Origin of the sequence: Kocuria tytonicola, from assembly GCF_003687455.1 — a bacterium.
GTDB classification, from domain to species: Bacteria; Actinomycetota; Actinomycetes; order Actinomycetales; family Micrococcaceae; genus Kocuria; species Kocuria tytonicola.
Genome location: NZ_PHOA01000006.1, coordinates 1 through 45,190 on the forward strand (window position 1 = coordinate 1; position 45,190 = coordinate 45,190).

Here is a 45,190-nt window from a genome sequence, read left to right on the forward strand (position 1 = left end):
CCCCGCCCCGGTGGCCCGCGCCCCTCGCCGAACATGATGCCGGGCCACACCACGGGTGTGGCACCCATCGGCAGCCGTCCTGCTCCCGGTTCCGGTCCCCGCCGCGGTGGTGGCGGGCCCGGCGGTGGACCCGGCGGCGGCGGTGGTTTCCGCGGCCGCGGTGGCCGCGGCGGCACCCAGGGCGCGTTCGGTCGCGGCGGAGCCCGCGGCAAGCACCGCAAGTCGAAGCGGGCGAAGCGCCAGGAGCTCGAGCAGATGTCCGCACCCGCCGTGGGCGGCGTGTCGGTCCCGCACGGCGACGGCAGCACCGTGGTGCGCCTGCGCCGCGGCGCGTCCCTCATGGACTTCGCGGAGAAGATCAACGCGAACCCGGCCTCGCTGGTGACCGTGCTCATCCACCTGGGTGAGATGGCCACGCAGACCCAGTCCCTGGACGAGGAGACCTTCCAGCTCCTCGGTGCCGAGCTCGGCTACCAGATCCAGGTGGTGTCCCCGGAGGACGAGGAGCGCGAGCTGCTCGAGTCCTTCGACATCGACCTCGAGGCGGAGCTGGAGGCCGAGGGCGAGGACGTCCTCGCACCGCGCCCGCCGGTCGTCACCGTCATGGGCCACGTGGACCACGGCAAGACGCGTCTGCTGGACGCGATCCGGAACACCAAGGTGATCGAGGGCGAGGCCGGCGGCATCACCCAGCACATCGGTGCGTACCAGATCTCCACCGAGGTGGACGAGCAGGAGCGTCTGATCACGTTCATCGACACCCCGGGCCACGAGGCGTTCACCGCCATGCGTGCCCGTGGTGCCCAGGTCACGGACATCGCCGTGCTGGTGGTCGCCGCGGACGACGGCGTCATGCCGCAGACCGTGGAGGCGCTGAACCACGCGCAGGCCGCGAACGTGCCGATCGTCGTCGCCGTCAACAAGGTGGACAAGCCGGACGCGAACCCCGAGAAGATCCGCGGCCAGCTCACCGAGTACGGCCTGGTGCCCGAGGAGTACGGCGGCGACACGATGTTCGTGGACGTCTCCGCCCGCGAGAACCTGAACATCGACCACCTGCTGGACGCGATCGTCCTGACCGCGGACGGCGCGCTGGAGCTTCAGGCCAACCCGGACAAGAACGCCCGCGGCGTGGCCATCGAGGCGAACCTGGACAAGGGCCGCGGCGCGGTGTGCACCGTGCTGGTCCAGTCCGGAACGCTGAAGGTGGGCGACTCCATCGTGGCCGGTGCGGCGTACGGCCGTGTCCGCGCGATGTTCGACGAGATGGGCCGCACCGTCGAGGCGGCCACGCCGTCCCGCCCGGTGCAGGTGCTGGGTCTGTCCACCGTGCCGCGCGCCGGTGACACCTTCCTGGCCACCCAGGAGGAGCGCACCGCGCGTCAGATCGCGGAGAAGCGGGAGGCCGCGGACCGCAACGCCCAGCTGGCCAAGCGCCGCAAGCGCATCACGCTGGAGTCCTTCGACGAGGCCGTGGCCGAGGGCAAGATCGACACCCTCAACCTCATCATCAAGGGCGACGTGTCCGGTGCCGTGGAGGCGCTCGAGGACTCGCTGCTCAAGATCGACGTGGGCGAGGAGGTCCAGCTGCGCGTGATCCACCGCGGCGTCGGCGCCATCACGCAGAACGACGTGAACCTGGCCACGGTGGACAACGCCGTGATCATCGGCTTCAACGTCCGCCCCGCGGAGCGCGTCACCGAGCTCGCCGAGCGCGAGGGCGTGGAGATGAAGTTCTACTCGGTCATCTACAACGCCATCGACGAGGTCGAGAGCGCCCTGAAGGGCATGCTCAAGCCGGAGTACGAGGAGGTGGAGCTCGGCACCGCCGAGATCCGCGAGGTGTTCCGCTCCTCCAAGTGGGGCAACATCGCCGGTGCCTACATCACCAAGGGCACCGTCCGTCGCAACGGCAAGGCACGCCTGGTGCGCGACGGCAACGTGGTGCAGGACAACCTCACCATCGACTCGCTGCGCCGCTTCAAGGACGACGCCACCGAGGTCCGCGAGGGCTACGAGTGCGGCATCGGGCTCGGGTCCTTCAACGACATCCATGAGGGTGACATCATCGAGACCTGGGAGATGCGCGAGAAGCCGCGCGACTGATCCGGTCTCCCCGCCCGTCCCGCGCCCCGTGGCCGGGGCGGGTGGAGTGAACCACAGCGTGACCGGGTGCCCGGGATCCCAGTGAGGGGTCCCGGGCACCCTGCCCCGCACCGGGCCGCCACGCTTGCGGCCCATCCAGGGCGGGTGCCCGAGGCACCCGCCCGAGGACTTCGCAGCGCGCACGCGCTGCCACGACACGAGGAGCTCCACCATGGCCGACGCCGCACGCGCCGCCCGCCTGGCCGATCGCATCAAGGTGATCGTGGCCCAGGCACTCGAACGCAGGATCAAGGACCCCCGGCTCGGGTTCGTCACGGTCACCGACGCCCGCGTGACGAACGACCTCCAGCACGCCACGCTCTACTACACGGTCTACGGGGACGAGACCCAGCGCGAGGACACCGCGCGCGCCCTGGAGTCCGCCAAGGGCATCCTGCGCGCCGAGGTGGGCAAGAACATCACGGCCCGTCTGACCCCCACGCTCACGTTCGTGGCGGACGAGATCCCCGCGGACGCCGCGCGTCTCGAGTCCCTGCTGCGCACGGCCCGGGAGAAGGACGCGCAGGTGGCCGAACAGGCCCAGGGTGCCCAGTACGCCGCGGGGGAGGACGTCTACCGCACGTCCGAGGACGACGACGCGGCCGGCACCGAGAACACCAGCCAGGCCTGAGCCCGGTGGCGCAGCGACAGGACGTCCCGAGCCCGGACCCCTCCCTCCCGAGGGTGGCCGGGCTCGTGGTCGTGGACAAGCCGCTGGGCTGGACCTCGCACGACGTCGTCTCCCGCATGCGTCGGCTCGCCGGGACCCGGAAGGTGGGTCACGCAGGCACACTGGACCCCGCGGCGTCGGGTGTGCTGGTGATCGGGGTGGAGAAGGCCACCAAGCTGCTCACCTACGTGACCGGCACGGACAAGACGTACCGGGCGAGCATCCGCCTGGGTGCGGCCACCGTGACCGACGACGCCGAGGGCGAGGTCACGCGGACAGCATCACCCGAGCGGCTGGCCGGGATCACCGACCAGCAGGTCATGACCGCGGTGGGGGAGCTCACCGGCGAGATCCAGCAGGTGCCCTCCGCCGTGAGCGCCATCAAGGTGGACGGCAAGCGCTCCTACGCGCGCGTGCGCAGCGGGGAGGACGTGCGGCTCGCCGCCCGGCCCGTGACGGTCTCGGCGTTCGACGTGCACGAGATCCGGCGGGTCTGCGGTGAACCGGCGTTCGTCGACGTCGAGGCAACCGTGACGTGCTCCTCCGGCACGTACATCCGGGCGCTGGCCCGGGATCTCGGGGCCGCCCTGGGGGTGGGGGGCCACCTCACCGCGCTGCGGCGCACCCGTGTGGGGTCGTTCACCCTCGAGCACGCGCACACCCTGGACGAGCTCGCGGAGCAGGTGGCGTCCGGGGGCACCGTCGAGACCCTGGAGATCGCACGGGCCGCCCGGCTGCTCTTCCCGGTCCGTGAGCTGGGTGCCGAGGAGGCCACCGACCTCTCGCACGGGCGACGGATCTCCGCCTCCCCGGCGGCGGCACCCACCGGGGGCCGTGCGGAGTCCGGGGACGGCCCGGTGGTGGCGTGCTTCGCCCCGGACGGGACACTCGTTGCGCTTGCGCAGGACCGCGGCGCGGCGGGCCGTCGCTACGCCACGTCAGTGCTGGGCATCACGGTGGGCACGAGGTTCACCCCGGGTCCGGGGGAGACCCCCGGTGCAGGAGCGTCGGACGGTGCCGGAGCGGCAGACGGCCCGGACGTGGCAGCGGGCGACGACGCCCACGGCTCGCCGCAGCGCCAGGGCGACAACGACATCGACACGGGAACGGACGCGTAGGCCATGGTGTGGGGATATGACGGCTGGTTCTGGGCGGCAGTGGTCCTGGGGGTGATCTCGTTCGCCGTCTGCCTGGTGCAGGCGCTGCGCGGACGCGCCCCGGACGACTGGTCCCAGGGCTCCGTGCTGGTGCTGGAGGCGTTCCTGCTCGTGTACTGCGTGGGCTCGGTGCTGCTGCCCGTCCTGGGACCCTCTCCGTCCGGGAGCCTGCTGGAGTACTGGGGCTACCTGCTCACCGCGCTGCTCATCCCGGCCGGAACGTTCGTGTGGTCCCTCGTGGAGCGCTCCCGCTGGTCCACGCTGATCCTCGCGGCCGCCGGGCCCGTGGTGATCGTGATGGTCTACCGCATGAACTTCATCTACTACTACCAGTGAGCCGCGCCGCAGCGCCCGGCTCCGCGCACCCGAAAGGACGACGATGGACCGCGACTCCTCCCACAGCACCCTCCAGCAGCGCTTCGGCCGCCCGGGTGGTCCCCGGCGCACCGACCGCAAGAGCACGGGGTTCGGTCGGCTGCTGATCGTCGTGTACTGGGTCTTCTCCCTCTCCGCGGGGGTCCGCTCGCTCTACCAGCTGGCCACGGAGTTCTCCGCGGCGCCCCTGGCCATCCTGCTCTCCACCCTCTCGGCGGCCATCTACGTGCTGGCCACCGTGGCGCTGTCCAAGACCGGACCGCGGTGGCACCGGGTGGCCACGCTCGCCGTGGGCGCGGAGCTCGTGGGCGTGCTCGGGGTGGGCCTGCTGAGCGTGCTCCGTCCCGATCTCTTCCCCAAGGCCAGCGTGTGGTCGGAGTTCGGCGCGGGCTACGGCTACATCCCGCTGGTGCTGCCCGTGGTGGGCCTCGTGTGGCTGTGGCTGACGCGGCCCTCCCACGCCGGGCGGTAGGCTCTACACGATGCGCCACACACCCATGACACCTCGAGGAGCACTGTGATTCGCTGGAGAAGCCTGGACGAGGTCACCCCGGGATTCGGTCCCTCCGTGGTGAGCATCGGCAACTTCGACGGTGTCCACCGCGGCCACCAGGAGGTCTTCACGCGGCTGCTGGACACCGCCCGGGAGCGTCACGCGCAGTCCGTGGTGGTCACGTTCGACCCCCACCCCGCCCTGGTGCACCGCCCCGAGTACCATCCCGGGCTCATCATGGGTCTCGAGGACAAGCTCGACGCGCTCGAGGAGACCGGCGTGGACGCTGCGCTCGTGCTGCCCTACAGCCTCGAGTTCTCCGAGCTGACTCCCGAGGAGTTCCTGGTGGACTACCTCGTCCGCCCGCTGCGCGCGGTCTCGCTCGTCCTCGGCTCGGACGTGCGGCTGGGCCGCAACAACTCCGGTGACCTCGCCGCCATCACGGAACTGGGCCACGAGTACGGCTTCGACGTCGTCGTGGTCGAGGACGTGCCCGGCACCCCCGCCTCGGACGATGACGCCCCGTCCGGTTCCGCAGCCCGCCGTGAGGAACGGCGCTGCTCCTCCACGTGGGTGCGCTCGTGCCTCGAGGCCGGGGACATCGAGGGGGCCGCGCAGCTGCTGGGACGTCCCCACCGGATGCGCGGCGAGGTGGTGCACGGCGCCGCCCGTGGCCGGCAGCTCGGTTTCCCCACCGCCAACCTGGCCCCGGAGGCCACGGGGTTCATCCCCGCGGACGGCGTCTACGCCGGGTGGCTCGTGGACCAGGACGGCACGCGGTGGCCCACGGCCATCTCGGTGGGCTCCAACCCCACGTTCGACGGCGTCACCCGCCAGGTCGAGGCGCACGTGATCGACCGCCCGGACGAGGCGGTGGAGGACTTCGACCTCTACGACCAGACCGTGGTGGTGGAGTTCGTGGAACGGCTGCGGGGCATGGTGGCCTACCGCGGCATCGACGCGCTCGTGGCGCAGATGAAGGACGATGTGAACCGCACCCGGGACATCCTGCGCGCCCACTCCCGCGCGGCGGACTGAGCACCGACCGCAGCCTTTTCCACCGCCCGACTCGCGCGGGTGCCGGGCTGGGCGGGTGGGCCGGGGAGCGGCAGAGCCGTGCCGGGCTCCGACCGCGGAACGCCGTGCCCCGCGGTCGGCCCGTGTCACATCTCCTCGTGCGCCGCCGGATCGAACCCCGAGCCGCTGATGCCGGTGTGCATCATGCGCAGGCGCTCCATCTGCTCGTCCGTGAGATCCCACTCGAAGACGTCGATGTTCTCCGCCATCCGCTCGGGGTTGGAGGACTTGGGGATGGGCACGATTCCCGACTGCACGTGCCAGCGCAGCACCACCTGGGCGGGCGTGCGTCCCTGCCGCCGGCCGATCTCCGCGAGCCAGTCACTCTGCAGCAGGTCCGTCTTGCGCCCCAGCGGGGACCAGGCCTGCGTGAGGATCCGGTGCTCCTGGTGGAAAGCGCGCAGGGCCTCCTGCTGGTACTGGGGGTGCAGCTCCACCTGGTTCACCACGGGCATCTCGCCGGTCTCCGCCTCGAGACGCAGCAGGTGCTCGGGCAGGAAGTTGGAGACGCCCACCGAGCGGATGAGTCCCTCGTCCCGGGCCTCGAGCATGGCCTGCCACGTCTGGACGTACTGGTCCACGCCCGGATTGGGCCAGTGGATCAGGTAGAGATCCAGGTAGTCGGTGCCGAGCCGCCGCAGTGAGCCCTCCAAGGAACGGCGCACCGACTCGCGGCCGTGGTCCCGCCCCGGGATCTTGGACGTCAGGAAGATGTCGTCCCGGGAAATGCCGCTGTGGCGGATTCCCCGGCCCACACCGCGCTCGTTGCCGTAGTTCACCGCCGTGTCGAGGAGCCGGTAGCCCCGCCACAGGGCCTCGGGCAGCAGCGCCTCGGCCTCGGCGTCGTCCATGGGGTAGGTGCCGAACCCGAGCTGCGGGATCTTGTGCCCGTCCCGCAGCACGTGGTGGGCCACGTCCGGGACGGCGTCCTGGAGGGCCTTGTTCTTGTGGTCGCTCATGGGTTCCTCGTTCTCCTCGACGTGCGGGCGGGGTGCTGTTGCTTCCGGGGACAGTATCCCCGGTGGGGGCGGGTCAGCCCTGGTGTGCGGGCGCGGGCAGAGTGCTGAGCAGCTCGACCACGGCATCCGCGCTGAGGCGCGCCACGAGGTCCAGCTCCAGGTGGAACTGCTGGTCCGCGGCCGGTCCGCACAGGTCCGAGATGCTGCGCACCGCCAGGAACTTTCTCCCGTGGGCCTGGCACACCTGCGCCAGGGCGGTGCTCTCCATGTCCGTGCTCAGCGCCTCGGGGAACGTGCCGCGCGCCCCGCCCACGTTCTCGGCGGTCACGAAGGAGCCCCCTGAGAGCATGGTGCCGCGCCACACGGTTCCGTTCCCGCCGGCCACGAGCCGGCTTGCCGCCGTCACGAGGTCGGCAGAGGCCGGATAGGCCTCGGGCATCCCGGGCACCTGGCCGGGTGCGTAGCCGAAGGCGGTGGCGTCCGCGTCCGCGTACCGGAACTCCGTGCCGACCACGAGGTCCCCCACGTTCACGTCCGCGCGCAGACCACCGCAGGACCCCGCGGAGACGACGACGCCCGGCTCGAACCGCTCGACGGCCGCCGTGAGCGCCGAGGCCGCGTTGACCAGGCCGATGCCCGTGCGCACGAGCAGCACGGCTCGCCCCGCGAGCTCCAGGGCGTGGAACGAGGCGTTGCCCACGAGCTGCGGGTGCTCGCAGCGGCGCGAGGCGAGCTGCAGGAACGGCTCGGCCTCCTCGGGCATGGCGACCACCACGGCGGGTGCGCCCACGCAGGCGGCGAACAGGGCTGCGTCGTCGGTCGTGTCGGTGCTGTGCATGGGCCCATTGTCTCAGCAGGGGCGGACACGCATAACCGGGAGCGGCCGTGCGGTGCCCGGTGGCCGCATCGGTTAGGATGGTCAACGGTCTGACTGCGGTCCGTGGCGGTCGGGCCCCGGGGCACGCCCCGGACCCCGGGCGGGAATCTCACGCACCGGGCGGTCACGGTACTAACTCGAGGAGTTACCCATGGCACTGGATGCCACGATCAAGAACCAGATCATCACCGAGTACGCGACGCACGAGGGCGACACCGGTTCGCCCGAGGTGCAGATCGCCGTTCTGTCCCGTCGGATCTCCGACCTGACCGAGCACCTGAAGATGCACAAGCACGACCACCACACCCGTCGCGGCCTCATGGCCCTGGTGGGTCGCCGTCGTCGCATGCTTGACTACCTGCGTCGCACTGACATCGCCCGCTACCGTGCGCTCATCGAGCGCCTCGGCCTGCGCAAGTGATGTGAGTCCCGGCGATTCCCCGCGCTCCGCACCGGAGGGCGGGGAATCTCCACACCCGGCGCTGCTCGTGACGAGCACCGTCCGGGCCCGCACCACGCGGGCCGCCCGCGGGCAGATCCCCGCGGCACCACGTACCAGGAACCACAGCAGCTGTGCAGCCGCGCCGCATGTCGCGGTCCTCGACAGTGGCCTCCGCAACGCGAGAGCGGTGCGAGGGCTTCGATCGAAGACCGGTGTGTTGCGCGGGCTGCGCACCACGAAGAAACGGAGGTGACCCGTGGAGGGTCCCGAGATCCAGAGTGCAGAAGCCGTCATCGACAACGGCTCCTACGGAAAGCGCGTCGTGCGCTTCGAAACCGGGCGTCTTGCCCGACAGGCCGCAGGTGCGGCCATGGTGTACATCGACGAGGAGACCTCGATGCTCTCGGCCACGGCCGTGGGCAAGCACCCCCGCGAGGGCTTCGACTTCTTCCCCCTCACGGTGGACGTGGAGGAGCGCATGTACGCCGCGGGCCGCATCCCCGGCTCGTTCTTCCGCCGCGAGGGCCGCCCGTCCACGGACGCGATCCTCACGTGCCGTCTGATCGACCGCCCCCTGCGCCCCGCGTTCGGCAAGGGTCTGCGCAACGAGGTGCAGGTGGTCGTCACCGTCATGTCCATCGCGCCGGACGAGATCTACAACACCGTGGCCATCAACGCCGCGTCCATGTCCACCACCCTGTCCGGGCTGCCCTTCCAGGGCCCCGTGGGCGGCGTGCGCATGGCGCTCATGGCCGAGGAGAACGGCGGCCACCAGTGGATCGCGTTCCCCAAGCACTCCCAGCTCGAGAACGCCGTGTTCGACATGGCCGTGGCCGGCCGCGTGGTGACCACCAAGGACGGCGGCCAGGACGTCGCCATCATGATGGTCGAGGCCGAGGCCACCGACAACGCGTGGGAGCTCATCAAGGGCCAGGGTGCCGTCGCCCCGTCCGAGGAGCTCGTGGCCGAGGGCCTCGAGGCCTCCAAGCCCTTCATCAAGGCCCTGTGCGACGCCCAGGCGGACCTCGCGGCCCGCAACGCGAAGCCCGAGCTCGACCTGCCCCGCTTCGGCGGCTTCGGCGACGACGCCGCGGCGGCCGTCCAGGAGTTCGCGGGCGAGCGCATGGCCCAGGTCTACTCGATCGCCGGCAAGCAGGAGCGCGAGGCCGCCACGGACGAGCTGCACCGGGCCACGCTGGCCGAGCTCACGGGTGAGGGCAAGCCCTTCGAGGGCCGCGCGGACGAGGTCAACGGCGCCTACCAGGCCCTGACCAAGCAGACCGTGCGCCAGCGCATCCTCAAGGACAAGGTGCGCATCGACGGCCGCGGGCTCACGGACATCCGCCAGCTCAGCGCCGAGGTGGACGTGCTCCCGCGCGTGCACGGCTCCGCCCTGTTCGAGCGCGGCGAGACCCAGATCATGGGCGTCACCACGCTGAACATGCTCAAGCTGGAGCAGCAGATCGACTCGCTGTCCCCGGTGAAGAACAAGCGCTACATCCACCACTACAACTTCCCGCCGTACTCCACGGGCGAGACCGGCCGCGTGGGCTCGCCCAAGCGCCGCGAGATCGGCCACGGCGCGCTCGCCGAGCGTGCGATCACCCCCGTGCTGCCCACGCGCGAGGAGTTCCCCTACGCGATCCGCCAGGTCTCCGAGGCGCTGGGCTCCAACGGCTCCACCTCCATGGGCTCGGTGTGCGCGTCCACCCTGTCGCTGTACAACGCCGGCGTGCCCCTGCGCGCGCCGGTCGCGGGCATCGCCATGGGCCTGGTCTCGGACACCGTGGACGGCGAGGTCCAGTACGCGGCCCTGACCGACATCCTCGGTGCGGAGGACGCCCTGGGCGACATGGACTTCAAGGTCGCCGGCACCTCGGAGTTCGTGACCGCCATCCAGCTGGACACCAAGCTGGACGGCATCCCGGCGTCCGTGCTGGCCTCGGCGCTGACCCAGGCCCGTGAGGCCCGCCTCTACATCCTGGACGTGCTGACGTCGGCGATCGACGCCCCGGACGAGATGAGCGAGTTCGCCCCGCGCGTGATCTCCGTGAACGTCCCCGTCTCCAAGATCGGCGAGGTCATCGGCCCCAAGGGCAAGATGATCAACCAGATCCAGGAGGACACCGGCACGGACATCTCCATCGAGGACGACGGCACCGTGTACATCGGCGCCACCGACGGCCCCTCCGCCGAGGCCGCGCGGTCCGCGATCAACGCGATCGCCAACCCGCAGGTCCCCGAGGTCGGGGAGCGCTACCTGGGCACCGTGGTCAAGACCACCACGTTCGGGGCGTTCATCTCGCTGACCCCGGGCAAGGACGGTCTGCTGCACATCTCCGAGATGCGCAAGCTCAACGACGACAAGCGCGTCAACGAGGTGGACGACGTCCTCTCCGTGGGCCAGAAGGTCCAGGTGGAGATCACCAAGGTGGACGACCGCGGCAAGCTCTCGCTCGCGCCGGTGGCGGCCGGGTCGGACGCCGCGTCCGACGACCAGAACTGAGCAGAGGTCTTCGCTACTCGATGACGGCTGTCGACCTTCCCCTGAGGGCGGGCGATCCCGCGGAGCACGGCTCCGGCGCGGACGCCCGCCTTCGGGCGTATCCGGACCAGGGACCACGCGGGGGCTTCACCCACGTGGTCCACGACGACGCAGACGGTGCCGTGGTCATGCGCACCGTGCTGCCGTGCGGCACGCGCGTGCTCACCGAGAAGATGCCCGGGCAGCGCTCCGCGTCCGTGGGCTTCTGGGTGAGCCTGGGCTCCCGCGACGAGGCGCCGGGCATGCTCGGCTCCACACACTTCCTGGAGCACCTGCTCTTCAAGGGAACCGCCCGACGCAGCGCGCTGGAGATCGCCGAGGCGTTCGACCGTGTGGGAGGGGAGTCCAACGCGTTCACCTCGCACGAGCACACCTGCTACCACGCACGGGTGCTCTCCGAGGCGCTTCCCATGGCGGTGGACGTGCTCGCGGACATGTTCACCGGGGCTGTCCTGGACCCCCGCGAGTTCGACCGGGAACGCGGTGTGATCCTCGAGGAGATCGCCATGGACCGGGACGACCCCACGGACTTCGCGTTCGAGCAGTTCACGGCCCAGGTGTTCCACGGCTCGGCCCTGGCACGTCCCATCGCGGGCACGCCCGAGGAGATCCGCAGCGTGGCGCGGGACGCCGTGTGGGAGCACTACCGCGCGGCCTACCGCCCCGAGAACCTCGTGGTCACGGCCGCGGGCGGCCTGGAGCACGAGGCCGTGGTGGAGATGGTCCGCGAGTCGCTCGCGCGCGCGGGCTGGGACCCGGACGCGGCCGGTGCCGTGGGCACCCGCCGTGCCACCACGCCCGCGCCGCTGAGCCCGCTCACCGGCACACGGTCTTTCGACCGGCCCGTGGAGCAGGCCAACGTGGTGCTCGGCGGCCCCGGTCTGCAGTCCGGGGACGACCGTCGGTTCGCCATGACGGTGCTCAACGCGGCACTCGGTGGCGGCATGTCCTCCCGGCTGTTCCACACGATCAGGGAGCAGAAGGGCTTGGCGTACTCCACCTTCTCGTTCTCCGGCTCGTACTCGGACGCGGGGTTCTTCGGCATGTACGCCGGGTGCACGCCGGGGCGCGTGGACCAGGTGAGCGAGCTGATGCGGGCGGAGCTGGACCGGTTGGCCCAGGACGGCATGGACTGTGCGGAACTCGCGAAGGTCGAGGGGCAGCTGAGCGGGGCCACGGTGCTCGCGCTCGAGGACACGGGCTCGCGCATGTCGCGGCTCGGCTCCGCGGAGCTGAAGACCGGCACCTTCGTGGACGTGGACGAGTCCCTGCGCAGGATCCGGGCGGTCACGTCCGGGGACGTTCAGGAGCTGGCGGCCCGGCTCTCGGCGGACGCCACCGTCCGCACCGTCGTGGGGCCGCAGGCCGCGGACGAGCAGGAATGAGGCAGGAGAGCATGGAGCAGCGGATCAGGGTGGCCGTCCTCGGGCGGAACGGACGCATGGGCTCGGAAGCGGTGCGCGCGGTCTCGGACGCCCCGGACATGGATCTCGTGGCGGCACTGGGACGCACGGACGACCTCTCGGAGCTCGTGCGCGCGGGCGCCCAGGTGGTCGTGGACCTCACGGTCCCGGACGCCACCCGGGAGAACGTGCGCTTCGCCGTCTCCCACGGCATGCACGCCGTGGTGGGCACCACGGGCTGGGACGACGCCGCCCTGGCGGAGCTCACGGCCCAGCTGGCGGAATCTCCCGGCACCGGCGTGCTGGTGGCCCCGAACTTCGCGGTGGGCGCCGTGCTCGCCATGAAGTTCTCGGAGCTGGCCGCGGCGTTCTTCGACTCCGTGGAGATCGTGGAGCTGCACCACCCCCGCAAGCTCGACGCGCCGTCGGGCACTGCCGCCCGGACCGCCGAGCTGGTGGCGGCCGCCCGCGAGGCGGCGGGGGTGGCGCCCTCGCCGGACGCCACGGAGTCCGATCCCCGGGGTGCGCGCGGCGCGGACGTGTCCGGTGTGCACGTCCACTCGGTGCGGCTGCAGGGCCTCGTGGCGCACCAGGAGACCCTGCTGGGCAACGCGGGGGAGCAGCTGAGCCTGCGCCACGACTCGTTCGACCGCGTGTCGTTCATGACGGGCGTGCTGCTCGGCGTGCGCTCCGTGGCCGAGCACCCCGGACTCACCCACGGTCTGGACGGCTACATGGACCTCGGCCTGTGACCGCGGGACAAGGACGTGGCGGTCTGCGGTGGTGGGCCACCGCGGCGATCGTGCTGCTCGTGCTCACCGTGCTCCTGCTGCCCCTCTCGGTGGGCTCCACGACGTGGATTGTCGCGGTCCTGGTCTTCGCCGGGGTGTTCACGGTGCTGGAGGTGGGCTCCGCAGGTCGCGCGCTCGCGGCGCTGATGATCGCCCTGCTCACGCTGTACCTGGGGCTCTCGCTCCAGCGTGCCGTGCTGCTGCTGGAAACGCCCGGGTGGATCCCCAGGGTGCTCGGTGTGGCCATGCTCGTGATCCCCGCCGTGGGCGCGTGGGCCATGGTGCGGGAGATCGTCTTCGGCGCCCGCACCCAGCAGCTGGGCAGGGAGCTGGCCGCGAACGGCGAGCTCCCCGCGGACGACCTGCCGCGGACCCCGGCCGGGCGGTACGTGCGCTCGGCCGCGGACGAGCGGTTCGACGTCGTGCGCCGTGAGGTGGAGGCAGCCCCGGAGCAGTGGGGCGGCTGGTACCGGCTGAGCCTCGCCTACTCGGCCAGCGGGGACGGTCGGCGGGCCCGCGCCGCCATGCGCACGGCGATCGCCCTGCACCGCAGCGGCAGCCCCGAGACCGTGCTCGCCGGGTCCGGACGGTAGCCTGTGGGTATGACACACGAGAGCACCCCAGTGCAGAAGGACCGTCCCGCGCCGCTGTTCGGAACCCTGCTGACCGCCATGGTCACGGTCTTCCACGAGGACGGGTCCGTGGACCTGGAGGCCACGGGCCACCTCGCCGAGGAGCTCGTGGACGACGGCTGCGACGGTCTGGTGGTGTGCGGCACCACGGGCGAGTACTCCACCATGACGGACGAGGAGAACCTCTCGGTCTTCCGCGCCGTCAAGGACGCCGTGGGCGGGCGGGTCCCGTTGCTCGCGGGCACCGGGTCCAACGACACCGAGCACTCCCGGTACCTGTGCCTCGAGGCGCAGAAGATCGGGATGGACGGGCTGCTCGTGGTCACCCCGTACTACAACAAGCCCACCCAGGCGGGCGTGGAGGCGCACTTCCGTTCCCTCGCGGACTCGGTGGACACCCCCGTGATGGTGTACGACATTCCCGGGCGCTCGGGGATCCCCATCGAGCCGGAGACGATGATCTCCCTCGCCTCGCACCCCAACATCGTGGCCGTGAAGGACGCCAAGGCGGACTTCGTCTCGGCCGCGCGGGTCATGGCGGAGACGGACCTGCTGTTCTACTCCGGCGACGACGCCCTCACCCTGCCGTGGATGGCGCTCGGTGCCGCCGGGCTCGTGGGTGTGACCACGCACGTGGACACGCCGCGGTACCGCCGCCGCGTGGACGCCGTCCTGGACGCGGACCTCGAGACCGCCCGGAGGATCAACGCGGAGCTGCTGCCCGTGGTGCGCGCCACCATGATGCGCGTGCCCGGTGCCGTGGCCGCGAAGACCATTCTTCACTGGCAGGACCGTCTGCCGAACAACACGGTGCGCCTGCCGCACGTGGCACCCACGCAGACCGAGCTGGAGCAGATCCGAGCGGATCTGAGCACATCGGTCATTGCGGACACACTGATCAACTGACGACGAAAGGGGTCTCATGACCCAGTGGAACTCCACAGACCTGGCCACGCCGCCCGCACTCGCGAAGGACACCCTCCGCGTGGTGCCCCTGGGTGGGCTCGGTGAGGTCGGCCGGAACATGACCGTGTTCGAGATCAACGGGCAGCTGCTCGTGGTGGACTGCGGTGTGCTGTTCCCCGAGGAGACGCAGCCCGGCGTGGACCTGATCCTGCCGGACATCAACAACATCCGGGACCGCCTGGACGACATCGTGGCGATCGTGCTCACCCACGGGCACGAGGACCACATCGGGGCGGTCCCGTACCTGCTCAAGCGCCGCCCGGACATTCCCGTGATCGGCTCGCAGCTGACCCTGGCCCTGATTGAGGCCAAGTTGCAGGAGCACCGGATCAAGCCGTTCACCATGGCCGTGCGCGAGGGCCAGGTGGAGAAGCTCGGCGAGTTCGAGTGCGAGTTCGTCGCGGTGAACCACTCCATCCCGGACGCCCTGGCCGTGTTCCTGCGCACCAAGGCCGGCACGGTGCTGCACACCGGTGACTTCAAGATGGACCAGCTGCCCCTGGACGGGCGCATCACGGACCTGCGCCACTTCGCCCGCCTGGGCGAGGAGGGCGTGGACATGTTCCTCACGGACTCCACGAACGCCGAGGTCCCCGGATTCATCCCGTCCGAGAAGGCCATCGGCCCCGTGCTCACGGACGTGGTCTCCCGCGCCAAGCAGCGCGTGATCGTGGCCTCCTTCTCCTCCCACGTGCACCGCGTGCAGCAGGTGCTGGACGCCGCGGTGGCCAGCGGGCGCAAGGTCGTGCTCATGGGCCGCTCCATGATCCGCAACATGTCGATCGCTGAGAAGCTCGGCTACCTGGACGTGCCGCCGAACGTGCTCGTGGACCAGAAGAAGGTCGGGGACTACCCGGACGACAAGCTGGTCATCATGTGCACCGGCTCCCAGGGCGAGCCGATGGCCGCGCTGTCCCGCATGGCCAACGGGGACCACAAGGTCCAGGTCAACGCCGGGGACACCGTGGTGCTGGCGTCCTCGCTGATCCCCGGCAACGAGAACTCCGTGTTCCGCGTGATCAACGGCCTCATGCGTCTGGGCGCCCACGTGGTGCACAAGGGCAACGCGAAGGTCCACGTCTCGGGCCACGCCGGTGCCGGTGAGCTGCTGTACTGCTACAACATCGTGGAGCCGGAGTACGTGATGCCGGTCCACGGTGAGGTGCGCCACCTGATCGCCAACGGCGAGCTCGCGCGGGAGACCGGTGTGCCGGACGACCACGTGATCCTCGCGGAGAACGGCACCGTGGTGGACATGCACGCGGGCAAGGTCAAGATCACGGGCCAGGTGGAGTGCGGCTTCATCTACGTGGACGGCTCGTCGGTGGGCGAGATCACGGACGCGGACCTCAAGGACCGCATGACGCTCGGCGAGGAGGGTTTCATCTCCGTGGTCACGGTGGTCAACCGGGACACCGGCAAGATCGTGTCCGGCCCGGACATCCACGCCCGCGGCGTGGCGGAGGAGGACAAGGTCTTCAACGAGATCCGTCCGAAGATCGCCGCGGCGCTGGAGGAGGCGCTGGGCGAGAGCGGGAAGAACCACACCGCCAACCAGCTGCAGCAGATCGTGCGCCGCACGGTGGGCTCGTGGGTCGCCCGCAAGCTGCGCCGCAAGCCCATGATCGTCCCCGTGGTCGTGGAGGCCTGACGGTCCCCACGGCGCCATCGTGACGAGCGGCCCGCCCGGATCCACTCCGGGCGGGCCGCTGCGCGTCCGGGTACCCTGGAGCAATGGCGTCACGAACTTCCCCCGCGCGTTCGGCGAAGACCGCACCCCGGTCCAAGACCGCGGCGCGTTCCCCCAAGAACGGCAAGAAGACCCCGGCACGCAGCACACCGGCGGGGCCCTCCGCCGGCACCACGGCCCTTCACGGCCTGGTCCGGGCGTGGTCGGGCGCCGGTCACGTGGTGGGGGCCGCGGTGCGGCGTGTGGGGACCGTGCGCACCGACATCGCCCCGGAGCAGCGTCGGGACGGCGGTGCCCTCGTGTGGCTCGTGCTCGCGGTGCTGACCGCCGCGGTCGAGTGGTGGAACCTGCGCGGCGTAGGTTTGGCACCCGTGGCCGTCCCGGCCTCGTGGGTGCACGCCGTGGTGGGCGGCACGTTCGGGTTCATGGCGCTCGTTCTGCCCATCTTCTGCTTCTGCTTCGCCATCCGGGTGTTCCGCCACCCCGAGCCCACGCAGGCCAACAACCGGATTGCGATCGGGCTGCTGGCCCTCACGGTGGCGGGCTCCGGCATCGCCCACCTCGCCGGCGGCGCCCCGGACCTGGGGGACGGCTTCGAGGCCGTGTGGCACGCCGGCGGCTTCGTCGGCTTCCTCGCCGCGGACCCGCTGGCCTCCCTCGTCACCCGCTGGGGTGCGCTGGCCGTGCTGGTGGTCCTCGCCCTCCTCGCGCTGCTCGTCATGACGGCCACTCCCGTGGGGGAGATCGGCCCGCGGCTGCGGGACCTCTACCGCCGTCTCACGGGCCAGACCGAGCGCCGCGCCCCGGACGTCTCCGCGCCCGAGCACGACCGCTCCTACCTGGAGCCCGTCCGCGCGTCCTCGGGGAAGAAGGCCACCCGCGCCGAACGCCGTCGGCAGCGACAGGACCTCGACCGCTACGACGGCGACGAGGCCTTCGAGCGCGCCGTGGTGGACGAGGCCAACCGCCGCGAGGCCCGCGGTGCCACCGCCACGGGCGTGTTCGACGTCGGCTCGGCCGCGGCCGCGCCCGCCGAGAGGTCCGAAACACCGGGCACCGGGGACTCCCGCGGCGTCGCCCCGCAACGTGCCGGGGGTTCGACCGCCGCGCAGGCGCAGGAGACCGAGGTCGCGCCTTCCGTCGGCTCCGCGCCGCGGCCGGGGGAGAAGCGGCCCACGCGCTCCCAGCGGGACGTGCAGAAGCTGCGTGAGCAGCAGGGGATCACCCCCGCGGCGGACACCGCGGCGGCGTCGGACGCTCCCGCACTGGACGTCGCCGAGGACGCCGACGAGCCGCGCACCCACACCCCCAACACCCCCATTCCGGCGCGGTCGGAGCAGCTGAAGCTGCAGGGCGACGTCGCCTACAGCCTCCCGCCCGTGGCGGACCTCGTGCAGGGCCCGCCCGCCAAGGAGCGCTCCGAGGCCAACGACCAGGTGGTCAGTGCGCTCACGAGCGTGCTCGAGCAGTTCAAGGTGGACGCGGAGGTCACGGGCTTCTCCCGTGGCCCCACGGTCACCCGCTACGAGATCGAGCTGGGCTCGGGCACCAAGGTGGAGCGGGTCACCGCGCTGTCGAAGAACATCGCCTACGCGGTGGCCTCCGCGGACGTGCGCATCCTCTCGCCCATCCCGGGAAAGTCGGCCATCGGCATCGAGATCCCCAACACGGACCGCGAGACCGTGGCCCTCGGGGACGTGCTGCGCTCGCAGAAGGCGCGCGCGTCCGAGCACCCCATGATCATGGGCGTGGGCAAGGACGTTGAAGGTGGCTTCGTGCTCGCGAACCTCGCGAAGATGCCGCACATGCTCGTGGCCGGAGCCACCGGCGCGGGCAAGTCCTCGTTCGTGAACTCCATGATCGTCTCGATCCTCATGCGCTCCACCCCGGACGAGGTGCGCCTGGTCATGGTGGACCCCAAGCGTGTGGAGCTCACCGCGTACGAGGGCGTCCCGCACCTGATCACGCCCATCATCACGAACCCCAAGAAGGCCGCGGAGGCGCTGCAGTGGGTGGTGCGCGAGATGGACGCCCGCTACGACGACCTCTCCCACTTCGGGTACAAGCACATCGACGACTTCAACAAGGCCGTGCGCAACGGCAAGGTCCAGCCCGAGCCGGGGTCGAAGCGCACCATCCGCCCCTACCCGTACCTGCTGGTGATCGTGGACGAGCTCGCGGACCTGATGATGGTGGCACCGCGGGACGTCGAGGACGCGATCGTGCGCATCACGCAGCTGGCGCGAGCTGCGGGCATCCACCTGGTGCTCGCCACGCAGCGCCCGTCCGTGGACGTGGTCACCGGTCTGATCAAGGCCAACGTGCCCTCCCGCATGGCCTTCGCCACGTCCTCCGTGACGGACTCCCGCGTGGTCCTGGACCAGGCCGGGGCGGAGAAGCTGATCGGGCAGGGAGACGCCCTCTTCCTGCCCATGGGCGCGTCCAAGCCCATGCGCGTGCAGGGCGCGTGGGTCTCGGAGTCCGAGATCCACAAGGTCGTGGAGCACGTGAAGTCCCAGATGACCGTGCACTACCGGGAGGACGTGGTCCAGGAGGCCCCGCAGAAGACGATCGACGAGGACATCGGGGACGACCTCGACGTCCTGCTGCAGGCCGCGGAGCTCGTCATCACCACGCAGTTCGGCTCCACGTCCATGCTCCAGCGCAAGCTGCGCGTGGGCTTCGCCAAGGCCGGGCGGCTCATGGACCTGCTCGAGTCCCGCGGAGTGGTCAGCCCGTCCGAGGGCTCCAAGGCCCGTGACGTCCTGGTCAAGCCCGACGACCTCGCGGCCACCCTCGCCCTGATCCGGGGCGAGGAACCGCCCGCCCGCGCGCCGGACGCGCAGCCCGCGGGGAGCGCCGTCGGCTCCGTGGACTACGGCGAGGACCCCGTGGAGGCGTCCCTCGCGGACGTCGCCCACGACTACCACGACGGTTCCGACACATCCGAGGACGCATGGGAGTTGACTGGACGATGAGCTCATCCGAGACCGCGGTTCCGCACGGGGACCCCGCGCCGAACAGCTCCAACTGGAACCTGCCGAACGCGCTCACGGCCCTGCGCATCGTCATGGTGCCGTTCTTCATCTGGTTCCTCGTGGCCGGCGGCACCCACGGCGAGCAGTCCATGGGGATGCGCTGGGCCGCGGTGGTCACGTTCGGCCTGGCCATGTACACGGACAAGCTGGACGGGGACCTCGCCCGCGCCCGCAACCTCATCACGAGCTTCGGCAAGATCGCGGACCCCATTGCGGACAAGCTGCTCACGGGCGCTGCGTTCGTGGTGCTGTCCCTGCTGGGCGAGCTGTGGTGGTGGGTGACCATCGTGATCCTCGTGCGCGAGTGGGGCATCACGGTCATGCGCTTCGTGGTGATCCGCTACGGCGTGATGGCCGCGTCCAAGGGCGGCAAGACCAAGACCGTCCTGCAGACCGCCGCGCTGCTCGCGCTGCTGCTCCCGCTCGCACCGCTCGTGGGGCAGTGGTGGCTCTGGTTCGCGTGGGTGCTCACGGCGCTGGCGCTGCTCGCCACCGTGGTCACGGGCGTCGACTACGTGGTGAAGGCGGTCCAGCTGCGCAACCGCTCGGTCCGCGGGGAGGCCGCGTGACGGCACCGTCCTCCGGATACGACGCCGCCGCGCTCGTCCGTCTCGCCACGGACCTGGGCCTCATGATCGGCACCGCCGAATCCCTCACCGGGGGAGCGGTGGCGTCCGCCGTCGTGACGGTGGCCGGGGCGTCGGCCTGCTTCCAGGGCGCCGTGGTGAGCTACTCGCACGAGGTCAAGGAGCGCGTGCTGGGCGTGCCCCACGACCTCCTGGCCGCACGCGGTGCGGTGGACGCGGAGGTTGCGATCGCGATGGCCCGCGGTGCCCGCGCGGCGCTCGGGGTGGACTGGGCCGTCTCCACCACCGGAGTCGCGGGACCGGAGCCCCACGACGGACACGCCGTGGGGACGGTGTTCCTGGGGGTCAGCGGCCCGCGCGGGGACCGTGCCGAGCGGCTGGAGCTGCTGGGGGACCGCGCACAGATCCGGGAGGCCACCGTGGAGCGGGCCATTGACACACTGGCGACTCAAATCTCATTACCAGCCAACGCCTAGTGCAATTCGCCCCGCGACGGGGGAACAATTGAACCTGCAAGCACGTTATGACCCACAGAGCGTGAGCCGGAACGGCTCAGGCACTGCGAGACCGTCGCGCTGACCACAGCGTGCCGAGCCCCGTTCGTTGATACGAGGAGTAGGCAATTCACATGACGAAGCAACCCGTGTCCGTCAATGGTGTCGTCCGTTGGAAGGACGTGGGTCTGGCCGACGACGTCACTGCAGAGACCCACGAGACCAAGGTGGGCGTTCTGCGCCAGGAGATCGGAGAGGTGCTGCGCAGCGTGCGTCAGCGCCAGGGACGCACCCTGCGCGAGGTGTCCCACAGCGCCCGCGTGTCGCTGGGCTACCTCAGCGAGGTGGAGCGCGGCCAGAAGGAGGCCTCCTCCGAGCTGCTCGCCTCCATCTGCACGGCCCTGGACATCCCCATGTCCCAGATGCTGCGCGAGGTGGCCGACCGGCTCGCCTACGCGGAGGGCAACTTCATCCCGGACACCGTGCCCTCGGAGATGACCGAGGAGTTCACCCGCGAGGTCCGTCAGCTGCGCGGGGGCACCGCCGCCGGCGCCCACTGATCCCGACCAGCCGCCCGGGCGCCGCCACGCGGCCCGGCGGCCCACGTCGCGGGGCACCCGTGCTCCCGCGGCACCAGAACGACGGCCGTGCGGTGTGCACGGCGTGTACGGTGAACGGACCCGCCCTCGGGCGGGTCCGTTGCGCTGTCCCGTCCACCGTTCGTCCCGATGAACCGACCACCCGAGGAGTACCTCGCCATGCGAGTCAGCGCGTTCTGGGAGCTGATGGCCCACGAGTTCGGGGCCGGCTACTGCCGGGTCCTGGCGGGAGACCTCGTGCTCACCGAGGTGGGGGACCGCACGGCACTGGAGGCACTCGACGCCGGTGTGGATCCCAAGGTTGTGTGGTTCGCGGTGTGCCGGGCCCAAGAGGTGCCGGAGTCCCGCTGGTGGGGTCCGGACCAGCCACCGCGGCGCTGAGCGCCTCCCTCGCGGGCGCGCCCTCGGGATGCGAGGCGGCGCATTCGAAGGTATATTCGAAGGGCGTCACGCGCTCTCCACAGTGCGGCCGGGCCCTTATGGGTGTCTGAGCCCCTGGATACCGTGGAGCGCGACGACAAAGACCGGGCCCACAGATCGGCCCCCGAGATCCGAGGTGAATCATGGCAGCCAAGTCCAAGGGCGCATCCACTCCCGCTCCTTCTCAGGTGGCAGGCTCCGATCGGCAGAAGGCGCTCGACACGGTGCTCTCCCAGATCGACAAGAACTACGGCAAGGGCTCGGTCATGCGGCTGGGGGACCGTCCCGCCACCAAGATCGAGACCATCCCCACCGGGTCCATCGCACTGGATGTCGCCCTGGGCATCGGCGGGTTCCCCCGCGGCCGCGTGGTGGAGATCTACGGCCCGGAGTCCTCGGGCAAGACCACCGTGGCGCTGCACGCCGTGGCGAGCGTCCAGAAGGCCGGCGGGATCGCCGCGTTCATCGACGCCGAGCACGCCCTGGATCCCGCCTACGCCGAGAAGCTGGGAGTGGACACCGACAACCTCCTGGTCTCCCAGCCGGACACCGGCGAGCAGGCGCTCGAGATCATGGACATGCTCGTGGGCTCCGGCTCGATCGACATCATCGTGATCGACTCCGTGGCCGCGCTGGTCCCCAAGGCCGAGATCGAGGGCGAGATGGGGGACAGCCACGTGGGACTGCAGGCACGCCTGATGTCGCAGGCACTGCGCAAGATCACCGGGCGGCTGTCCCACACCAACACCACGGCCATCTTCATCAACCAGCTGCGCGAGAAGATCGGTGTGTTCTTCGGTTCACCGGAGACCACCACGGGTGGCAAGGCCCTGAAGTTCTACGCCTCCGTGCGCGTGGACGTCCGCCGCATCGAGACCCTCAAGGACGGTGCGAATCCGGTGGGCAACCGCACCCGGGCGAAGATCGTCAAGAACAAGATGGCCCCGCCCTTCAAGCAGGCCGAGTTCGACATCCTCTACGGCCAGGGCATCTCCATCGAGGGCGGCCTGATCGACATGGGCGTGGAGCACGGGATCGTCAAGAAGTCCGGAGCGTGGTTCACCTACGAGGGGGACCAGCTGGGGCAGGGTAAGGAGAATTCCCGCCGCTTCCTCAAGGACAATCCGGAGCTCGCGCAGGAGATCGAGCGCAAGATCCTGGTGAAGCTCGGCATCTCCGAGGATCCGGACGAGGCATCCCAGGACTCCGCCGGTCTGAACGCGGAGACCGGTGAGCTGGATCCGGACGCCGCCTTCGCCCCGGAGACCGACGACACCGGGCTGCCCGCCTTCTAGAGGCTGATCCGTCGTGACCGGTTCCGCTCCCCACGGTGGCCGCCGCCGCCGTTCCTCGGCTCCCTACCGCGCGGGACTCTCCTCACGAGATTCCCTCGCGGGGGGAGAGCCATCCGCGGCGTCGGATGCGGACCAGCACGAGGCGGCACGGGCCATTGTCCTGCGGCAGCTCGCGGCGTCCGCGAAGTCGCGGCGGCAGCTGGAGGAAAAACTCGCGGCCCGGGACATCCCCGCGGGGGTGGCCCATGAGGTCCTGGACCGGTTCGAAGAGGTCAACCTCGTAGACGACCGTGCGTTCGCCGCGATGTTCGTGCGGTCCCGTGCCGAGACGCGGAGACTGTCCCGGAGCGCGCTGCGGCGCGAACTCTCCCAGCGCGGCATCACGGGGGATCTCGCGGAGGAGGCGCTGGCGCAGCGCAGCGACGAGGACGAGGCCCGTGACGCCCACGAGCTCGTCCGCAAGAAACTCCCCGCGCAGGTGGACCCGGGGGACCGCAAGGAGTACGAGAAGCTCACGCGCAGGCTCGTGAGCATGCTCGGACGCAAGGGCTATCCGCCGGGCACTGCGTTCGCAGTGGTCAAGGCAGAGCTCAGCGCACCGGGGTCCGTGACGGACACGGACGGCGCGGCCGCAGACACCATGGGAGCCGAGGTGTGGGACACGCCCTGACTTCCCAGGAGCAGCAGTGCGCCCCCGGCGGGGCCAGGGCACATCGCCCGCGAGACCCACCCGGACACCGCGCGGGAGCCGCCGGAGAACGGAGCCCAGTCACTGGGCGGCCCGGGTGGTTCGCGGGGGCAGAGTGTCCCGGGCAGAGCGGCCGCGAGAGATTTGACCCCCTCCCTAAGATGATGAGGTGACTCAGATGCCCCACGCCGTGCAGCCCCCAGCGACCTCCGTCTCCGTGCAGAATCCGCCGGCCTACGAGGTCCGCACCCTCGGCTGCCAGATGAACGCGCACGACTCCGAGCGCATCACGGGTCTGCTCGAGAGCGCGGGCTACGTTCCGGCCGTGGACCAGGATCCCGACCTCGTGGTGTTCAACACGTGCGCGGTCCGGGAGAACGCGGACAACAAGCTCTACGGCCAGTTGGGTCAGCTGGCCCCGGTCAAGCGGCGCAACGAGCGGCTGCAGATCGCCGTGGGCGGCTGCCTGGCCCAGAAGGACCGCTCCACCATCGTGGAGAGGGCCCCGTGGGTGGACGTGGTGTTCGGCACCCACAACATCGGTTCGCTGCCCGTTCTGCTGGAGCGCGCACGGCACAACGAGAGCGCCCAGGTGGAGATCCTGGAGGCGCTCGAGACCTTCCCGTCCGCGCTGCCCACCAAGCGCGAGCAGGCCTACGCGGGATGGGTGTCCATCTCCGTGGGGTGCAACAACACGTGCACGTTCTGCATCGTCCCGCAGCTGCGCGGGAAGGAGAAGGACCGTCGTCCCGGGGACATCCTGGCAGAGGTGCAGGCCCTCGTGGACTCGGGCGCCGTGGAGGTGACCCTCCTGGGCCAGAACGTGAACTCCTACGGTGTGGAGTTCGGAGACCGCGGTGCGTTCGCCAAGCTGCTGCGGGCGTGCGGCGACATCAAGGGGCTGGAGCGCGTCCGTTTCACGAGCCCTCACCCGGCCGCCTTCACGGACGACGTGATCGACGCGATGGCCGAGACGCCCAACGTGATGCCCCAGCTGCACATGCCCCTGCAGTCGGGCTCGGACCGGGTCCTGAAGGAGATGCGCCGCTCCTACCGTTCGAAGAAGTTCCTGGGCATCCTGGAGCGGGTCCGCGAGCGCATCCCGCACGCGGCCATCACCACCGACATCATCGTGGGCTTCCCCGGTGAGACCGAGCAGGACTTCCAGGACACCCTGGACGTGGTGGCGGCCTCCGAGTTCTCCTCCGCCTTCACGTTCCAGTACTCCGTCCGCCCGGGCACGCCCGCCGGCGAGATGGCGGACCAGGTGCCCGCGGCCGTGGTGCAGGAGCGCTTCGAGCGCCTCACCGCTCTGCAGGACTCCATCAGTGCCCGGCTCAACCGGGAACTCGTGGGCACGCGCGCGGAGGTGCTGGTCAGCGCCCAGTCCGGACGCAAGGCGGAGAGCACCCACCGGCTCTCGGGGCGGGCCCGCGACCAGCGCCTCGTCCACTTCAGTGTCCCCGAGGGGTCGCCCGCTCCCCGGCCGGGTGACCTGGTCACGGTGCCCGTCACGGGCGCGGCGTCGTACCACCTGCTGGCCGACCCCCGGGATTCCTCCGAGTACACGCTGCGCCGCTCGCGTGGCGGGGATGCCTGGGAGGCGGCGCAGGCCGAGTCCTGTGGTGCGCCGTCGTCCGGCGGGACTCCCGGGGCCGTGGGGCTGGGAATGCCCACCCTGCGCACTTCCTGAGCCATGGCGACGCCGCACGGCACCGCCCGCGTTCCCCCGCACCCCTCGGGCTCGTCGCCTGAGGCGGGGGAGGTCCCAGCACGGGACGCCTCGGTCCCCCCGCTCGTGGCGGTCGTGGGGCCCACGGGAACCGGCAAGTCCGACCTCGGGATCGCAGTCGCGCAGCGCCTCGGGGGCGAGGTGGTCAACGCGGATGCGCTGCAGCTGTACCGGGGGCTCGACATCGGCACGGCAAAGCTCGGCCCGGAGGAACGGGGTGGCATCCCGCACCACCTGCTGGACGTGCTGGAGATCGCCGAGGAGGCCTCCGTGGCGGCGTTCCAGCGCGACGCCCGGCGGGTCGTCCGTGAGATCGCGGGCCGGGGGAAGGTTCCCGTCCTGGTGGGCGGATCGGGGCTCTACGTGCGGGCGGTGGTGGACGCCATCGAGTTCCCGGGCACGGATCCCGAGGTGCGTGCCGCCCGCGAGGAGCAGCTGCGGACACGTGGCAGGGTGGCCCTGCTCCGGGAGCTCGCGGAGGTCGACCCGGAGTCGGCGTCGCGGGTCAAGGACGACCGGCGCCTGGTGCGTGCCCTCGAGGTGCACGACCTCACGGGACGCCCGTTCACGTCCTTCATGCCGCAGCGGCGGTACGTGGCGCCCACGGTGCAGATCGGTCTGGGCATGAGCCGGGAGCCGCTGAACGAGCGGCTGGCACGCCGTGTGGACATCATGCTGGAACGCGGGTGGCTGGACGAGGTCCGCGGCCTGGAGGCCGTGGGCCTGCGGCAGAGCCCCACCGCGGGGAAGGCCCTGGGGTATCCGCAGCTGCTGGCCGTCCTGGACGGCTCGCTGTCCCTGCCGCAGGCCCGTGACGAGACCGTGGCCGCCACGCGGAGGTTCACCAAGCGCCAGCGCACCTGGTTCCGCGCGGACCCGCGCATCACCTGGCTGGATGCCCTCGACCCCGGGGGCTGGGAGTCCGTGGTGGAGCGCGCCGTGGGTCTCGTTCGTGCTCAGTATGATGGCGCGCATGACTGAAACGACCGAGGGGACGGTGCGAGCTGTGGGCGGCCACGAGCTGACGGGTGTGCGGGTGAGCAAGGCGCACGGCACGGGCAACGACTTCGTGGTCTTCACGGACGGTGACGGCACCCGGGACGTGGGCCCGCAGACCGTGGCGGCCGTGTGCGACCGGCACACGGGGCTGGGCGGGGACGGCATGATCCGCGCCGTCCGCTCCGAGCACGTGCCCGAGGGGCGCGCCCTGCTGCGGACGCATCCGGACGCCGAGTGGTTCATGGACTACCGCAACGGGGACGGCTCCGTGGCACAGATGTGCGGCAACGGTGTACGGGTCTTCGTGGACCACCTCGTGCGTGAGGGGCTGGTCCGCCTCCCGCGCGGCGCCCGCGTGCGGATCGGCACGCGGGCGGGTGTGCGCACGGTGGCACGCACCTCGGACGGCTACGCCGTGGACATGGGCCCCTGGAGCTTCACGGACGGGGAGACCGCTCGTGAGCGCGGCGCGGACTGCGTGGTCACGGCGGCGGGCCTCACCGTCCCGCGGCCCGGGATCTCGATCGACATGGGCAACCCCCACGCGGTGGTGGCGCTGTCCGAGGGCGAGAAGCTCGACGGGCTGGACCTGCACACCGCGCCCGTGGTGGAGCCGGTCCCCGCGGAGGGCACCAACGTGGAGTTCGTGGTGCCCCTGGACCACGACGACTCCGACGTGGGGCGGCTCGAGATGCGTGTGCACGAGCGGGGGGTGGGGGAGACCTTCTCCTGCGGCACCGGTGCGTGCGCCGCCGCCGCTGCCACGCGGTTCTGGGGTGGGCCCGAGTCCCCGGACCGCTGGTTCGTGCAGGTTCCCGGCGGGGTCCTCTCCGTCACGTTCGTGCCCGCACCGGACGGCACCGAGCACGTGGTGCTTGCCGGGCCCGCGCGAGTGGTGGCGCACGCCGAGCTCGTCTGAGGTCATCTCCTGCCCGGCCCTGCGCCGAGGGGCGCCTGGCGGCGTCGTCGCGGAGGTGTGCCGCTCAGTTCGCTCCCACGGTTCAGTCGCGCCGCACGGTGATGATCCGGAAGCCCTTGTCCGTGGCCGCGCGCGCCACGGTGAACCCCTCGCCGAGCGTGTCCGCGAGCCAGCGCTGGAGGCTGTCCCCGCCCAGGTTCTTCTGGACGACGAGCCAGGCCGTCCCGCCGGGGGAGAGCCGTGGGAGCCAGGCGCTGAGGATCTCGTGCAGGGCGTCCTTGCCCACGCGGATCGGCGGGTTGGACCAGATGGTGTCGAAGGTGCGGTCCTCGGGCACGTCCTCGGGTCGCAGGGTCTGCACCCCGGAGAGGCCCAGTTCACGGGCGTTCTCCGCCGTGAGCCGCAGGCTGCGGTCGTTGACGTCCACGGCGGTCACGACGGCGTCGGGAGCCGCGAGCGCGAGCGCCAGGGTGAGCGGACCCCAGCCGCAGCCGATGTCCAGCAACGACGAGCCGCGGGGATCCGCAACGCTGCGCAGCAGCGCGGCCGTGCCCCTGTCCAGGTCCCCGGGGGAGAACACGCCCGCGGCGGTGCCCACGGTCACCGTGCGCCCCCGCAGCTCCACCGTGATCCGTCTCGGCTTCTCCGGGAGGGAGGGGTCGGACACGAAGTAGTGCTGCGCGGGAGGTTCGTGGGCCATGGCTCCACATGCTAGTGCCCGCCGGAGCCGTGTCGGGACCCGGCGCTAGACTGGGTCGACCCATGAACAGCGCAGATCAAGGAACCATGACTGACTCTTTCCCCCACCGGCAGACCGCGTCCGAGAGCTCGCAGCAGACCGGTGACCTGACCGGGACCGAACTCGAGGACGTCGTCTCACGCGTCCTCGCCCGCGCGCGCTCGCGGTCCGAGTCCGCCTCGCCCACCCACCCCGGTGACGACGTCTCCGCGGACGACGCCGCCGCGTCGGCGCGCCCGGCCCACGAGCGTCTCGGGCGTGCCCGGGAACTCGCGCCGGAGGACGACGCCCACGTGCCGTCGGACGGGGACCAGCAGGACCTCGCGGAGCGCCACGCCCTGCGTCGCGTCGCGGGACTGTCCACGGAGCTCGAGGATGTCACCGAGGTCGAGTACCGCCAGCTGCGGCTGGAGCGCGTGGTGCTCGCCGGGCTGTACTCCAGCGGAACCCCCGCGGACGCGGAGAACTCCCTGCGGGAGCTCGCGGCGCTCGCGGAGACCGCAGGGTCCGAGGTCATGGACGGCATGCTGCAGCGTCGCGTGAACCCGGACCCGGGCACCTACCTCGGTTCCGGCAAGGCACTGGAGCTCAAGGACGTCGTGGCCGCCACGGGGGCGGACACCGTCATCGTGGACGCCGAGCTCGCGCCCTCCCAGCGCCGTGCCCTGGAGGACGTGGTGAAGGTCAAGGTGATCGACCGCACGGGACTGATCCTGGACATCTTCGCGCAGCACGCCAAGTCCAAGGAGGGCAAGGCCCAGGTGGAGCTCGCGCAGCTCGAGTACATGCTTCCGCGACTGCGAGGCTGGGGCGAGTCCCTGTCCCGGCAGGCGGGCGGGCGCGCGGCCTCCGGTGAGGGCATCGGCAGCCGCGGTCCCGGTGAGACGAAGATCGAGCTGGACCGGCGCCGGATCCGGCAGCGCATGGCCAAGCTGCGGCGTGAGATCGCCGCGATGAAGCCTGCGCGCGAGACCAAGCGCCTGAACCGCAAGCGCAACGCCGTGCCCTCCGTCGCGATTGCCGGCTACACGAACGCGGGCAAGTCCTCGCTGCTGAACCGGCTCACGGACGCCGGCGTGCTCGTGGAGAACGCCCTGTTCGCCACGCTGGACCCCACGGTGCGCAAGGCGCAGACCCCGGACGGCATCGGATACACGCTGGCGGACACCGTGGGCTTCGTGCGGTCCCTGCCCACGCAGCTGGTGGAGGCGTTCCGCTCCACGCTGGAGGAGGTGGCGGACGCGGACGTCATCGTGCACGTGGTGGACGCCTCCCACCCGGATCCGGAGGGGCAGCTGAAGGCCGTGCGGGACGTCCTCACGGACGTGGGTGCCAACGACATACCGGAGATCGTGGCCCTGAACAAGGCGGACATCGCGGACCCGGTGGTCCTCGCCCGGCTGCGCAACCACGAGCACCCCTCCGTGGCCGTCTCGGCCCGCACGGGTGAGGGCGTGGCCGAGTTGCAGCGCCTGATCGCCGCCGCGATCCCGCGTCCCGACCACGACCTCGACCTGCTGGTGCCCTACGTGCACGGCGAGGTGGTCTCACGGCTGCACGCGCAGGATGCCGAGATCCTCAGCACGGAGCACACCCCCGAGGGCACCCGGTTGCACGTGCGCGTGCGGGAGGATCTCGTGGGGGACCTGGAGCAGTACCGCACCGACCGCGCTCCGGGCGGAGCCGCCGCGGCGGAGGACCACCCCAGCGCATGAGCGGCGGGTTCATCGACGAGTCGGGTCGTGACATCTCCGACATCCGTCCGGAGTCCCTGCCCGGGGGTGCGGACGCTCTGGAGCTGCTGGATGCGGCGGTCTCCGCCCTGGGCGGTCAGCGCCGCGACGGCCAGCGGTTCATGGCCGCCAAGGTCGCCGAAGCCCTCGAGACCCGTCGGCACCTGCTCGTGCAGGCGGGCACGGGGACCGGGAAGTCCCTGGCCTATCTCATTCCGGCGCTCCTGCACGCCCGGTCCTCGGAGAAACCGGTGGTCGTGGCCACGGCCACCCTGGCCCTGCAGAACCAGATCACGGGCCGGGACGTCCCCCGCCTGCTGGACGCCCTCGAGGACGAGCTCGACGAGCGCCCGGACGTGGCCCTGCTCAAGGGGCGGTCGAACTACGCGTGCCTCCACAAGGTGGAGGGCGGCTACCCCGAGGACGACGACGCCCTGTTCTCCGCTCCCGTCGGGGGAGGAAGTGGCACCGAGGCACCCCTGGGCGGACTCGCCCAGCAGGTGCTGCGGCTGCGGGAGTGGGTGGAGACCACCGAGTCCGGGGACCGGGACGACATCCAGCCCGGTGTCTCGGACGCGGCGTGGCGGCAGGTCTCGGTGACCGCCAAGGAGTGCCTGGGGCGCAAGTGTCCGCTCGTGGAGCAGTGCTTCGCGGAACGTGCGCGCTCGCAGGCGGGCGAGGCCGACGTGGTCATCACCAACCACGCGCTGCTCGCCATCAACGCCTTCGAGGGGCTGGCCGTGCTGCCCGAGCACGACGTCGTCGTCGTCGACGAGGCGCACGAGCTGCGGGACCGCGTGACGGGAGCCGTCACGGCCTCCCTGTCCGCCGCCGCGGTGCGGGCCGCCGCCACGGCCGTGCGCAAGCACACCGCGGCGTCGAGCGACGAGCTGGAGCGCGCGGCGCAGGCCTTCGACAAGGCCTTCGACGACGACGAGTCCGGCCTGCTGGCCCGCGGGTTCACCGAGGAGCAGGTCTATGCGGTGCGCGGGGTGCAGGATGCGGCGCGCACCGGCCTCAGCGAGACGAAGGGCGAGTCCAAGAACGAGGACGCGGGCAGGCACGCCGCGCGCTCACGGCTGTCCGAGCTGCTGGACACGGCGGAGCGGATGCTCTCTGCGGACACCGCCCACGACGTCCTGTGGATCTCCCGGGTGGGCCGGTGGAGTCCCACGGAGGGGTACGTGGGGGCGTCGGCGGGGGAACCGGCAACCCTCAACATCGCCCCGCTGAGCGTGGCGGGCCCGCTGCGGGAGGGGCTGTTCGACGGTCGCACCGTGGTGCTGACCTCCGCCACGCTCGCCGTGGGATCCTCGTTCGCCAGCGTGGCCGGCTCACTCGGCCTGCAGGGCCCGGGATCACCGTCCTGGCGTGGCGTGGACGTGGGGAGCCCGTTCGACTACCGCCGGCAGGGCATCCTCTACGTGGCCAAGCGCCTCGCCAAGCCGGGCAGGGGCGTCTCACCGGAGCAGCTCGACGAGCTGCTGGAGCTGCTGGAGGCCTCGGGCGGCGGAGCGCTGGGCCTGTTCTCGTCGCGCCGCGCGGCGGAGGATGCCGCCGAGGCCCTGCGCGGGCGCACGAACCTGCCCATCCTGTGCCAGGGGGATGCCTCCCTGCCCTCGCTCGTCAAGGACTTCACGGACGATCCCGCCGCGAGCCTGTTCGGCACCATGAGCCTGTGGCAGGGCGTGGACGTCCCGGGGCACTCGTGCCGCCTGGTGGTCATCGACAGGATCCCGTTCCCGCGCCCCGACGATCCCCTCGGCACCGCGCGCACCCGTGCCGCCGAGCGGGCCGGGGGCAACGGGTTCATGACGGTCTCCGCCTCCCACGCGGCCGTGCGACTCGCGCAGGGTGCCGGGCGGCTGATTCGCGCGAGCGGGGACAGGGGAGTGGTGGCGGTGCTGGACTCCCGCCTGGCCACCGCCCGCTACGGATCCTTCCTCGCGCGGTCACTGCCGCCGCTGTGGCCCACCACCGACAAGAAGACCGTGCTCGGCGCGCTGGAGCGGCTGAGCGGAGCCTGAGGCGGAACCGGACCGGAACCCGCGGGCCGCAGGGGCTGCGCGCGGCGGGGTCCGCTCAGAGTGCGCGGAACACGGAGACCACCTTGCCCATGACCGTGGCGTGGTCGCCGAGGATCGGCTCGTAGCGGGTGTTCTGGGGCAGCAGCCACGTGTGCCCGTCGCGCTGCCGGAAGGTCTTCACGGTGGCCTCGTCGTCCAGGAGCGCGGCCACGACGTCCCCGTTCTCGGCGGAGTTCTGCTGTCGCACCACCACCCAGTCGCCGTCGCAGATGGCGGCGTCGATCATGGAGTCGCCCGAGACGCGCAGCATGAACAGCTGGCCGTGGCCCACGAACTGCCGGGGCAGCGAGTAGACCTCCTCCACGGACTGCTCCGCGGTGATCGGCCCGCCGGCGGCAATGCGCCCCACGAGCGGCACGGGCACCATGGCGTCCTCGTCGGAGGTGGTGTGCAGGGCCCTCACGGACGGTTCGGCCGACGACGCCGCCTCCGCTGCCTGGTTCTCGTCGACACCGAGGTGACGTTCGAGCTCGTCCTGGCTGAGGGGCTTCAGGACCTCCATGGCCCGGGGGCGGCGGGGGTCCCTCCTGAGGTATCCCCACTTCTCGAGCTGGCCCAGCTGGTGCGTGACGCTGGACAGTGACGCCAGGCCCACGATGTCACCGATCTCGCGCATGGAGGGCGGGTAGCCGCGGGTGGCGATCGAGCGCTGGACGGCCCCCAGGATCTTGGCCTGCCGCGCACTGAGTGTTCGAACGCGGGTGCCGGGGGTGTGCTGCTGCGGGGAAGTGGTGCTCACGTGCGGGGTCCTTTCACCGTGCCGCACATCGCTGGCTCGCGGGGCGAGCAGCGGACGGAGCGTCCGCTTATGCGTGTCGGAGACGTGGGGTCGACTATCACCTGTGTGACCTCGAGCTTAACCCGGCGGGGCTCACCCGCTCAAATATGTGTTCGAAGTGGACCTCGACAGCATTCGTACATCCGTGCTAGAACTGAGTCCAAAGATTCGAAGATGTGTTCTAAACGCTGAGTTGTTCGAACACCGCCGCCCGGAGGGGCGGTTCCGGTCCGATCCCAGGAGGTAGCCATGACCGCACTCATCATGCCGAGGTCCGTTCGCCGAGTGACGCTCTCCACCGAACGGGCGGACCGCACTGCCCGGACGGACCGCGCAGTCGGAGCCGCCCGGAGGGGCGGTCTGCACCTGACGCGACGCGGTCGCTTCTTCCTGGTCGGTCTGCCGGTGGTCACCGGTGCAGCCGCCCTGCTCGTGGTCGCCGCCGTGTTCCTGTTCCCGTCCACGGTCAAGGCCTCCACGGGCGCCGTGGGTGCCCCCGTGACCCAGACCGTCACCGTGCAGCCGCGGCAGACCCTGTGGGACATCGCCCGTGAGGCGGACCCGGAGCGTGACACCCGTGAGGTCGTGAACGACATCGCCGAGCTCAACGGCCTGACCTCGCCGGCCCTCACCTCGGGCCAGGTCCTCGAGGTCCCCGCTCGCTAGGTCCGCACGGACGCTGGGCGGCAGGGGTCGTTAGACTGGATCGGTGAACTCACCTGCCGATCCCCTGGCCACCCTCCCGCTGCGCGACGACCTGCGGGGCATGTCCCCGTACGGTGCTCCCCAGCTGCAGGTGGAGGTGGCGCTGAACACCAACGAGAACACCCACCCGGTGCCCGCGGACGTGGTGGACGCCATCGGGGAGCGCGTCCGCAGCGTGGCGGCCCAGCTCAACCGGTACCCGGACCGTGACTTCACGGAGCTGCGCCGCGCACTGGCGAACTACCTGGGGCACGGGCTCACCGAGCAGAACATCTGGGCCGCCAACGGCTCCAACGAGATCCTGCAGCAGATCCTGCAGGCGTTCGGCGGACCCGGGCGGTCTGTCCTGAGCTTCGTCCCCACCTACTCCATGTACCCGTTGCTGGCACTCGGGACGGGCACGGAGTTCATTGCCGGTCGTCGTGAGCCCGACTTCTCCCTGGGCGCGGAGTCCGCCGCTCGGCAGGTCGCCGAGCACGCGCCCGCCGTCGTGTTCCTGTGCTCACCCAACAACCCCACCGGGACCGCGCTGGACCTGGACGTGGTGGACGCGGTGTACGAGGCTGGCGAGGCCCACAGCACCGTGGTCGTGGTGGACGAGGCGTACGCGGAGTTCTCCCGTTCGGGGACACCCTCTGCCTTGACGCTGCTGGAGGGCCGTCCGAGGCTCGTCGTGTCACGCACCATGAGCAAGGCGTTCGCCCTCGCCGGAGCACGGCTGGGGTACTTCGCGGCAGCCGCCCCCGTGGCGGACGCCATGCGTCTGGTCCGCCTGCCGTACCACCTGTCGTCGGTCACGCAGGCCACCGCTCTGGCGGCGCTGGAGCACCACGAGTCGCTGCTCGCCACCGTCGAGGAGATCAAGACGCAGCGCGACCGGATCGTCGCCGAGCTGGCCGCCCTGGGGCTCACACCCGCCACCTCCGACTCCAACTTCGTGTTCTTCGCCTGCGGCCAGGATGCCCCCACCCTGTGGCAGGGTCTGCTGGACGAGGGCGTTCTCGTGCGTGACGTGGGCATTCCCGGTCACCTGCGCGTCACGGCGGGCACCGAGGCGGAGACCACCGCGTTCCTCACGGCGGTGCGGGCGTGTCTCCACCGCGAATGACCGCAACAGGCCGCGGGAGCCGCAAGGTGCGGCCCTGCGTGCCGGCCTGGGTCGGGCGTGAGCGCACCTAGACTGGACATCCCGCCGCAACGACGGCGCGAAGGCACCCCGAGGAGAGACCGCCACACATGAGCGCGAACGAGAAAGCCCGCACCGCCACGGTGGAGCGCGCCACGAGCGAGTCCACCGTGCGCGTGAGCCTGGACCTGGACGGCACGGGTAGATCCCGCATCCGCACCACGGTGCCGTTCTTCGACCACATGCTCACCGCCCTGTCGAGGCACTCGATGATCGATCTGGACGTCGAGGCGAGTGGTGACACGCACGTGGACGTGCACCACACGGTCGAGGACACCGCGATCGTGATCGGAGAGGCGCTCGCCCGCGCCCTGGGGGACAAGCGGGGCATCCGTCGGTTCGGGCAGGCCACCGTGCCCCTGGACGAGGCCCTCGCCTCGGCCGTGGTGGACGTCTCCGGGCGGCCGTACGTGGTCCACACCGGTGAGCCGGAGGGGCAGCAGTACCACCTGATCGGCGGTCACTTCACAGGGTCCATGACCCGCCACGTCCTGGAGTCCCTGGCCCACCACGCCCAGCTGTGCCTGCACGTGGAGCTGATCCGGGGGCGCGATCCGCACCACATCGTCGAGGCCCAGTTCAAGGCCCTGGCCCGCGCGCTGCGCGAGGCCGTGGAGCCCGATCCCCGTGCGGCGGGGGTCATCCCGTCCACCAAGGGCGCACTGTGATGCCGGGACGCCCCGCGGCGGCAACGGTGCCGAGCGTCGTCGTGCTGGACTACGGTGCGGGCAACGTCCGCTCCGCCGTGCGGGCACTGGAGGCGGCGGGCGCGAACGTGCTGCTGAGTGCGGAGCCCCGCGACGTCCTGGAGGCCGACGGTCTCGTGGTGCCCGGCGTGGGCGCGTTCGAGGCCGTGATGGAGGGGCTGCGTGGGGTGGACGCCCCCCGGCTGATCGACCGAAGGCTCAGCGGCGGGCGCCCCGTCCTGGGGATCTGCGTGGGACTGCAGGTGATGTTCGACTCCGGTGTGGAGCACGGCCGTGAGTCCGAGGGCCTGGGCCAGTGGCCCGGCACCGTGGAGCGGCTGGCCGCGCCCGTGGTCCCGCACATGGGGTGGAACACGGTCCGCCCTCCCGAGGGTTCCGTGCTGTTCCGGGGCATCGAGGACGAGCGCTTCTACTTCGTGCACTCCTACGGGGTGCAGGAATGGGCGTTCGACCAGAGCATCCAGCACATGGCGCCGCCGGCCGTCACGTGGGCCGAGCACGGCGCACCCTTCGTGGCCGCGGTGGAGAACGGCCCGCTCAGCGCCACCCAGTTCCACCCCGAGAAGTCCTCGCACGCGGGCATCGCCCTGCTCCGCAACTGGATCGCCACCCTGCCCCGCACGGGTCGCCTGGACCACCGCTTCGCAGACCCCGCGCAGGAGAGCACCTCATGACCGCATCCGTCCTGGTCCTCGTGGCCGGAGCCTTCTTCGTGGGCGGTGCCATCTCGTTCGCCCAGCAGCGCAAGCCGCTGTGGTCCGTGGTGCTGCTGGGCGTGCTCGCCGCGGCACTGATCGGCTACGGCGCGTACTCGTGGTTCGTGAGCGTCTGACGGACCCCGGTGGGCCGTGCCCGGCCCACCCGACCATCGTCGCGCGCGCAGCGCGCACAGGAGGAGACACATGAACGACACCACCGGCCGCCGGCTCGAGCTGCTTCCCGCCGTGGACGTCCAGGGCGGACAGGCCGTCCGACTGGTCCAGGGCGAGGCGGGTTCGGAGACCGGCTACGGAGACCCGCTCGAGGCCGCGCGCGCCTGGCAGGATGCCGGCGCGCAGTGGCTGCACCTCGTGGACCTGGATGCCGCGTTCGGGCGCGGGGACAACATCGAGGTCCTGCGCGGCGTCGCCGAGAACCTCGACCTGAAGATCGAGATGTCCGGGGGCATCAGGGACGACGAGTCCCTCGAACGGGTGCTGTCCCTGCGCCCCGCACGGATCAACCTCGGCACGGCGGCGCTGGAGAACCCCGAGTGGACCCACCGCGTGATCGCCGAGCACGGCGACCTGATCGCCGTGGGCCTGGACGTGCGGGGCACCACGCTCGCGGCGCGCGGCTGGACGCGTGACGGCGGGGACCTCTGGGAGGTCCTGGACCGTCTCGAGGCGGACGGCTGCGCCCGCTACGTGGTCACGGACGTCACCAAGGACGGTACTCTGCGCGGGCCCAACACCGAGCTGCTCGCCGAGGTGGCGCGCCGCACGGACAAGCCCGTGGTGGCCTCGGGCGGCATCTCGTCCCTCGAGGACATCGCGGCCCTGCGCGAGCTCGTCCCCGCGGGTGTGGAGGGAGCCATCGTGGGCAAGGCGCTCTACGCGGGCAGGTTCACGCTCGCCGAGGCGCTGGACGTCGCGGGGCGCCCGGGTGCCTGAGCAGGACAGCTCCGACCACGACGCCGCTCGGGCCCTCCCGCCGCACATCGCGGCGCAGCTGCGCTCCGCGGGCGGTCCCGCGGACACGGGCGGCCAGGCCTGGGAGGGGCGCAACCTGGGGGAGGGCACGAGCCACACGCACCAGTTCCCGGAGGACGACGGCGCCGCGGCCCCCGCTCTCGGCCGCGCGCTCACCGCGTGGCGCGAGGGGCACGCCCCGGAGGACGAGGTGGTGGCCGCACTGTCCGGGGTGCGCGTGTTCGTGCCGATCATCGCCCAGGTCTCCCGCTCGCACATCACCGAGGACGGGTTGGTCTCCGACAAGGAGGCGGACATGGCCCTGGTGAGCCTCCAGGCCTCGGACGGGCGCAAGGCCCTGCCCGTGTTCACCTCCACGGAGACCCTGCGGGCGTGGAACGCACAGGCCCGTCCGGTGGCGGCGGACTTCCGGCGCGCCGCGCTCTCGGCCGTGCAGGACGGATCCGCCCTGCTGGTCCTGGACCCCGGCGCGGATCCGGCGTTCGTGGTGCGGCGGCCCGCGGTGTGGGCCGTGGCGCAGGGGCGCGGCTGGACGCCCTCGTACCGGGACTTCGCGGTGGACGACGCCGTGACCCGGGCGGCGCTGGGCCTGCCCGGGGTCGTCTCCGCACTCGCCGCGCCGGGCAGCGGTGTGCACGCCGTGCGCCACGACGGCACGGTCCTGACGGGGGGAGGGGAGGGGCCCGAGCTCGTCGTCTCCCTGCAGCTGCGCCCCGGGCTGGCCCAGGAGGACGTGGACGCGTCCGTGCGGCAGTTCCAGCAGGCCCTCGCGGCGCAGCCGGTCATGGCCGAGAACGTGGACTCGATCCGGGTGCGGCTGACCGCCTGAGCGCCTCACCCGCACCCCCGTGCAGGCACGGGCGGCCACGACCGTGTCGTAGAACCAGCGCAGACCTCGGTCGCGTTCGCGGGCGGGAGCGACCGGCCGCGGAGCTGCCGCCTCAGCCGTAGACGGGGCCGGTGAACTTCTCGCCCGGTCCCGCACCGGGGGCGTCCGGGAACGGGGAGGCCTCGCGGAACGCGAGCTGGAGGGACTTCAGGCCGTCGCGCAGCGGCCCGGCGTGCTGGGCCCCGATCTCCGGGGCGGCGGCCGTGACGAATCCGGCCAGAGCGGTGATGAGCTTGCGGGCCTCGTCAAGGTCCTTCAGCTCCTCCGCGTCCTCACCGGCCGCGAGCCCGCACTTCACGGCGGCGGCGCTCATGAGGTGCACCGCCGCGGTGGTGATGACCTCCACCGCCGGCACCTCGGCGATGTCGCGCATCTGGGCGCTGACCACCTCGACCGTCTCGTCGGGCAGGTCCTCGGGCGCGGTGGCCGACGGCCCACCGTGGGCGTCCCGGGTGGAGGGGGCGGAGGGGAACTCGAAGCGCTCGGAGCGCGGCTGATCGGACATGCTCCCACTGTAGAACAGGGGAGCCGAGGCCACAGAGCAGTCCGGGCGGCGCCCGGTGGCGCCACGGTGCGGGGATGCGCTACCATGGCTGGCAGTGTGCAAGCGGAGGAGACTCCCACCCGTCACCGCCCGTTCCGGACCAGTTCCGAGGACACCAGGTGCTCGGGTCAGAGACCGAACGGTCGTGCCGGGTTGCCGGGGCAGATCGAGTCATCGGTCCCAGTGTGGTTTCCAGCCTCCGCTCGCGCGTGCCGCAGCGGAGGTTTTTTCGTTGCGGTCCCGTCCGAACCACGGGGAAACCCACGAACATCAGGAGATCGGCATTAGCGAGCCACGCATCAATGACAGAATCCGCGTCCCGGAAGTCCGCCTGGTCGGACCTGGCGGCGAGCAGGTCGGCATCGTGCGCGTCCAGGACGCGCTGCGGCTGGCCCGTGAATCGGATCTCGATCTGGTCGAGGTCGCACCGAACGCCAAGCCCCCGGTGGCCAAGCTCATGGATTTCGGCAAGTACAAGTACGAGGCCGCGGTCAAGGCACGTGAGTCCCGCAAGAACCAGGCCAACACGGTCCTCAAGGAAGTGCGTTTCCGGCTGAAGATCGACACGCACGACTACGAGACCAAGGTGGGCCACGCCAAGCGCTTCCTCTCCGCGGGGGACAAGGTCAAGGCCATGATCCAGTTCCGCGGTCGTGAGCAGCAGCGCCCCGAGATGGGCGTCCGTCTGCTCGAGCGGCTCGCGAACGACGTCGCCGAGGTCGGTGCCGTGGAGACCACCCCCCGCGTGGACGGCCGCAACATGGTCATGGTCATCGGCCCTCTGAAGAACAAGGCCGAGGCGCGTGCGGAAGCACGCAAGCAGGCGCAGCGCGAGAAGTCCCAGGCGGACAGCGCGCGCAAGCAGCGGGTGGACACCTCGTCCGCCGAGTCCGTGACCCAGTCCATCGGGGACGCGTTCCCGGAGGAGCTGCGCCGGGCGGCGTCGGCACCCGAGGCGGAGGCCCCCGCGACCGAGGCGCCGGTGGAGAGCGCTCCGCTGGCCGCCGAGGACGAGGTCAAGGCCACGGTCGCTCCCGCGAGCGAGGGGACGCAGGACGCCGGGCAGCCCGAGCCGGTGGAGGCGTCCGAGGCCGTCGCGGAGAAGGCGCCCGCCGAGCAGGAGGCACCGGCGGCGACGTCGTCGGCCAAGCCCGTTGCCGACAAGCCTGCCGCGAGCAAGCCGGCGGCGAAGCCCGCCGCGAGCAAGCCTGCCCCGGCCAAGCCGGCGGCGTCCGCGCCGAAGCCCGGGGCGCCCAAGCCCGGGCCCGCCAAGAAGTAGCGCGAACCGAGAATTGACAGCGCCGGGCGTGTGACCGCCCGGCACCAGCGTGGTCGTGGCCGAGTGCCGCGACCCACCGGTGTGCCCCACACCGGTCGACGGAGAAGGAGACGGCCACCATGCCGAAGATGAAGACCCACAGCGGAGCCAAGAAGCGCTTCAAGCTCACCGGCTCGGGCAAGGTCAAGCGCCAGCAGGCCAACCGCCGCCACTACCTGGAGCACAAGTCCTCCCGCCTGACCCGCCGTCTGGCGAGCGACCAGATCGTCTCCACCCCGGGCGAGGCCAAGGCCATCAAGCGGATGCTGGGCAAGTAAGCCCTTCCTGCCAGACCAGTCAGCACCACGTCGCTCGGTGAGCGGCGGCAGTCATCTCCCGGGAGCACCGGGACCAGATCGTGAGGAGTACACACGTGGCACGTGTGAAGCGGGCAGTCAACGCCCACAAGAAGCGTCGGGAAGTCCTGGAGAAGGCGTCGGGCTACCGCGGTCAGCGTTCGCGCCTGTACCGCAAGGCCAAGGAGCAGATGCTCCACTCGTACACCTACTCGTACAACGACCGCCGGAAGAAGAAGGGCGACTTCCGTCGGCTGTGGATCCAGCGCATCAACGCCGCGTCCCGCGCCAACGGCCTGACCTACAACCGCTTCATCCAGGGCCTGAAGGCCGCTGAGGTCGAGGTGGACCGTCGCATGCTGGCCGAGCTGGCCGTCAACGACGAGAACGCGTTCGCGGCCCTGGTCCAGGTGGCCAAGGACGCGCTGCCGGAGGACACCTCCGCGCCCCGCGCCGCCGCCTGAGTGCAGCTGTGACGTTCGTCGAGCGCCTGGAAGACCGGTTGCTGTCCAACCCCCGAGCCGATCGGGTGAGGGACGTGGCCGCGTTGACCAGGCGCTCGACGCGTTCCAAACGGGGTCTGTTCCGCGCCGAGGGGCCCCAGAACGTGCGGGAGGCGCTCCGCCTCGCGCTCGCACCCCCCGCGGGCCAGGACCCTGCCGAGCTGCCGGTCCTCGACGCCGTGTACGTCACCGGCCCGGAGCTGGAACGGCACCCGGAGATCGCCGCGGACCTCGAGGTCCTGGAGGCACGTCGCGACGTCTTCGTGCGGGCGGTGTCCACCGAGGTGCTCGCGGCCATGACGGACGCCGTGACACCGCAGGGCATGCTCGCGGTGTGCCGCACCCCGCGCCCGGATGCAGAGCGGGCGGCCGCCACCGCGGACCTGGTGTGCGTGCTCGTGCGCGTGCAGGACCCGGGCAACGCCGGGACGGTGGTGCGCGCCGCGGATGCCGCGGGCGCCGGGGCCGTGGTGTTCACCGCGGGCAGCGTGGACCCGTTCAACCCGAAGGCCGTGCGCTCCAGCGCCGGCTCCCTCTTCCACCTCCCGGTGCTCACCGGGGTGGACCTCACCGACTTCTCGCGATCCGCGCACGAACGCGGGCTGCAGCTGCTCGCCGCGGACGGCCACGCGTGCGTGACCGTGGACGAGCTCGCCGACGCCGCCCTGCTGCGCCACGTGGGTGCCCGCCCCGGTGCCCAGGCGGATGTCATCGGCGGGACGCACGACGACGCCGCCCCGCACTCCGGACGCGCCACGGTCGCCCTGGAGCGGCCCACGGCCTGGCTGTTCGGCAACGAGGCCCAGGGCCTGAGCGCCACCGAGCGGGAGCTCGCCGACCTCGCCGTGGCCGTCCCGCTGCACGGCCGCGCCGAGTCCCTCAACGTGGGCACCGCAGCCACCGTGTGCCTCTACTCGTCCGCCCGGGCGCAGCAGCGGCGCACTCAACCGTCCATCTCGACAGCGGTCGCGCGGGACGCGGCCGGAAGCCCTCGGCACGGCGGCACCGACGCGCTCGGCGGAGCACCCGCGCAGGACGGGAGCCACGCCCCCGTGGGAACCGAGACGCCGGCCGGTGCGGACGCACCCGCCGGCCCCGGCGGCGTCGTCCCCGGGGCCGGGGAGCCCCGGTGACCGCCGCCGCGGAGCACGTGACCCGCGTGGTGGGCGCCGCGGTGCTCGACTCCGCCACCGAACCCACCCGTGTGCTGGCCGCCCAGCGGTCCTACCCCGAGTCCCTGCGCGGGCTGTGGGAGTTCCCGGGCGGCAAGCAGGAACCGGGGGAGTCCGCGCGTGGCGCGCTGCTCCGCGAGTGCCGCGAGGAGCTGCATGTGGAGCTGGAGCTGCTGGAGGAGGTGCGAGCGCCGCAGCCGCAGGGGTGGCCGCTCGCGGGCTCGGCGGTGATGCGCGTGTTCACGGCCGTTCCGACCCACGGGGCGGACACCGGTCTCAGCGCGGGCGAAGACCACCTGGCCGTGCGGTGGCTCCCGCTCGCGGACCCCGCCGCCGTCCTGTCCCTGCCGTGGATCCCCGCGGACCTGCCCATCGTGGCCGCCCTGCTGGAGCTGCTGCGACCGCGCGTGACCCCGTGACCCGGAGCCGCACGGAACCGCCGGGTACCGGGACCGACCCGCGGGCGTGGCACGCCCTGTGGGCACTGGTGATCGGCTTCTTCATGATCCTGGTGGACGCGACGATCGTCTCCACCGCGATCCCCGCCATCACCTCGGGTCTGCACACCGACATCTCCGGGGTGCTGTGGGTGACCAGCGGCTACCTGCTCGCGTACGCCGTGCCGCTGCTGGTCACGGGCAGGCTGGGTGACCGCTTCGGCCCGCGCACCGTGTACCTGTGGGGGCTCGCGGTCTTTACTGGGGCGTCCCTGTGGTGCGGCCTCGCGCAGGACGTCACCGGCCTCGTGGCCGCGCGCGTGGTCCAGGGGCTGGGGGCGGCGTTGATGTCGCCGCAGACCATGACCGTGATCACGCGGATGTTCCCGGCCCGCACGCGCGGCTCCGCGCTCGGCATCTGGGGTGCCACCGCCGGGGTCGCCACCCTGGTGGGGCCGCTGCTGGGCGGTCTGCTCGTGGACCTCGCAGGCTGGCGGTGGATCTTCTGGGTCAACGTTCCCGTGGGGATCTTCGCGCTGTGGCGGGCGGCGGTCCACCTCCCGCGGCTGCCGTCCCGCAGCCACTCGTTCGACGTCCTGGGCGTGCTGCTGTCCGGGCTGGGCCTGTTCCTAATGGTCTTCGGGATCCAGGAGGGCCAGACCTACCACTGGTCCACCGTGTGGGGGCCCGTCACCATCCCGATGGTGATCGGGGCGGGTGCCGTGGTCTTCGCCGCGTTCCTGGTGTGGCAGCGGGTGACACCCGCGGAACCCCTGCTGCCGCTCAGCCTGCTCCGGCAGCGCAACTTCACCCTGGCCAATGCGGCCACGGCGGCGGTGAGCCTCACCGTGAACTCGATGATCATTCCCGCGATGCTGTACCTGCAGGTGGTCCGCGGGCTGGACCCCACCGCGGCAGCCCTGAGCTACGCGCCCATGTCCCTGCTCTCCGCCGTGCTGGCCCCGGTGGTGGGCCGTGCCCTGGCCCGAGTGTCCCCGCGCTCGCTGGCCCTGCCCGGCATGCTGGTGATGGCGGCCGGGCTCGCGGTCTACGCGTGGAGCCTGCGCCCCGGCACGCCCGTGTGGCTGCTCGGGGCGCTCACGCTCGTGATCGGTCTGGGCAGCGCACTGATCTGGTCCCCCGTGTCCCTGACCGCCACCACGGACCTCGCACCGGACGTGGTGGGTGCGGGGTCGGGTGTCTTCAACGCCACGCGGCAGGTGGCCGCTGCGGTCGGCAGTGCCATGATGGCCGTGCTCATGCAGGCCCAGCTGGCCGCGAACCTCCCGGCGGGCGCGGGCTCTGCGGAGCTCGGGGCAGCGGGCCGACTCCCGGAGGAGCTGCGCCCGGGCTTCGCCCTGGCCATGACGCACTCCCTCATGCTCCCGGTGGTGGTGCTCCTGCTCGGGGCGGTGGCCATGGCGTTCTTCCGGCCACCCGGCTCCGGGCGCTCGGCGGCTCCGGCACCGGCCACCACGGGCACGGAGTGAGCGGGTCCCACCGCGGCGTCGCGGCCACCGGCATCCACTAGACTGACCGTGCCCGCCCGGCCCCCGGCCGAGGGCCCCACACGTGACCCGCGCCACCGAGCCGTCGGGATCCGTGACACCCGTCCGCGAGCAGGAACGCGAGAAACCATGTCCGAGAGCACACCGTCCGCCGCGGTGGACCCCACCGACGAGGCCGGGGTCACCGCCGCCGTCGAGCAGGCGCTGCGCGAGATCCAGGCCGCCGCCGATCTCGCGGAGCTGAAGACCGTCCGTCTGAACCACACCGGGGAGAAGTCCCCTCTGGCGCTGGCCAACCGTGCCATCGGCGGGCTGGACAAAGCCGCCAAGGCCACGGCGGGCAAGCTCGTGGGCCAGGCCCGCGGGCGCGTGAACAAGGCGATCGCCGCGCGCACCGCGGAGCTCGAAGAGGAGCGGGACGCCCGCATCTTCGTGGAGGAGGCCGTGGACGTCACGGCGGCCACGCGGCGTCGTCGGCTGGGCGGGCGGCAGCCGCTGAACACCCTCATGGAGCACATCGGGGACATCTTCGTGGGCATGGGTTGGGAGGTCGCGGAGGGCCCGGAGCTCGAGCACGAGTGGTTCAACTTCGACGCCCTGAACTTCCAGCCGGACCACCCGGCGCGCCAGCTGCAGGACACGTTCTTCGTGGACCCGCCGTCCTCGCACCTGGTGCTGCGCACCCACACCTCGCCCGTGCAGATGCGCTCGCTGCTGGAGCGCGAGCTCCCCGTGTACGTGGTGTGCCCCGGCAAGACCTACCGCACGGACGAGCTGGACGCCACGCACACGCCCGTGTTCCACCAGGTGGAGGGCATCGCCGTGGACGAGGGACTGTCCATGGCGGATCTCAAGGGCACGCTCACGCACTTCGCGCGCACCATGTTCGGCCCGGAGGCCGCCATCCGGCTGCGCCCCAACTACTTCCCGTTCACGGAGCCGTCCGCGGAGCTGGACGTGTGGCACCCCACGGCCAAGGGCGGCCCCCGCTGGATCGAGTGGGGCGGCTGCGGCATGATGCACCCGAACGTCCTGCGGGCCGCGGGCATCGACCCCGAGCGCTACTCCGGCTTCGCGTTCGGCATGGGCATCGAGCGGACCCTGATGTTCCGCAACAACGTCCCGGACATGCACGACATGGTCGAGGGCGACGTCCGCTTCAGCGAGCACTTCGGGATGGAGATCTAGAGCAATGCGTATTCCTTTGTCATGGCTGCGCGAGTACGCGCCCGTCCCCGAGGACGCGACCGCCGAGGACGTGCTGGCCACCCTGGTCAAGGTCGGTCTGGAGGAGGAGGACGTCCACCGTCCCACCGACTCCCTGTCCGGGCCCATCGTCGTGGGCCAGGTGCTCACCATGGAGCCCGAGACCCACTCCAACGGCAAGACCGTGAACTGGTGCTCCGTGCGCGTGGTTCCCGAGGGGCAGGAGCAGACGCTCACGGGTAAGGGCATCGACCCCTCCGGTGTGCAGGGCATCATCTGTGGTGCCCACAACTTCTCGGTCGGGGACAAGGTCGTCGTCACCCTGCCCGGCGCGGTGCTGCCCGGTGACTTCCGGATCTCTGCGCGCAAGACCTACGGCCACACCTCCGCGGGCATGATCGCCTCCGTGCGCGAGCTCGGCATCGGGGAGGACCACGACGGCATCCTGGTGCTCTCGCGCCTCGGCCTGGACCCCGAGGTGGGTTCCGACGCCATGGAGCTGCTGGGTCTCTACGACTCCGCCGCCGAGGTCAACGTGACCCCGGACCGCGGCTACGCGTTCTCCCTGCGCGGCATTGCCCGCGAGTACTGCAACGCGGTGCGCGCGCCCTTCACGGACCCGGTCGAGCAGCTCGCCCCCACGGTCCCCGCACCCACCCAGGACGGCTTCCCGGTCACCATCGACGACGCCGCCCCCG

General features: G+C 71.4%; 44 protein-coding genes and 1 pseudogene. 40 read left to right on the top strand and 5 right to left on the bottom strand.

Annotated elements, in window-relative coordinates; genetic code table 11:
• The 6 genes from infB to CWC38_RS01620 all read left to right on the top strand — a co-directional run.
• Window positions 1-2,106, top strand: a 2,106-nt coding sequence (gene infB / locus CWC38_RS01595) for a translation initiation factor IF-2 (protein ID WP_121845127.1), incomplete at its 5' end; no start/stop codon positions are given.
• 211 nt (window positions 2,107-2,317) lie between these two features.
• Window positions 2,318-2,776, top strand: coding sequence for a 30S ribosome-binding factor RbfA (rbfA, locus tag CWC38_RS01600; protein ID WP_121845092.1), 459 nt, complete (start codon window positions 2,318-2,320; stop codon window positions 2,774-2,776).
• A 5-nt stretch (window positions 2,777-2,781) separates the two neighbouring features.
• Window positions 2,782-3,933 (top strand): tRNA pseudouridine(55) synthase TruB, encoded by a 1,152-nt coding sequence (truB, locus tag CWC38_RS01605; RefSeq protein ID WP_121845093.1) that lies wholly within the window; start codon window positions 2,782-2,784, stop codon window positions 3,931-3,933.
• Window positions 3,934-3,936: 3 nt separating this feature from the next.
• Complete coding sequence (locus CWC38_RS01610) at window positions 3,937-4,308, top strand: hypothetical protein (protein ID WP_121845094.1); 372 nt, start codon at window positions 3,937-3,939, stop codon at window positions 4,306-4,308.
• A gap of 43 nt (window positions 4,309-4,351) precedes the next feature.
• Window positions 4,352-4,819, top strand: coding sequence for a hypothetical protein (locus CWC38_RS01615; protein ID WP_121845095.1), 468 nt, complete (start codon window positions 4,352-4,354; stop codon window positions 4,817-4,819).
• A 45-nt stretch (window positions 4,820-4,864) separates the two neighbouring features.
• Window positions 4,865-5,878, top strand: a complete 1,014-nt coding sequence (locus CWC38_RS01620; RefSeq protein ID WP_121845096.1) for a bifunctional riboflavin kinase/FAD synthetase — start codon at window positions 4,865-4,867, stop codon at window positions 5,876-5,878.
• Between the two features lie 125 nt (window positions 5,879-6,003).
• On the opposite strand, the gene CWC38_RS01625 is transcribed toward CWC38_RS01620, so the two are convergent.
• Entirely contained in the window at window positions 6,004-6,876 is an 873-nt protein-coding gene (locus CWC38_RS01625) for an aldo/keto reductase (RefSeq protein ID WP_121845097.1), read from the bottom strand.
• Window positions 6,877-6,949: 73 nt separating this feature from the next.
• Window positions 6,950-7,714 carry a 5'-methylthioadenosine/S-adenosylhomocysteine nucleosidase gene (gene mtnN, locus CWC38_RS01630; protein ID WP_121845098.1) on the bottom strand — a complete coding sequence of 255 codons (765 nt, stop codon included), beginning with the start codon at window positions 7,712-7,714 and terminating at the stop codon, window positions 6,950-6,952.
• Window positions 7,715-7,904: 190 nt separating this feature from the next.
• On the opposite strand from mtnN, the gene rpsO reads away from it, so the two are divergent.
• From rpsO to dapF, 17 genes are all read left to right on the top strand, one after another.
• Window positions 7,905-8,174 carry a 30S ribosomal protein S15 gene (gene rpsO / locus CWC38_RS01635; protein ID WP_035963435.1) on the top strand — a complete coding sequence of 90 codons (270 nt, stop codon included), beginning with the start codon at window positions 7,905-7,907 and terminating at the stop codon, window positions 8,172-8,174.
• Window positions 8,175-8,451: 277 nt separating this feature from the next.
• Window positions 8,452-10,701, top strand: coding sequence for a polyribonucleotide nucleotidyltransferase (locus CWC38_RS01640; RefSeq protein ID WP_121845099.1), 2,250 nt, complete (start codon window positions 8,452-8,454; stop codon window positions 10,699-10,701).
• Between the two features lie 20 nt (window positions 10,702-10,721).
• Window positions 10,722-12,125 carry a M16 family metallopeptidase gene (locus CWC38_RS01645; RefSeq protein WP_121845100.1) on the top strand — a complete coding sequence of 468 codons (1,404 nt, stop codon included), beginning with the start codon at window positions 10,722-10,724 and terminating at the stop codon, window positions 12,123-12,125.
• An 11-nt stretch (window positions 12,126-12,136) separates the two neighbouring features.
• Window positions 12,137-12,895: a 4-hydroxy-tetrahydrodipicolinate reductase gene (dapB, locus tag CWC38_RS01650; protein ID WP_240624989.1), complete on the top strand. Its 759-nt coding sequence runs from the start codon at window positions 12,137-12,139 to the stop codon at window positions 12,893-12,895.
• A complete protein-coding gene (locus CWC38_RS01655; protein ID WP_121845102.1) occupies window positions 12,892-13,527 on the top strand; it encodes a hypothetical protein in 636 nt (211 codons plus the stop codon). The genes dapB and CWC38_RS01655 overlap by 4 nt, the downstream gene beginning before the upstream one ends.
• Window positions 13,528-13,536: 9 nt before the next feature.
• Window positions 13,537-14,472 (top strand): 4-hydroxy-tetrahydrodipicolinate synthase, encoded by a 936-nt coding sequence (gene dapA, locus CWC38_RS01660; RefSeq protein WP_121845103.1) that lies wholly within the window; start codon window positions 13,537-13,539, stop codon window positions 14,470-14,472.
• Window positions 14,473-14,488: 16 nt separating this feature from the next.
• Window positions 14,489-16,183, top strand: coding sequence for a ribonuclease J (locus CWC38_RS01665; protein ID WP_121845104.1), 1,695 nt, complete (start codon window positions 14,489-14,491; stop codon window positions 16,181-16,183).
• An 83-nt stretch (window positions 16,184-16,266) separates the two neighbouring features.
• Complete coding sequence (locus CWC38_RS01670; RefSeq protein ID WP_121845105.1) at window positions 16,267-19,200, top strand: FtsK/SpoIIIE family DNA translocase; 2,934 nt, start codon at window positions 16,267-16,269, stop codon at window positions 19,198-19,200.
• On the top strand, window positions 19,197-19,829 hold the full coding sequence (pgsA, locus tag CWC38_RS01675; protein WP_121845106.1) for a CDP-diacylglycerol--glycerol-3-phosphate 3-phosphatidyltransferase: 633 nt from the start codon (window positions 19,197-19,199) through the stop codon (window positions 19,827-19,829). The genes CWC38_RS01670 and pgsA overlap by 4 nt, the downstream gene beginning before the upstream one ends.
• A complete protein-coding gene (locus tag CWC38_RS01680; protein WP_276309546.1) occupies window positions 19,826-20,323 on the top strand; it encodes a CinA family protein in 498 nt (165 codons plus the stop codon). The genes pgsA and CWC38_RS01680 overlap by 4 nt, the downstream gene beginning before the upstream one ends.
• A gap of 152 nt (window positions 20,324-20,475) precedes the next feature.
• A complete protein-coding gene (locus tag CWC38_RS01685; protein WP_121845107.1) occupies window positions 20,476-20,901 on the top strand; it encodes a helix-turn-helix domain-containing protein in 426 nt (141 codons plus the stop codon).
• Window positions 20,902-21,099: 198 nt separating this feature from the next.
• Entirely contained in the window at window positions 21,100-21,321 is a 222-nt protein-coding gene (locus tag CWC38_RS01690) for a DUF3046 domain-containing protein (RefSeq protein WP_121845108.1), read from the top strand.
• Between the two features lie 182 nt (window positions 21,322-21,503).
• Window positions 21,504-22,655: a recombinase RecA gene (recA, locus tag CWC38_RS01695; RefSeq protein WP_121845109.1), complete on the top strand. Its 1,152-nt coding sequence runs from the start codon at window positions 21,504-21,506 to the stop codon at window positions 22,653-22,655.
• Window positions 22,656-22,668: 13 nt separating this feature from the next.
• Window positions 22,669-23,325: a regulatory protein RecX gene (locus CWC38_RS01700; protein ID WP_121845110.1), complete on the top strand. Its 657-nt coding sequence runs from the start codon at window positions 22,669-22,671 to the stop codon at window positions 23,323-23,325.
• Between the two features lie 196 nt (window positions 23,326-23,521).
• On the top strand, window positions 23,522-25,036 hold the full coding sequence (gene miaB, locus CWC38_RS01705) for a tRNA (N6-isopentenyl adenosine(37)-C2)-methylthiotransferase MiaB (protein ID WP_121845111.1): 1,515 nt from the start codon (window positions 23,522-23,524) through the stop codon (window positions 25,034-25,036).
• A 3-nt stretch (window positions 25,037-25,039) separates the two neighbouring features.
• A complete protein-coding gene (miaA, locus tag CWC38_RS01710) occupies window positions 25,040-26,056 on the top strand; it encodes a tRNA (adenosine(37)-N6)-dimethylallyltransferase MiaA (protein ID WP_121845112.1) in 1,017 nt (338 codons plus the stop codon).
• Window positions 26,049-26,993, top strand: coding sequence for a diaminopimelate epimerase (gene dapF / locus CWC38_RS01715; protein ID WP_240624990.1), 945 nt, complete (start codon window positions 26,049-26,051; stop codon window positions 26,991-26,993). Before miaA ends, dapF begins: the two co-directional genes overlap by 8 nt.
• An 82-nt stretch (window positions 26,994-27,075) precedes the next feature.
• Here the strand turns inward: dapF and CWC38_RS01720 are convergent, their stop codons facing one another.
• A complete protein-coding gene (locus CWC38_RS01720; protein WP_121845114.1) occupies window positions 27,076-27,693 on the bottom strand; it encodes a class I SAM-dependent methyltransferase in 618 nt (205 codons plus the stop codon).
• An 86-nt stretch (window positions 27,694-27,779) separates the two neighbouring features.
• Between CWC38_RS01720 and hflX the strand changes: the two genes are divergently transcribed.
• Both hflX and CWC38_RS01730 read left to right on the top strand, forming a co-directional pair.
• Window positions 27,780-29,447, top strand: coding sequence for a GTPase HflX (hflX, locus tag CWC38_RS01725; RefSeq protein ID WP_121845115.1), 1,668 nt, complete (start codon window positions 27,780-27,782; stop codon window positions 29,445-29,447).
• Complete coding sequence (locus tag CWC38_RS01730) at window positions 29,444-31,492, top strand: ATP-dependent DNA helicase (RefSeq protein WP_121845116.1); 2,049 nt, start codon at window positions 29,444-29,446, stop codon at window positions 31,490-31,492. The genes hflX and CWC38_RS01730 overlap by 4 nt, the downstream gene beginning before the upstream one ends.
• Window positions 31,493-31,547: 55 nt before the next feature.
• Here CWC38_RS01730 and lexA read toward each other — a convergent pair whose 3' ends face one another.
• Window positions 31,548-32,291 (bottom strand): transcriptional repressor LexA, encoded by a 744-nt coding sequence (gene lexA / locus CWC38_RS01735; RefSeq protein WP_121845117.1) that lies wholly within the window; start codon window positions 32,289-32,291, stop codon window positions 31,548-31,550.
• Window positions 32,292-32,579: 288 nt separating this feature from the next.
• Here lexA and CWC38_RS01740 point away from each other — a divergent pair, with 288 nt between their 5' ends.
• The 7 genes from CWC38_RS01740 (at window position 32,580) to CWC38_RS01765 (ending at window position 37,448) form a co-directional block, all read left to right on the top strand.
• Complete coding sequence (locus CWC38_RS01740) at window positions 32,580-32,996, top strand: LysM peptidoglycan-binding domain-containing protein (RefSeq protein WP_121845118.1); 417 nt, start codon at window positions 32,580-32,582, stop codon at window positions 32,994-32,996.
• Between the two features lie 43 nt (window positions 32,997-33,039).
• Window positions 33,040-34,143: a histidinol-phosphate transaminase gene (locus CWC38_RS01745; protein WP_121845119.1), complete on the top strand. Its 1,104-nt coding sequence runs from the start codon at window positions 33,040-33,042 to the stop codon at window positions 34,141-34,143.
• 128 nt (window positions 34,144-34,271) lie between these two features.
• On the top strand, window positions 34,272-34,889 hold the full coding sequence (gene hisB, locus CWC38_RS01750; protein WP_121845120.1) for an imidazoleglycerol-phosphate dehydratase HisB: 618 nt from the start codon (window positions 34,272-34,274) through the stop codon (window positions 34,887-34,889).
• Entirely contained in the window at window positions 34,889-35,602 is a 714-nt protein-coding gene (gene hisH, locus CWC38_RS01755; RefSeq protein ID WP_121845121.1) for an imidazole glycerol phosphate synthase subunit HisH, read from the top strand. Before hisB ends, hisH begins: the two co-directional genes overlap by 1 nt.
• Window positions 35,599-35,760, top strand: coding sequence for a CG2302 family histidine operon protein (locus CWC38_RS12075; RefSeq protein ID WP_165860312.1), 162 nt, complete (start codon window positions 35,599-35,601; stop codon window positions 35,758-35,760). The genes hisH and CWC38_RS12075 overlap by 4 nt, the downstream gene beginning before the upstream one ends.
• A 70-nt stretch (window positions 35,761-35,830) precedes the next feature.
• The gene (gene priA / locus CWC38_RS01760) at window positions 35,831-36,580 is read left to right on the top strand and encodes a bifunctional 1-(5-phosphoribosyl)-5-((5-phosphoribosylamino)methylideneamino)imidazole-4-carboxamide isomerase/phosphoribosylanthranilate isomerase PriA (protein ID WP_121845122.1); all 750 of its coding nucleotides are present in this window, start codon (window positions 35,831-35,833) and stop codon (window positions 36,578-36,580) included.
• A complete protein-coding gene (locus CWC38_RS01765; protein WP_121845123.1) occupies window positions 36,573-37,448 on the top strand; it encodes an SseB family protein in 876 nt (291 codons plus the stop codon). Before priA ends, CWC38_RS01765 begins: the two co-directional genes overlap by 8 nt.
• A gap of 112 nt (window positions 37,449-37,560) precedes the next feature.
• Here the strand turns inward: CWC38_RS01765 and CWC38_RS01770 are convergent, their stop codons facing one another.
• On the bottom strand, window positions 37,561-38,013 hold the full coding sequence (locus tag CWC38_RS01770) for a DUF1844 domain-containing protein (RefSeq protein ID WP_121845129.1): 453 nt from the start codon (window positions 38,011-38,013) through the stop codon (window positions 37,561-37,563).
• Window positions 38,014-38,284: 271 nt separating this feature from the next.
• On the opposite strand from CWC38_RS01770, the gene infC reads away from it, so the two are divergent.
• From infC to CWC38_RS01810, 8 genes and pseudogenes are all read left to right on the top strand, one after another.
• Window positions 38,285-39,331, top strand: a complete 1,047-nt coding sequence (gene infC, locus CWC38_RS01775) for a translation initiation factor IF-3 (RefSeq protein ID WP_240624991.1) — start codon at window positions 38,285-38,287, stop codon at window positions 39,329-39,331.
• Between the two features lie 119 nt (window positions 39,332-39,450).
• Complete coding sequence (rpmI, locus tag CWC38_RS01780; protein ID WP_016998296.1) at window positions 39,451-39,648, top strand: 50S ribosomal protein L35; 198 nt, start codon at window positions 39,451-39,453, stop codon at window positions 39,646-39,648.
• A gap of 95 nt (window positions 39,649-39,743) precedes the next feature.
• Entirely contained in the window at window positions 39,744-40,130 is a 387-nt protein-coding gene (rplT, locus tag CWC38_RS01785) for a 50S ribosomal protein L20 (protein ID WP_121845124.1), read from the top strand.
• A gap of 8 nt (window positions 40,131-40,138) precedes the next feature.
• Entirely contained in the window at window positions 40,139-41,302 is a 1,164-nt protein-coding gene (locus CWC38_RS01790; protein ID WP_121845125.1) for a TrmH family RNA methyltransferase, read from the top strand.
• A complete protein-coding gene (locus CWC38_RS01795) occupies window positions 41,299-41,760 on the top strand; it encodes an NUDIX domain-containing protein (protein ID WP_276309547.1) in 462 nt (153 codons plus the stop codon). Before CWC38_RS01790 ends, CWC38_RS01795 begins: the two co-directional genes overlap by 4 nt.
• Complete coding sequence (locus CWC38_RS01800; RefSeq protein ID WP_276309548.1) at window positions 41,757-43,268, top strand: DHA2 family efflux MFS transporter permease subunit; 1,512 nt, start codon at window positions 41,757-41,759, stop codon at window positions 43,266-43,268. The genes CWC38_RS01795 and CWC38_RS01800 overlap by 4 nt, the downstream gene beginning before the upstream one ends.
• 147 nt (window positions 43,269-43,415) lie before the next feature.
• Complete coding sequence (gene pheS / locus CWC38_RS01805) at window positions 43,416-44,474, top strand: phenylalanine--tRNA ligase subunit alpha (RefSeq protein ID WP_121845126.1); 1,059 nt, start codon at window positions 43,416-43,418, stop codon at window positions 44,472-44,474.
• Between the two features lie 4 nt (window positions 44,475-44,478).
• A pseudogene (locus CWC38_RS01810) lies at window positions 44,479-45,190 on the top strand (phenylalanine--tRNA ligase subunit beta); the annotation flags it as partial.

Bases quoted from the DNA above. Each gene is read 5' to 3' on its own strand.
- miaB (WP_121845111.1), top strand. From the start codon at position 23,522: ATGCCCCACGCCGTGCAGCCCCCAGCGACCTCCGTCTCCGTGCAGAAT.
- CWC38_RS01690 (WP_121845108.1), top strand. From the start codon at position 21,100: ATGCGAGTCAGCGCGTTCTGGGAGCTGATGGCCCACGAGTTCGGGGCC.
- dapF (WP_240624990.1), top strand. From the start codon at position 26,049: ATGACTGAAACGACCGAGGGGACGGTGCGAGCTGTGGGCGGCCACGAG.
- CWC38_RS01720 (WP_121845114.1), bottom strand. From the start codon at position 27,693: ATGGCCCACGAACCTCCCGCGCAGCACTACTTCGTGTCCGACCCCTCC.
- CWC38_RS01770 (WP_121845129.1), bottom strand. From the start codon at position 38,013: ATGTCCGATCAGCCGCGCTCCGAGCGCTTCGAGTTCCCCTCCGCCCCC.
- CWC38_RS01670 (WP_121845105.1), top strand. From the start codon at position 16,267: ATGGCGTCACGAACTTCCCCCGCGCGTTCGGCGAAGACCGCACCCCGG.
- dapA (WP_121845103.1), top strand. From the start codon at position 13,537: ATGACACACGAGAGCACCCCAGTGCAGAAGGACCGTCCCGCGCCGCTG.
- CWC38_RS01730 (WP_121845116.1), top strand. From the start codon at position 29,444: ATGAGCGGCGGGTTCATCGACGAGTCGGGTCGTGACATCTCCGACATC.
- pgsA (WP_121845106.1), top strand. From the start codon at position 19,197: ATGAGCTCATCCGAGACCGCGGTTCCGCACGGGGACCCCGCGCCGAAC.
- mtnN (WP_121845098.1), bottom strand. From the start codon at position 7,714: ATGCACAGCACCGACACGACCGACGACGCAGCCCTGTTCGCCGCCTGC.
- CWC38_RS12075 (WP_165860312.1), top strand. From the start codon at position 35,599: ATGACCGCATCCGTCCTGGTCCTCGTGGCCGGAGCCTTCTTCGTGGGC.
- CWC38_RS01665 (WP_121845104.1), top strand. From the start codon at position 14,489: ATGACCCAGTGGAACTCCACAGACCTGGCCACGCCGCCCGCACTCGCG.
- recA (WP_121845109.1), top strand. From the start codon at position 21,504: ATGGCAGCCAAGTCCAAGGGCGCATCCACTCCCGCTCCTTCTCAGGTG.
- CWC38_RS01740 (WP_121845118.1), top strand. From the start codon at position 32,580: ATGACCGCACTCATCATGCCGAGGTCCGTTCGCCGAGTGACGCTCTCC.
- CWC38_RS01615 (WP_121845095.1), top strand. From the start codon at position 4,352: ATGGACCGCGACTCCTCCCACAGCACCCTCCAGCAGCGCTTCGGCCGC.
- CWC38_RS01685 (WP_121845107.1), top strand. From the start codon at position 20,476: ATGACGAAGCAACCCGTGTCCGTCAATGGTGTCGTCCGTTGGAAGGAC.
- hisB (WP_121845120.1), top strand. From the start codon at position 34,272: ATGAGCGCGAACGAGAAAGCCCGCACCGCCACGGTGGAGCGCGCCACG.
- pheS (WP_121845126.1), top strand. From the start codon at position 43,416: ATGTCCGAGAGCACACCGTCCGCCGCGGTGGACCCCACCGACGAGGCC.
- priA (WP_121845122.1), top strand. From the start codon at position 35,831: ATGAACGACACCACCGGCCGCCGGCTCGAGCTGCTTCCCGCCGTGGAC.
- hisH (WP_121845121.1), top strand. From the start codon at position 34,889: ATGCCGGGACGCCCCGCGGCGGCAACGGTGCCGAGCGTCGTCGTGCTG.
- rpsO (WP_035963435.1), top strand. From the start codon at position 7,905: ATGGCACTGGATGCCACGATCAAGAACCAGATCATCACCGAGTACGCG.
- CWC38_RS01645 (WP_121845100.1), top strand. From the start codon at position 10,722: ATGACGGCTGTCGACCTTCCCCTGAGGGCGGGCGATCCCGCGGAGCAC.
- CWC38_RS01625 (WP_121845097.1), bottom strand. From the start codon at position 6,876: ATGAGCGACCACAAGAACAAGGCCCTCCAGGACGCCGTCCCGGACGTG.
- hflX (WP_121845115.1), top strand. From the start codon at position 27,780: ATGACTGACTCTTTCCCCCACCGGCAGACCGCGTCCGAGAGCTCGCAG.
- CWC38_RS01610 (WP_121845094.1), top strand. From the start codon at position 3,937: ATGGTGTGGGGATATGACGGCTGGTTCTGGGCGGCAGTGGTCCTGGGG.
- rbfA (WP_121845092.1), top strand. From the start codon at position 2,318: ATGGCCGACGCCGCACGCGCCGCCCGCCTGGCCGATCGCATCAAGGTG.
- rpmI (WP_016998296.1), top strand. From the start codon at position 39,451: ATGCCGAAGATGAAGACCCACAGCGGAGCCAAGAAGCGCTTCAAGCTC.
- miaA (WP_121845112.1), top strand. From the start codon at position 25,040: ATGGCGACGCCGCACGGCACCGCCCGCGTTCCCCCGCACCCCTCGGGC.
- dapB (WP_240624989.1), top strand. From the start codon at position 12,137: ATGGAGCAGCGGATCAGGGTGGCCGTCCTCGGGCGGAACGGACGCATG.